The organism is Alkalibacter mobilis (assembly GCF_015594845.1).
In the GTDB taxonomy this organism is placed as follows: Bacteria; Bacillota; Clostridia; order Eubacteriales; family Alkalibacteraceae; genus Alkalibacter; species Alkalibacter mobilis.
This window is the reverse complement of sequence record NZ_JADNRK010000003.1, coordinates 1-57,671: the sequence shown is the minus strand read 5'-3', so window position 1 is coordinate 57,671 and position 57,671 is coordinate 1. Positions and strand designations below refer to the sequence as shown.

Annotated in this window: 54 protein-coding genes, 1 pseudogene and 2 riboswitches (1 of these 57 running past the window's edge); of the genes and pseudogenes, 35 read left to right on the top strand and 20 right to left on the bottom strand. The window is 40.4% G+C overall.

The window, feature by feature from the left end; all coding sequences use genetic code 11:
- The 8 genes from truA to IWB18_RS02265 form a co-directional block, all read left to right on the top strand.
- Nucleotides 1-514, top strand: the 3' portion of a protein-coding gene (gene truA / locus IWB18_RS02300; protein WP_195681983.1) for a tRNA pseudouridine(38-40) synthase TruA. Its footprint begins 221 nt before the window's first position; the window shows 514 of its 735 coding nt (coding positions 222-735); its start codon lies beyond the left edge, outside the window; its stop codon occupies nt 512-514.
- A gap of 121 nt (nt 515-635) precedes the next feature.
- On the top strand, nt 636-1,079 hold the full coding sequence (rplM, locus tag IWB18_RS02295) for a 50S ribosomal protein L13 (RefSeq protein WP_195681982.1): 444 nt from the start codon (nt 636-638) through the stop codon (nt 1,077-1,079).
- 17 nt (nt 1,080-1,096) lie between these two features.
- Nucleotides 1,097-1,489, top strand: a complete 393-nt coding sequence (rpsI, locus tag IWB18_RS02290; protein WP_195681981.1) for a 30S ribosomal protein S9 — start codon at nt 1,097-1,099, stop codon at nt 1,487-1,489.
- A 166-nt stretch (nt 1,490-1,655) separates the two neighbouring features.
- On the top strand, nt 1,656-2,465 hold the full coding sequence (gene murI, locus IWB18_RS02285; RefSeq protein ID WP_195681980.1) for a glutamate racemase: 810 nt from the start codon (nt 1,656-1,658) through the stop codon (nt 2,463-2,465).
- Between the two features lie 32 nt (nt 2,466-2,497).
- Nucleotides 2,498-3,499 (top strand): tryptophan--tRNA ligase, encoded by a 1,002-nt coding sequence (gene trpS, locus IWB18_RS02280; protein WP_195681979.1) that lies wholly within the window; start codon nt 2,498-2,500, stop codon nt 3,497-3,499.
- A gap of 160 nt (nt 3,500-3,659) precedes the next feature.
- Nucleotides 3,660-5,006 carry a beta/alpha barrel domain-containing protein gene (locus IWB18_RS02275; RefSeq protein ID WP_225877739.1) on the top strand — a complete coding sequence of 449 codons (1,347 nt, stop codon included), beginning with the start codon at nt 3,660-3,662 and terminating at the stop codon, nt 5,004-5,006.
- A 32-nt stretch (nt 5,007-5,038) separates the two neighbouring features.
- On the top strand, nt 5,039-6,967 hold the full coding sequence (locus tag IWB18_RS02270; RefSeq protein ID WP_195681977.1) for an aconitate hydratase: 1,929 nt from the start codon (nt 5,039-5,041) through the stop codon (nt 6,965-6,967).
- A gap of 123 nt (nt 6,968-7,090) precedes the next feature.
- Nucleotides 7,091-8,131, top strand: a complete 1,041-nt coding sequence (locus tag IWB18_RS02265; protein WP_195681976.1) for a DUF3048 domain-containing protein — start codon at nt 7,091-7,093, stop codon at nt 8,129-8,131.
- A gap of 68 nt (nt 8,132-8,199) precedes the next feature.
- Here IWB18_RS02265 and IWB18_RS02260 read toward each other — a convergent pair whose 3' ends face one another.
- A complete protein-coding gene (locus IWB18_RS02260; protein WP_195681975.1) occupies nt 8,200-9,441 on the bottom strand; it encodes an aminopeptidase P family protein in 1,242 nt (413 codons plus the stop codon).
- Between the two features lie 36 nt (nt 9,442-9,477).
- Nucleotides 9,478-10,701, bottom strand: a complete 1,224-nt coding sequence (dinB, locus tag IWB18_RS02255) for a DNA polymerase IV (protein ID WP_195681974.1) — start codon at nt 10,699-10,701, stop codon at nt 9,478-9,480.
- A 155-nt stretch (nt 10,702-10,856) separates the two neighbouring features.
- On the opposite strand from dinB, the gene IWB18_RS02250 reads away from it, so the two are divergent.
- Entirely contained in the window at nt 10,857-11,492 is a 636-nt protein-coding gene (locus tag IWB18_RS02250) for a flavodoxin family protein (RefSeq protein WP_195681973.1), read from the top strand.
- An 82-nt stretch (nt 11,493-11,574) separates the two neighbouring features.
- A complete protein-coding gene (locus IWB18_RS02245) occupies nt 11,575-13,017 on the top strand; it encodes a nicotinate phosphoribosyltransferase (RefSeq protein ID WP_195681972.1) in 1,443 nt (480 codons plus the stop codon).
- 39 nt (nt 13,018-13,056) lie between these two features.
- Here IWB18_RS02245 and IWB18_RS02240 read toward each other — a convergent pair whose 3' ends face one another.
- Nucleotides 13,057-13,722 (bottom strand): hypothetical protein, encoded by a 666-nt coding sequence (locus IWB18_RS02240; protein WP_195681971.1) that lies wholly within the window; start codon nt 13,720-13,722, stop codon nt 13,057-13,059.
- 171 nt (nt 13,723-13,893) lie between these two features.
- Nucleotides 13,894-14,316, bottom strand: coding sequence for a PPC domain-containing DNA-binding protein (locus IWB18_RS02235; protein ID WP_195681970.1), 423 nt, complete (start codon nt 14,314-14,316; stop codon nt 13,894-13,896).
- A 317-nt stretch (nt 14,317-14,633) separates the two neighbouring features.
- On the opposite strand from IWB18_RS02235, the gene IWB18_RS02230 reads away from it, so the two are divergent.
- The 6 genes from IWB18_RS02230 to metK all read left to right on the top strand — a co-directional run bounded on the left by IWB18_RS02230 (nt 14,634) and on the right by metK (nt 21,663).
- On the top strand, nt 14,634-16,388 hold the full coding sequence (locus IWB18_RS02230) for a phospho-sugar mutase (RefSeq protein ID WP_195681969.1): 1,755 nt from the start codon (nt 14,634-14,636) through the stop codon (nt 16,386-16,388).
- A gap of 10 nt (nt 16,389-16,398) precedes the next feature.
- Entirely contained in the window at nt 16,399-17,499 is a 1,101-nt protein-coding gene (locus tag IWB18_RS02225; RefSeq protein WP_195681968.1) for an aminopeptidase, read from the top strand.
- Between the two features lie 69 nt (nt 17,500-17,568).
- Nucleotides 17,569-18,042 carry a COG2426 family protein gene (locus tag IWB18_RS02220; protein WP_195681967.1) on the top strand — a complete coding sequence of 158 codons (474 nt, stop codon included), beginning with the start codon at nt 17,569-17,571 and terminating at the stop codon, nt 18,040-18,042.
- 158 nt (nt 18,043-18,200) lie between these two features.
- Nucleotides 18,201-18,824 carry an acetate uptake transporter gene (locus tag IWB18_RS02215; protein ID WP_195681966.1) on the top strand — a complete coding sequence of 208 codons (624 nt, stop codon included), beginning with the start codon at nt 18,201-18,203 and terminating at the stop codon, nt 18,822-18,824.
- A 109-nt stretch (nt 18,825-18,933) separates the two neighbouring features.
- Nucleotides 18,934-20,229, top strand: a complete 1,296-nt coding sequence (locus IWB18_RS02210; protein ID WP_195681965.1) for a glutamate-5-semialdehyde dehydrogenase — start codon at nt 18,934-18,936, stop codon at nt 20,227-20,229.
- A 68-nt stretch (nt 20,230-20,297) separates the two neighbouring features.
- Nucleotides 20,298-20,396, top strand: a riboswitch (SAM riboswitch).
- A 79-nt stretch (nt 20,397-20,475) separates the two neighbouring features.
- Complete coding sequence (metK, locus tag IWB18_RS02205; protein WP_195681964.1) at nt 20,476-21,663, top strand: methionine adenosyltransferase; 1,188 nt, start codon at nt 20,476-20,478, stop codon at nt 21,661-21,663.
- 22 nt (nt 21,664-21,685) lie between these two features.
- Here the strand turns inward: metK and IWB18_RS02200 are convergent, their stop codons facing one another.
- The 11 genes from IWB18_RS02200 to accB all read right to left on the bottom strand — a co-directional run bounded on the left by IWB18_RS02200 (nt 21,686) and on the right by accB (nt 30,437).
- On the bottom strand, nt 21,686-22,183 hold the full coding sequence (locus IWB18_RS02200; RefSeq protein ID WP_195681963.1) for a dihydrofolate reductase: 498 nt from the start codon (nt 22,181-22,183) through the stop codon (nt 21,686-21,688).
- A gap of 88 nt (nt 22,184-22,271) precedes the next feature.
- Nucleotides 22,272-22,697 (bottom strand): 3-hydroxyacyl-ACP dehydratase FabZ, encoded by a 426-nt coding sequence (fabZ, locus tag IWB18_RS02195; protein WP_195681962.1) that lies wholly within the window; start codon nt 22,695-22,697, stop codon nt 22,272-22,274.
- A 4-nt stretch (nt 22,698-22,701) separates the two neighbouring features.
- Nucleotides 22,702-23,943: a beta-ketoacyl-ACP synthase II gene (gene fabF, locus IWB18_RS02190; RefSeq protein ID WP_195681961.1), complete on the bottom strand. Its 1,242-nt coding sequence runs from the start codon at nt 23,941-23,943 to the stop codon at nt 22,702-22,704.
- A 12-nt stretch (nt 23,944-23,955) separates the two neighbouring features.
- Nucleotides 23,956-24,696, bottom strand: coding sequence for a 3-oxoacyl-[acyl-carrier-protein] reductase (gene fabG, locus IWB18_RS02185; protein ID WP_195681960.1), 741 nt, complete (start codon nt 24,694-24,696; stop codon nt 23,956-23,958).
- Nucleotides 24,697-25,644, bottom strand: coding sequence for an ACP S-malonyltransferase (fabD, locus tag IWB18_RS02180; RefSeq protein WP_195681959.1), 948 nt, complete (start codon nt 25,642-25,644; stop codon nt 24,697-24,699). It lies immediately after the preceding gene.
- Nucleotides 25,645-25,648: 4 nt separating this feature from the next.
- Nucleotides 25,649-25,879 (bottom strand): acyl carrier protein, encoded by a 231-nt coding sequence (gene acpP / locus IWB18_RS02175; protein WP_269747893.1) that lies wholly within the window; start codon nt 25,877-25,879, stop codon nt 25,649-25,651.
- A 66-nt stretch (nt 25,880-25,945) separates the two neighbouring features.
- Nucleotides 25,946-26,920: a beta-ketoacyl-ACP synthase III gene (locus IWB18_RS02170; RefSeq protein ID WP_207740723.1), complete on the bottom strand. Its 975-nt coding sequence runs from the start codon at nt 26,918-26,920 to the stop codon at nt 25,946-25,948.
- Between the two features lie 19 nt (nt 26,921-26,939).
- Nucleotides 26,940-27,779, bottom strand: coding sequence for an acetyl-CoA carboxylase carboxyltransferase subunit alpha (locus IWB18_RS02165; protein WP_195681957.1), 840 nt, complete (start codon nt 27,777-27,779; stop codon nt 26,940-26,942).
- A 1-nt stretch (nt 27,780) separates the two neighbouring features.
- Nucleotides 27,781-28,623, bottom strand: a complete 843-nt coding sequence (gene accD / locus IWB18_RS02160) for an acetyl-CoA carboxylase, carboxyltransferase subunit beta (RefSeq protein ID WP_408626547.1) — start codon at nt 28,621-28,623, stop codon at nt 27,781-27,783.
- Between the two features lie 7 nt (nt 28,624-28,630).
- On the bottom strand, nt 28,631-29,977 hold the full coding sequence (accC, locus tag IWB18_RS02155; protein WP_195681955.1) for an acetyl-CoA carboxylase biotin carboxylase subunit: 1,347 nt from the start codon (nt 29,975-29,977) through the stop codon (nt 28,631-28,633).
- 1 nt (nt 29,978) lies between these two features.
- Nucleotides 29,979-30,437 (bottom strand): acetyl-CoA carboxylase biotin carboxyl carrier protein, encoded by a 459-nt coding sequence (gene accB / locus IWB18_RS02150; RefSeq protein ID WP_195681954.1) that lies wholly within the window; start codon nt 30,435-30,437, stop codon nt 29,979-29,981.
- A gap of 127 nt (nt 30,438-30,564) precedes the next feature.
- Here accB and fabV point away from each other — a divergent pair, with 127 nt between their 5' ends.
- From fabV to IWB18_RS02135, 3 genes are all read left to right on the top strand, one after another.
- Entirely contained in the window at nt 30,565-31,761 is a 1,197-nt protein-coding gene (gene fabV / locus IWB18_RS02145) for an enoyl-ACP reductase FabV (protein ID WP_195681953.1), read from the top strand.
- A 113-nt stretch (nt 31,762-31,874) separates the two neighbouring features.
- Nucleotides 31,875-34,097: an SF1B family DNA helicase RecD2 gene (gene recD2 / locus IWB18_RS02140; protein WP_195681952.1), complete on the top strand. Its 2,223-nt coding sequence runs from the start codon at nt 31,875-31,877 to the stop codon at nt 34,095-34,097.
- Nucleotides 34,090-34,818, top strand: coding sequence for a ComF family protein (locus IWB18_RS02135; RefSeq protein WP_195681951.1), 729 nt, complete (start codon nt 34,090-34,092; stop codon nt 34,816-34,818). Before recD2 ends, IWB18_RS02135 begins: the two co-directional genes overlap by 8 nt.
- On the opposite strand, the gene murB is transcribed toward IWB18_RS02135, so the two are convergent.
- Nucleotides 34,819-35,733 carry a UDP-N-acetylmuramate dehydrogenase gene (murB, locus tag IWB18_RS02130; RefSeq protein ID WP_195681950.1) on the bottom strand — a complete coding sequence of 305 codons (915 nt, stop codon included), beginning with the start codon at nt 35,731-35,733 and terminating at the stop codon, nt 34,819-34,821.
- 148 nt (nt 35,734-35,881) lie between these two features.
- On the opposite strand from murB, the gene IWB18_RS02125 reads away from it, so the two are divergent.
- The 7 genes from IWB18_RS02125 to pyk all read left to right on the top strand — a co-directional run bounded on the left by IWB18_RS02125 (nt 35,882) and on the right by pyk (nt 45,762).
- Entirely contained in the window at nt 35,882-36,616 is a 735-nt protein-coding gene (locus IWB18_RS02125) for a PHP domain-containing protein (RefSeq protein WP_195681949.1), read from the top strand.
- A gap of 5 nt (nt 36,617-36,621) precedes the next feature.
- Nucleotides 36,622-37,491, top strand: a complete 870-nt coding sequence (gene rapZ / locus IWB18_RS02120; RefSeq protein WP_195681948.1) for an RNase adapter RapZ — start codon at nt 36,622-36,624, stop codon at nt 37,489-37,491.
- Nucleotides 37,406-38,473, top strand: a complete 1,068-nt coding sequence (locus tag IWB18_RS02115; protein ID WP_225877738.1) for a gluconeogenesis factor YvcK family protein — start codon at nt 37,406-37,408, stop codon at nt 38,471-38,473. Before rapZ ends, IWB18_RS02115 begins: the two co-directional genes overlap by 86 nt.
- A 14-nt stretch (nt 38,474-38,487) precedes the next feature.
- A complete protein-coding gene (gene whiA / locus IWB18_RS02110; protein ID WP_195681947.1) occupies nt 38,488-39,426 on the top strand; it encodes a DNA-binding protein WhiA in 939 nt (312 codons plus the stop codon).
- Between the two features lie 103 nt (nt 39,427-39,529).
- On the top strand, nt 39,530-42,988 hold the full coding sequence (locus IWB18_RS02105; protein WP_195681946.1) for a DNA polymerase III subunit alpha: 3,459 nt from the start codon (nt 39,530-39,532) through the stop codon (nt 42,986-42,988).
- A 22-nt stretch (nt 42,989-43,010) separates the two neighbouring features.
- Nucleotides 43,011-43,970: a 6-phosphofructokinase gene (gene pfkA / locus IWB18_RS02100; RefSeq protein ID WP_195681945.1), complete on the top strand. Its 960-nt coding sequence runs from the start codon at nt 43,011-43,013 to the stop codon at nt 43,968-43,970.
- A 49-nt stretch (nt 43,971-44,019) separates the two neighbouring features.
- Nucleotides 44,020-45,762, top strand: a complete 1,743-nt coding sequence (gene pyk / locus IWB18_RS02095) for a pyruvate kinase (RefSeq protein ID WP_195681944.1) — start codon at nt 44,020-44,022, stop codon at nt 45,760-45,762.
- Nucleotides 45,763-45,801: 39 nt separating this feature from the next.
- On the opposite strand, the gene IWB18_RS02090 is transcribed toward pyk, so the two are convergent.
- From IWB18_RS02090 to IWB18_RS02075, 4 genes are all read right to left on the bottom strand, one after another.
- A complete protein-coding gene (locus IWB18_RS02090; RefSeq protein WP_195681943.1) occupies nt 45,802-46,986 on the bottom strand; it encodes a hypothetical protein in 1,185 nt (394 codons plus the stop codon).
- Between the two features lie 95 nt (nt 46,987-47,081).
- The gene (locus IWB18_RS02085; protein WP_195681942.1) at nt 47,082-48,848 is read right to left on the bottom strand and encodes a sensor histidine kinase; all 1,767 of its coding nucleotides are present in this window, start codon (nt 48,846-48,848) and stop codon (nt 47,082-47,084) included.
- A gap of 3 nt (nt 48,849-48,851) precedes the next feature.
- Nucleotides 48,852-49,535 carry a response regulator transcription factor gene (locus IWB18_RS02080; RefSeq protein ID WP_195681941.1) on the bottom strand — a complete coding sequence of 228 codons (684 nt, stop codon included), beginning with the start codon at nt 49,533-49,535 and terminating at the stop codon, nt 48,852-48,854.
- Nucleotides 49,536-49,656: 121 nt separating this feature from the next.
- Nucleotides 49,657-49,741: riboswitch (cyclic di-GMP riboswitch) on the top strand.
- Between the two features lie 72 nt (nt 49,742-49,813).
- Nucleotides 49,814-50,488 carry a TetR/AcrR family transcriptional regulator gene (locus IWB18_RS02075; protein WP_195681940.1) on the bottom strand — a complete coding sequence of 225 codons (675 nt, stop codon included), beginning with the start codon at nt 50,486-50,488 and terminating at the stop codon, nt 49,814-49,816.
- Nucleotides 50,489-50,725: 237 nt separating this feature from the next.
- Between IWB18_RS02075 and IWB18_RS02070 the strand changes: the two genes are divergently transcribed.
- From IWB18_RS02070 to IWB18_RS02030, 9 genes and pseudogenes are all read left to right on the top strand, one after another.
- The gene (locus tag IWB18_RS02070; protein WP_195681939.1) at nt 50,726-52,108 is read left to right on the top strand and encodes a uroporphyrinogen decarboxylase family protein; all 1,383 of its coding nucleotides are present in this window, start codon (nt 50,726-50,728) and stop codon (nt 52,106-52,108) included.
- Between the two features lie 98 nt (nt 52,109-52,206).
- Nucleotides 52,207-53,595, top strand: a complete 1,389-nt coding sequence (gene rlmD, locus IWB18_RS02065) for a 23S rRNA (uracil(1939)-C(5))-methyltransferase RlmD (RefSeq protein WP_195681938.1) — start codon at nt 52,207-52,209, stop codon at nt 53,593-53,595.
- Between the two features lie 388 nt (nt 53,596-53,983).
- Nucleotides 53,984-54,250, top strand: a complete 267-nt coding sequence (locus IWB18_RS02060; RefSeq protein WP_195681937.1) for an autorepressor SdpR family transcription factor — start codon at nt 53,984-53,986, stop codon at nt 54,248-54,250.
- Nucleotides 54,251-54,252: 2 nt separating this feature from the next.
- Nucleotides 54,253-54,909 (top strand): SdpI family protein, encoded by a 657-nt coding sequence (locus IWB18_RS02055; RefSeq protein ID WP_195681936.1) that lies wholly within the window; start codon nt 54,253-54,255, stop codon nt 54,907-54,909.
- A gap of 213 nt (nt 54,910-55,122) precedes the next feature.
- Complete coding sequence (locus IWB18_RS02050) at nt 55,123-55,533, top strand: PH domain-containing protein (RefSeq protein ID WP_195681935.1); 411 nt, start codon at nt 55,123-55,125, stop codon at nt 55,531-55,533.
- A gap of 156 nt (nt 55,534-55,689) precedes the next feature.
- Nucleotides 55,690-56,349 (top strand): hypothetical protein, encoded by a 660-nt coding sequence (locus IWB18_RS02045; RefSeq protein WP_195681934.1) that lies wholly within the window; start codon nt 55,690-55,692, stop codon nt 56,347-56,349.
- 132 nt (nt 56,350-56,481) lie between these two features.
- Nucleotides 56,482-56,886 carry a GFA family protein gene (locus tag IWB18_RS02040; protein WP_195681933.1) on the top strand — a complete coding sequence of 135 codons (405 nt, stop codon included), beginning with the start codon at nt 56,482-56,484 and terminating at the stop codon, nt 56,884-56,886.
- Nucleotides 56,887-56,906: 20 nt separating this feature from the next.
- A pseudogene (locus IWB18_RS12745) lies at nt 56,907-57,074 on the top strand (IS3 family transposase); the annotation flags it as partial.
- Nucleotides 57,075-57,351: 277 nt separating this feature from the next.
- On the top strand, nt 57,352-57,671 hold a 320-nt coding region (locus tag IWB18_RS02030; RefSeq protein WP_195681932.1), incomplete at its 3' end, for a hypothetical protein.

Here is a 57,671-nt window from a genome sequence, read left to right as displayed (position 1 = left end):
ATTTCCAATGGCAATAAATTCAAAATTGCCAAGGGATATCAGGATAGTTGGAGCCTATGAGCAATCACATGAATTTCATAGTCGTTACAGCGCCAAGGGAAAAGTATACGAGTACAGGATCCTCAACGATCCTTATGGAAGTGCTCTGGATCGTAACAGGGTTTGGCACGTTAAGCCGCACCTTGACAGGACAGCAATAATAAAAGCCATGGAGTGCTTGAAGGGAACCCACGATTTTACGACATTTTCATCCATAAAGAGCGGTTCTGAAAACAAGGTCAGGACGATCTGCGAATACTCTTTGTCAACAAGGGAAGATCAAATAATCATGGTCGTTTCTGGCAATGGGTTTTTATACAACATGGTGAGAATCATGACCGGAACTTTAGTCGATGTGGGTTTGGGCAAAATCGATCCGGACAAGATCTCGAAATTGCTCAAGGGCAAAGATAGAAATCTGGCCGGCAAAACGGCACCGCCCCAAGGACTGTATTTAAAAAAAGTTATATATTAATTTTTGCATTTTATTGACTTATAAATGGTTTTATAATAGAATATACGTTGGCACATTATCTGATCCACTAGCCCCGGATCGGTTAATTAATAAAGAGTTAAAGTTGAATGGAGGATATAAAATGAACGCAAGATCCACAGTTATGGCCAAAAGCGGCGAAGTTGAAAGAAAATGGTTCGTTGTTGACGCAGATGGCAAGACATTAGGAAGATTGGCCAGCGAAGTAGCAAAAATTCTTCGCGGTAAAAATAAACCGATTTACACACCTCACGTTGACACAGGAGATTTTGTTATTGTGATAAACGCAGAAAAGGTGGCATTGACAGGAAAGAAACTTGATCAGAAGATGTATAGAAGACATAGCGGATACATCGGTGGAATGAAAGAAATGTCATACAGAAAATTGATTGCGGAAAAACCTGAATTTGTCATAGAAAAAGCCGTAAAGGGAATGTTGCCACACAACATCCTTGGAAGACAAATGTTCAAGAAGCTTAAAGTTTACAAAGGCAGCGAGCATCCGCATGAAGCACAAAAACCAGAAATTTTGGAACTTAACGTATAAGGAGAGGAGGAAATAATATGTCAGTAACTCAATACTTGGGAACAGGAAGAAGAAAAAAATCTGTAGCAAGAGTAAGAATTTTGCCAGGCAGTGGAAAATTCACAGTTAATAAAAAGGATCTTGAAGATTACTTTGGAATGGAAACTTTAAAAGTTATAGCAAAACAACCTTTGACATTGACCGAATCTTTGGATAAGTTTGATATAATCGTAAACGTTCATGGAGGAGGCTTTACAGGCCAAGCTGGTGCAATCAGACACGGTATTGCAAGAGCCTTGATCAAAGCTGATGAAAATCTTAGAGGAGACCTTAAAAAAGCAGGATTCCTTACAAGAGACTCTAGAATGACTGAAAGAAAAAAATACGGACTCAAAAAAGCAAGAAAAGCATCTCAATTTTCAAAAAGATAAGCACTTACTTGCGAATCAAATACAGAAAAATGGCCCTGGAATATTTATATTCCAAGGGTCATTTTTTATGGATTTGATAAGGTTATTTTTTTTACACCCACTCTCTATTTTGTGATAAAATATTTAGATGATATTTATCATATATTTATTGGAAGAGAGTGATAACTTGTCGGACAAAAATTTGCCAATCGGGGTCATGGATTCCGGTGTGGGAGGATTGACGGTAGTCAAGGAAATAATCAAATCGCTGCCGAGTGAAAACATAATATATTTTGGGGATTCAAAGCGAATGCCCTACGGCAACAGAACCGAGGAAGAAATAGTTTTTCTTGCGAATGAAATTATCAAATTCCTTGAAAACAACAAGGTGAAGGCAATACTGCTCGCATGCAATACGGTTTCTTCACAAATAGATAAATTAAAACATGAGGTCCCGATTTTTGGTATTATCGAAGCCGGTTGCATGGCGGCCCTTGAAAGCAGCGAATCGTCGGACATAGGTCTGATTGCTACCGTTGCTACAGTCAAAAGTGGAGTTTACGACAAGACCTTGAAGATGCTGGATAGAGAAAGACACTTTGTGGCAAATGATTCAAGAAAGCTGCCGCAAATAATCAACGATCAATTGAAACACAAATATTTGCTGGATAAACACATACACGAGTGCATCGATCCAATATTGGAAAAGGGAGACATTAAAGAGTTGATATTGGGTTGCAGTCATTTTCCAATAATCGAAAATGAGATAGCTGAGATTTATCCTGGACTCAAACTTATAAATCCGGCGAGCAAGCAGGTCAAGTTGCTTGAAGAGTACCTTGAGTCAAATAATATCAAAAATGACGGTAAAGGTGGAATAAAAGAGATATACACTACAGGCGGAACCAAAGAGTTTGCAGAAACACTGGAAAGACTCCACATAACCAATTATAAATTGTCTAAAGTTCAATTGCTCAAAGAAGACACGGTGGATTGATATTCAGATAAAACCACAAAGGAGAGAGCGTTTTGGAAGAAAAAAAGAAGATATTATACAGCGGCATTCAGCCTTCGGGCTCTTTTACCATAGGAAATTATTTTGGAGCCATAAAGAATTGGGTGAACCTTCAGGATGATTATGACTGTTACTTTTGCGTAGTGGATCTTCATGCGCTTACAGTACCGCAAGTTCCGAAAGATTTGAGAAAAAACAGTTTTGAGTCATTCATAACTTTACTGGCGGCAGGTATAGACCCTGAAAAGTCGACCTTATATTTTCAATCGCATGTAAGTGCTCATGCTGAACTGGCATGGCTACTCAATTGCTACTCTTATATGGGTGAACTGGGAAGAATGACTCAGTTCAAGGACAAGTCGAAAAAGCAGGGTGAAAACATAAGAGTTGGATTATACAGTTATCCTGTACTGATGGCGGCTGACATATTGTTGTATCAATCCGATCTTGTGCCTGTGGGTGAGGATCAAAAACAACATCTGGAACTTACCAGGGACATAGCCAGCAGATTCAACAATCTGTATTCCCCGACATTCAAGATCCCGGAGCCATATATTGGCAAAAAGGGAGCTAGAATAATGAGCTTGCAGGAGCCTGAAAAAAAGATGTCCAAGTCTGATGAAAATATCAATGCATTTGTGACACTGCAGGATCCCAGGGACGTCATAATCAAAAAATTTAAGAGGGCTATAACCGATTCCGACACACAAGTAAGATTTGACAGAAAGGAAAAGCCCGGGGTATCCAATTTGATGGAAATCTATTCTTGCGCCACAGGAAAGGACTTCAAGGATATCGAAAAGGAATTTGAAGGAAAAGGATACGGAGATTTCAAAACTGCAGTTGGAGAAGCTGTTGCAGATACATTGGCTCCCATACAAAAAAGATTTGCAGAGTTGAAGGAAGACAAGGCTTATATAAAGGAAATAGTCGAGAACAGCACGGCTAAAACCAATAGAGCTGCAAACAGAACACTGGGCAAGGTTAAGAGAAAAGTCGGTCTTTTTGAAGTATAAATGAAAGAAAATGAAAAAATCTTTCTTTATTACATTGAAAGACTTCTGAGTTTATGATAATATAAACATTACTCTATAAAAGATGTAATTTTATCTGTACAAATTTCAGAATTTTGAAAAAATAAGATAAAAGATTCATTAATGAAAGGTGATGTTTATATTGAGCAACGTATCTTCCTACAAATATTCAGTAGTTGATGTCATAGAACCTAATTTGTATAATGAGTTCTTTCCTTATACCGAAGTGCCGAAAATAAAATTTAACGGTGAAACTACTCCAATGGATCTTCCTGGTGAGATATGGATCACTGACACTACATTTAGAGACGGTCAGCAGTCAATGTCCGCCTTTACAGTCGATCAAATCGTGTCTTTGTACGATTATCTGCATGAGATAGACAATGGAAGCGGCCTCATCAGAACGTCTGAATTTTTTCTGTACACTGAAAAAGACAGACAGGCAGTCTATGCGTGCATGGAAAAAGGATATGAATTTCCTCAAATAACTTCATGGATCAGAGCAAATGAAAATGATTTTGAGTTGGTCAAGAAAATGGGTATAAAGGAAACCGGGATGTTGATGTCCTGTTCTGACTACCATATATTCAAGAAATTGAGGCTCAATAGGACCACATGTATGGAGAAGTATCTGGATATGGTCAAAAAAGCTCTGGATATGGGTATAATCCCGCGATGCCACCTGGAGGATATAACCAGGGCCGATTATTTCGGTTTCGTAGTGCCCTTGGTAAAAAACATCCAGGAGATTGGCAAACAGGCCGGCGTGCAGATCAAAATACGTTTGTGCGATACGCTGGGTCTTGGAGTGTCGCATCAGGGAGTTGAATTGCCCAGAAGTATCCCGGCAATGGTAAGCGGGTTGAAGAAGTTTTGCGGTGTGCCGTCGGAAGCTTTGGAATGGCATGGACATAATGATTATCATTCTGTAGTAACAAACGCCACAACAGCTTGGCTTTACGGGGCAGCTTCTGTAAATACCACTATCTTTGGAATTGGAGAACGGACGGGGAATTGTCCTTTGGAGGCTATGCTCGTTGAATATGGACAATTGAGAGACGACAAAAAAATCAATTTGGAGATCATAAATGAGATCAGGTTTTTCTTCGAGAAAGAATTCGACTATCATATCGATGCGAAGAGACCTTTCGTAGGAGATGATTTCAATATGACAAAGGCCGGAGTCCATGCAGACGGAATAATGAAATTCGAAGCGATCTATAATTCATTCGACACAAAAAAGATCCTCAACAGGCCGGTTGTCATCAAGGTCAACCAAACTTCGGGTTTAGCGGGTGTTGCTGCCTGGATCAATAATTACTACGACCTGCGCGATGATGAGAAAATCACCAAAAATGACTCGCTGGTATTTAAAATCAAAATGTGGGTGGACAAAGAATATGAAAATGGAAGAACCAGTTCCATCGAAGATCATGAACTTGCAGCTTTAACGGCCGGACATTTTGATAGATTTAAAACGGCCGATTAAATAAATACAATGAAATGATAGGAGATGATAGTTTGGGTTACACAATTACCGAAAAGATAATAAAAAACCACTTGGCTGTTGGCGAAATGGTTAGAGGAGAAGAAATTGCAATAAAGATCGACCAGACCCTTACCCAGGATTCCACAGGAACCATGGCGTATCTTCAATTTGAAGCTATGGAAGTGCCTAGAGTAAAAACCAACCGATCCGTGGCTTATATCGATCACAACATGTTGCAGACCGGTCCAGAGAATATGGACGATCACATTTACATACAGACGGTGGCAAAAAAACACGGCATTTATTATTCAAAACCGGGAAATGGAATATGTCACCAGGTAAATATTGAAAGATTTGGAGTGCCGGGACAAACTTTACTGGGATCAGACAGCCATACTCCCACAGGTGGAGGCGTGGGCATGCTTGCCATTGGAGCAGGAGGACTTGATGTGGCTGTGGCCATGGCAGGCGGACCTTACTACATCACCATGCCTGAAATTGTCAAAGTAGAGCTGAAAGGCAAACTCAATCCGGGCGTTGCATCTAAAGACATAATACTTGAAGTTTTAAAAAGATGCACAGTCAAAGGTGGAATCAACAGAGTATTTGAATACGTTGGTGAAGGAGTGAAGTCGCTGACTGTACCAGAAAGGGCCACTATAACCAATATGGGTGCCGAACTTGGAGCTACAACATCGGTTTTTCCATCTGACGATATAACAATGCAATTTTTGAAAAGCCAAGGAAGAGAAAAGGATTTCGTTGAATTGAAAGCCGATCCTGATGCAAAATACGATTTGGAAATCGTTGTGGACCTGAATGAACTTCAGGCTATGGCTGCATGTCCACATTCTCCTGACAATGTTAAATTCATTTCGGAGCTTGAAGGTACCAAGGTAAATCAAGTTGCCATCGGCAGCTGCACAAATTCCTCATACCTTGATCTAATGAAGGCTGCCAATATTCTTGAAGGCAAAACAGTCTCTGAAAATGTTTCCCTTGTAATTGCTCCGGGATCAAAACAAGTTCTAAACATGTTGGCTGAAAATGGAGCTTTGGCGAAGCTCATAGATTCAGGTGCAAGAATACTGGAATGCGGATGCGGACCTTGTATTGGAATGGGTCAATCACCTAATACCAAGGGAGTTTCATTAAGAACATTCAACAGAAATTTCAAAGGCAGAAGTGGAACGGTAGATGCAGATGTTTATATCGTAAGTCCTGAAACGGCCGCCGTTTCGGCAATTACGGGAGTGATAACCGACCCGGTAAAAAATATCCCTGTCGGGGCTTTAGATATTGAGATACCCGAGTTGTTCAAAGTCAATGACAACATGATAGTTGAACCTGCAGAAGACAATAATGACGTACAAGTGGTAAAAGGGCCAAATATAAAACCTTTTCCTAAAACCAGCGTATTGGAAGACAAAATCGATAAAAAAGTCCTTATCATTGTGGAAGACAACATAACCACCGACCATATAATGCCATCGAACGCAAAGCTGCTTCCATACAGATCGAATATTCCATATTTGTCCGATTATTGCCTGACTCCATGCGATTCCGAGTTTCCTGAAAGGGCAAAGGAAAATTCCGGGGGTATAATTGTGGCAGGACATAATTACGGCCAAGGCTCCAGTAGAGAGCATGCGGCACTGGCGCCTTTGTATTTGGGGATCAAGGCGGTAGTGGCAAAATCTTTTGCCAGGATACATAAAAACAATTTGATCAACAACGGAATACTTCCGCTAGTATTCGTCGATGAATCAGATTACGATAAAATCAGTTTAATGGACGAAATGGTAATGGAGAATGTACTTGACAGTGTTGGAAAGAAAGAAATGACTATTGTCGACAAGACCAAAGATATACAAATCAAGACTAAAGTCGACATAACAGATCGTCAGATAGACATAATCAAAAAGGGCGGTCTGATAAATTACATGAAGGAAATAAATTGATCAAAGCGATGCGCAGACAAGCGCATCGCTTTTTTGTATGCGCCAAAGATGAACGTCCGGTGTAAATTTTGACTTGACTAATGTTTTTGGAAAACACATAATTATCTTTGAGGTGATGAAATAATGAAAAAATTAGCTCTGTGGATATTGATAATAACATTTTTGATTTTTACAGGATGCAGCGCAGATGTGGAACCAGAAAATGAAAACGGAAATGGAAACGAACCCGTAGATCCGGATCCAATCATTGATCCTGTAGAAAATATTGCCAAATATGATGAACTTGATGAGGGGATCTCTCCGCTTACAGGGGAATCATACGATGGTGAAAGTTATCCTATGATGGTACAAATGGAAAATACTCCTGCGGCAAGACCCCAAAGTGGAATAAGCGGTGCTGATTTGATTTATGAAATCGAAGTTGAATCAAAGATCACCAGATTGACAGCGTTCTTTCACAGTGAATTTCCCGATAAAGTAGGGCCGGTCAGAAGTGCGAGAAAACAGCAGATACATTTGTGGAGCGAGTGGAACTTCTTGTTTGCATTCTATGGAGGGTCTACTCCAGCAGGTCAAAACATTTATGAAATTCGAGAAGAACTGGGTGTTACAGCGCCCATGCTCGACGGAATGTCGAGTAATGCTTTTTTTAGGACCTCGGACAGAAAAGCACCGCATAATGCTTATCTGAAGCTTTCTGATTTTGCAGATGACACACACAAGCCTGACAGAACAAGGACGATTTATTTTGACCAAGAACTTGTCTTTGAAGGAGAAACTGCTCAAAAAATAAGTTTGGCGTACCAGTCCATCAACAAGATCACATACGACTATGACGCTGAATCAGGACTGTACAAAAGAAGTATAAACGGAGATCCCATGGTGGACAAAGAAAATGGGGAGCAGGTCACAGTCAAAAATATTATAGTTCAAAGAGCGAAGCACATAAAAGTTGAGGGCATGGTATATACCAATATCGACCTCATAGGCAGCGGCGAAAGCCTTTATTTTGCAGATGGCAAAATGAAAAAAGGAACTTGGGAAAGAAAAGACAAGGATTCACTCACGGTTTATTACGATGAATCAGGTGAAGAAATTCCCCTGCCAGCGGGAAAGACATTCATACAGATCGTCAGAACAGACTTGCCGGTTGATTACGAGTAATATGAAGACAAATCTAAAATAAATACAAAGCGTAAGGTCCTATAAAAAGACTTTACGCTTTTATTTTTTCAGTTGTTCATAAAATTTTCGATATCTTCGATTTCCCTGATTATACTTTCTGATAGATTTATGTTACCCGATTCGGTTATCAATATGTCGTCTTCTATCCTCACACCGATGCCTTCTTCTTCTATGTACAACCCCGGCTCGCAAGTGTATACCATGCCCGGTTGGAGAGTCATGTCCCGGTCTCCCACATCGTGGGTATCCAGCCCCAGGGGATGTCCGATCCCATGGTAATAGTATTTATCTATTTCAGATTTTTCTTTGATGAGTCCTAGTTCCATAGCCCCTTCCGCCAGAAGATTTTTTGCAAATTCGTTCACGTCCTTCATCAGAGCCCCGGGCTTCATGATCTTTGTTGTTTCTTTAAGTGCTTTTAAAACAACATTGTATACGGCCGCCTGTCTTTGAGAAAACTTGCCTTTTGCAGGGAAGGTTCTGCTGATATCTGCACAGTAGTAATTCCATCTGGCTCCAAAATCAAACATTACCAGGCTGTCTTCGGGTATTTTGGCATTGTTTTCAACATAGTGGAGGATAGTTGCATTTTTACCCGATGCTGCTATTGTATCAAATGCATGATCAGCTCCATGAAGCTTGAATGAAAAATCCAGATAAGCTTCCAACTGATGCTCGTAGGAGCAGGAGGAGGATTTGCTCAATAAAAGTTTAAAGGTCTCATTGGTTATGTCGATGGCCTTTTTCATGTTTTCTATCTCTGAATCGCTTTTGATGAATCTTTGCGCAGCTATTGATTTGGAAAAATCCCTGATAGTCACGTGAGGGTATTTTTCTTTGAACTTGTTAGCATGTGCAATCCCGGGAGAGGGACTGTCATCGTAAGAGTTGACAAACATGTCAAGGTAAATTTTATCTATGGATCTACCGGTGCTTTGAAGCAAATTGTTGATCTTTGACTTTAAATCGTTGATATAGGCAACGTTTGAGATCCCAGTGATTTTTGTCGCATCTTCCTTGGTCAGTTTTTTGCCCACCCATTTCTCCAAAACCGGATCAGATTTTTCTATGAAAAGAAATTCTTCCGTTGAATCGGAATGTTTAACTCCCATATATATAATATTTTCCCGGTCTACTCCCGTCAAATAGAAAAAGTTTTTGTTGACTTCAAAAGGGTAGTAGGCATCTCTGGAGCGATGTGGAGCTTTTCCCGCGAATGCCAAAATGATGGATCCTTCCTCCATGTTTTTTAATAATTTTTCCCTATTATTCCTGTGAAAATCTGTCATTTAAATACCTCCATTATTTAATGTTTGATTGAATTTTTATTTTATGTACTGTTTTTCGTTGTTTGCTCTGACAAGAACTGCGGGTTTGAGTGAGTCATGACCAAATTTCTTCCTTATGAGGTCGATGGTATGTTCCAAAGTCAAATCTCTTTCATTGGAATGATCTTTCGGAATTTCAGAAGTGTATAAAGCATCAAAGATTGAAATCTGGGATTCTTGACATTCATGATTGAAATCACCCAGTGTTACTCCCAACAGACGTATGAGCCTGTTGGATTCCCAATTTCTTTCCAATAGATTCACAGCGGTGTTGTATATTGTTTTTGTCACCGAGGTGGCTTCAAGTGTTTGTTGCCTTGTGATGGTTTTAAAGTCTGAATATTTTATGGTTATTTGTACAGTCCTTCCTTTTTTTTCTAATTTTCGTGCTCGGGTGCCTACTTGGTCGCTCAAGGATAAAAGTATGGACTTGGCTTTTGTAAGGTCGGATAAATTGTTTGAAAGGGTAACTGATTTGCCGATAGACTTTACATCGTTGTGGTCGTGTGCGGTCACCTGACTTTGGTCGATCCCATGGGAGTGGTTGTAAATTTCCAACCCTGATTTACCAAACTTTTTAAGCAAGATCTTATGATCTGCACCGGCCAGATCACCTATGGTGAAAATTCCTTCCCGGTTTAGCTTTTCAGCTGTTTTAGCACCAATACCATAGAGCTTATCCACTTTCATCGGCCACATTTTGTCTTTGATATCACGTTGCCACAATTGAGTTATACCTTTTGGCTTTTTCATTTCAGCGGCCATTTTTGCTAAAAATTTGTTTTCTGATATTCCGACTGAACACCAAAGCCCAAGTTCAGATTCGATATGATCCATGATCTTTTGAGCGGTTTCTTCCGGTGTTCCAAAAAGTTTGATGGATCCGGTCATGTCCAACCAGGCCTCATCGATGCTGTTTTCTTCCACCAAGGGAGTATATGATCTTAAGAGTCTCATGACTTGATTGGATTTGATTTTATAAAAATTATGATCAGGCGGCACAAGTTTTATCTGTGGACACAATTGTTTGGCTTGATAAACAGACATGGCGGTTTTTACACCCATGGAACGTGCTTTATAATTCGCCGCAAGGATTATGCCTGTTCTGTTTTTCGGATCACCGGCAACTGCTGATGGGTGGCATGCCAACTCAGAATTTCTTGTGGTTTCACAACTTATATAAAAGGCATTCATGTCTACGAGAAAAATGATGTTGGACAAGGTTGCACCTCCTTTGATCAGTGTTTCAATAGTTTAAGTATAACATGTCTTTTAGATTTTCAAAACATATCGATAACCCGAGTTTAAGCGGCATTGGACACAAAGATCAAAAGGAAGTAAAATAAAACAAGGAAACTTTAGAGGAGGAGATCGAAATGAAAGTTGTTGCATTTAATGGAAGCCCCAAGGAAAAAGGAAATACGTATAATGGACTATATAGAATAAGCGAGATACTTGAAAAAGAAGGAATCGAAACGGAAATAATCCATGTGGGAAACAAAGCTTTGTCCGGCTGTACCGCTTGTGGCACGTGTGGAAAGAAGAAAGACGAAACTTGTGTTATAAAAAATGACGAGGTCAACACTTGGATTCAAAAGATGAAGGAGGCGGACGGAATAATATTGGGATCTCCAGTCTATTATTCCGGAATTGCCGGTGGGTTCAAAACATTTTTGGACAGGGCTTTTTATGTGGGAGGAGCCAACGGTGGTTTGTTCAGACACAAGGTTGGAGCAGGAATAACGGTCGCCAGAAGATCAGGAGAAACAGTTGCACTCGAACAGCTGAACAAATATTTTTTGATCAGTGAAATGATGGTGCCCGGATCCAACTACTGGAACGGAATACATGGTGGTAGACCTGGGGAAGTCCTGGAAGATCTTGAAGGGATGCAGACCATGGAAATATTAGGTGAAAATATGGCATGGCTTCTAAAATTGATAGAATTGGGAAAGGGAAAAATCACGGAACCGGAAAAAAGACAAAAGATCGCAACTAATTTTATACGGTGAAAATTTGACCGGATCTGTTAGTTGCAATATGCTTTTTACAGGTGTAAAATTAATGTATCAATCGAACGGAGGAATCGCGTAAATGAAATGCCTTAGAAGCAAGCAGTTGGCAACGGATTATTATCAGATAAGCATGAGCAATGTATATATAAACGACGGAAAGGACCAGGAAGTAGCTGTATTTGACTTGTTTGTCAGGAACAACCCTTTTAACGGCGGATATATGGTTTGTGCTGGCCTGGAGCAAGTCGTTGAATATTTATTGGACTTTGGGTTCGAGGATGATGACATAGAGATGCTAAAGAAAAATCATCCGGAGTTGACTGAAAAATTTTTGGAGTATCTTAGGGATTTTAAATTTACAGGAGAATTGTATGCGATTCCTGAAGGATCCATTGTTTTCCCGCATGAACCGATACTTAGGATCAAAGCACCTTTGATAGAGGGACAAATAATTGAAACACCGCTGTTGAGCATGATAAATCATCAAACTTTGATTGCTACGAAGGCTGCCAGAATAGTACAGGCTGCAGAAGGCGATCCAGTTCTTGAATTTGGGCTCAGGAGAGCTCATGGATCAGAGGCGGGCTTATATGGAGCAAGGGCGGCTGTCATCGGCGGTTGTGCAGGTACCAGCAATGTAGAATCGGAAAAGATCATAGATATCCCGTCAAAAGGAACAATGTCTCACAGTTTTATTCTCAGTTATCCTACTGAGTATGACGCCTTTTGGACCTATACGAAATTTAACCCCAACAATCTGATTTTATTGGTGGATACATTCAGTACTCTGGGTTCAGGAGTGCCTAACGCCATAAAGGTCTTCAGCAAGTTGAGAGATGCGGGCGAACTCCCGAAAAATTACGGCATAAGATTGGATTCGGGGGATTTGGCTTATTTGTCAAAAGAAGCGAAAGTCATGTTGGATGAAGCAGGATTTGAAGATGCCGTCATATCTGCATCTTCAGATTTGGACGAGTATTTGGTAAGGGATCTAAAATTACAAGGTGCACAAATCAATTTGTGGGGTGTTGGCACCAAATTGATCACCGCTTATGACCAACCGGCTCTGGGGGCCGTCTATAAGCTGGCCCAAATAGAGAGTAGTGGAGAAATCTACAACAAGCTCAAAATATCAAACGATCCTGGGAAGATCACCAATCCCGGATATAAAAAGGTAGTAAGAATTTACGACAACAAAACTAAAAAAGCTTTGGCGGATCTAATTATGCTTGATGAGGAAGAGATCGACGAGACCAAACCTTTGACCATTTTCCATCCTGTGTACACTTGGAAAAAAAGAGTCTTGACGGATTTTAATGTTAGAGACATGATGGTCCCCGTAATTATTGATGGAAAATGTGTTTATGAAATGCCCAGCATGAAAGAAATTCAAAATCATCTTAAGGAAGAAATCGAGTCGATGTGGCCTGCGACGACACGATTTACAAATCCACACGAATATCACGTAGATCTTTCTGAAAAGTTGTGGACGTTGAAAAACGATATCTTGACAAAAAATTAGAAAAATCCGAACTGCGGTTCGGATTTTTTTAAAAAGTTCTTATTTTGGCTGTTGGCGGATGGTATCATCTTCCAAGCTCTCATCGATGAATACCTTTATAGATACAATTTCAGACTCAAGTTCTAACCTTTCCTTTAGTTCAGTGGAAAGCTGTATCTTTATTTGCTCGCCATTATACAAGTTTTCAAAAATATATGTAGTTGAAGAAATATATTCATCTTCACTTCCAGCAGTATTTGAAGGCTTTCTGTCGGGGAATTGAATATGATTTGAAAATAGGCTCCCACTGACCTTGCCCAGATTGGATATGTCTACGGGCAAGATGCTAAACGGGTTCTTGGCCTCTGAAACTGTTATGGAAAATGAGTTTTTGTTGATAAGCACGCTCCCGTCGTCGCTGATGGGATATTCGTCTGCCATTAGGGAGTACTCCCAGTCCAGGGCTGCAATTGCATACAATTCATCTTGAGATATCAGTGTTATGGCATTGTTGATGAATTCCTTGCCTTTGGATTTTTCAGTTTCAATGACTTCGATCTCGGTTTCCAGATCGGAAATCTGATGTTCCAGGGCTTCTATTTTATTTTCAAGTCGCTTGATTTCTTCATCTTTGACTGAATCTTCATTGTTTGTATCGTCATTTACGGTGCATCCAAATGAAAATAAGATCAAAAACAAAAAAGGCAAAAGTATTAATTTCCGCAAAAGAACCCTTCCTTCCGAAAAGTTGAGATGTGAGCAAAAATCATGATAATTTTACCACAACCAAATAGATTAATCAAACAAACTATGGACATGGAAGGTTTTGTGAAGTAAGCATCTTTTAAAGGAAATATCTCATGATGAAAAAAACCGACTTTAGCAGTCGGTTTGGAATCAATCGAACTTGTATAGGTTAAGCCCTATTTCGGGATCGAACTCTCTCTTTACAAGGCCGTCTATGGCTTCGATAAAAATTTCTACGGTAGCGCTGACATAGGCATTATTCAAATGCCCACCAAAGCCCGTGTTTTCAATGTCTGACAAATTTACGTGCATGTGAAGGTATGTCTCATCATCTTTAGTTGAGATATTGCCCAAAAGGCTCGTGATTTCAAAATCGCCCTCCAACGTTCTAACGCTATATTCTTTTTCAACAGTTTTGAAAAGTCCGAGTTCGACCTTGTTGACTGCACCGAATCCCTGAAAATAGCCTAATTTGATATTTTCAGATTGGCACAGTGATTGAAGCGATGCGACTATCTCTTCTCCTTTGTCCAATCTAACAAAATACTTGTTGCCAAATTTTTTATGATCCATATTGCACCTCCATCCATTCTATTAATATTATATACCCATTGGTTGTTTGGCGGTACCACATAGGATATAAAAGGCTTTGACTTTCTTGTATCAAGGGTACATTAAAGGCTGGCTCAATGGAAAATCAAAAAATGAGATGCTCGTATCGATTAAAGCAAACAATTTTAGTTGGCTCTGGATGGTTGTTAATTATGTTTAATGGGTAGCAATTATGATATAATAAATTATTATGATTAACACTAGTATAAATTACGGATGGTTTGTGTAATTAAAATGGACGATAAACTAAAGTATATCAATACAAGGGGGATGAAATAATGTTGTACGAAGAGAGAAGTCAGTTGTGGCTGGATAGCGAGTATATTGAAGAAGCCGATAAAGATGAAATTAAAAATATAATTGAAGATAAAAAAGAGTTGGAAGATAGATTCTATAAAAATTTGGAATTCGGCACCGCAGGGTTGCGAGGAATAATGGGCATGGGAACCAACAGAATGAATACCTATGTTGTTGACATGACTACTCAGGCTTTGGCCAACTATATATCCAAATGGGGACTGAAGGCCATGGAGCGGGGAGTGGTAATAGCGTACGACTCCAGGAATAATTCTGAAAAATTTGCTTTGAGTGCCGCAAGAGTGCTTGCGGCCAACAATATCAAGGTATATCTTTTTGAATCTCTCAGGTCGGTCCCGCAATTGTCATTTGCCATTAGAAAGCTCAACTGTATAAGTGGAATCGTCATAACCGCAAGCCACAATCCCCCCGCATATAACGGATACAAAGTATATTGGCAGGAGGGTTACCAACTTACGCCGGAAGCAGCCACTGAAATCAGTGATCTTATTAACGAAATCATCGATTTTAAAGCCATAAGAAAATTGACTGAAGAGGATGCCTTGGCAAAGGGATATCTTGAGTACATCTCTGAGAAGGTCGATGGCCCATACATCACAGAAATTCTGAAAGGCGTTTCAAGACCTAATTTGATCAAAGCCAAAAATGATGATATAAGCATAATATACACTCCGATCCATGGCTCGGGCAATATTCCGTTAAGAAGAGCGTTAAAGGAAGCCGGATTTGATAACGTGCATGTGGTGAGTGAGCAGGAGAATCCGGACGGAAATTTCCCCACAGTCAAGGAACCAAATCCCGAAAAAAGGGATGTCTTCGACTTGGCAATAAAGCTGGCTGAAAAGGAAAACGGCGACATCATCATGGGAACAGATCCGGATGCAGACAGGCTTGGGATCGCCTACAAAGAGAATAATGGCGAATTCAGACTGTTAACAGGAAATGAAATTGGGATACTTCTGACATACTATATGTTGAACACCATGAAGGAGCAGGACAGATTAACTGAAAAAGGCGTGATCATAAAAAGCATCGTGTCTACAGAAATTGTTGAAGACATCGCAAAGACGTACGGTGTAAAAGTAATAAATACATTGACCGGATTCAAGTACATAGGTGAGTTGGTGGAAGAGTATTCCAAAACAAAGTTGAGAGATTTTATACTGGGATTTGAAGAAAGCTACGGATATCTCCCTGGAACCCACTGTCGAGACAAGGATGCCATAATGACATCTCTGATTATTTCAGAAATGGCCTTGTATTATAAGGAAACAGGAAAAACCTTGGGAGACGTGTTGAACGAAGTATATGAACTTTACGGATTCTGCATTGACGACATAGTCTCAATGGAGATGGCGGGAAAACAGGGTGCCATGGAAATCCAGAAAATAGTTGATTACTTTAGAAAACAGATGCCCATGAACTGGGCAGGAAAAAAAGTTGCGGTTATAGAAGATTATCTTTCAGGAAAGAGAAATCTTGTTGGGGAAGGCAGTGAAGATATCGTACTGCCAAAGTCTAATGTTATCAAAGCCTATCTGGAAGACGGTTCTTGGTTTTGTATAAGACCTTCAGGAACTGAACCCAAGATCAAGGTATATTTTTCGATCAAAGGGAAAACGGTGCTTGAAGCAAGACAAAATCTGGACGATATCAAAGAAGAAATACAAACCAAAGTCGATGAGATACTAAAACCACAGGAAGATGTAGATTAGGAGAGTTTCCATGCGTACTGAAATACTTGAAAAATATGCCAAGACGTTGATTGAATATTCACTGTTTGTTAAAAAAGGGGACTTTGTTGTCATTCAGGGATATGTTGAGGCCATGCCATTGATCGAACAATGTTATGGAGAGATTTTAAAAGCGGGTGGACATCCCCAAGTCGTTTTAAGAACACAGCTTGATGAGATGCTCCTCAAGCAAGGCAGCGATGACCAACTGTCATTTGAAAGCCCCGTTAACGAAGCGATAGTGAAAAATGCCGACAAAATTTTAAATATTGGCGGTGTGCCGAATACCAAATACTTAAGCGGTGTAAAAGCTGAAAAAATATCGATGTTGAGAAAAAGCGGAAAAAGGATCAATAAAATATACAATGACAGAGTCGATTCAAAAGAACTTGATTGGTCGCTATGCATGTATCCCACCCAAGGTCTGGCTCAGGAAGCAGGAATGTCATTGAGGGAATACGAAGAATTTGTTGCCAATGCTTGCCTGCTCAATAAGGATGATCCCGTAGCTGAATGGAAAAAAGTTCACGATGATCAAGAGAAAGTCGTCAATTTTCTGAATGGCAAGAGGGAAATCAGAATAATTTCCTTGGATACGGATGTAAAAATGAGCGTCAAAGACAGAATTTGGATAAATTCCGACGGCCATACCAATTTCCCAAGCGGAGAGGTGTTTACGGGCCCAGTCGAAGACAGCGTGGAAGGCCATGTGAGATTTTCATTTCCCGGTATTTATGCCGGTCAGGAGATCGAGGACATACGGCTCGTGTTCGAAAAAGGCCGGGTAGTGAAGGCATCGGCAGCAAAGGGGGAGGATCTTCTTAATGCACTGATAAAGACTGATCCCGGAGCATCAATGGTGGGAGAAGTGGCGATCGGAACCAATTATGGAATCGACAGATTTACGAAAAACATGCTTTATGACGAAAAAATGGGTGGTACGATCCACATGGCCCTGGGCAAGTCTTACGGCAAGAGCGGAGGAAAAAATGAATCTGTCATACATTGGGACATGCTGTGTAACATGAAAGACCAAGGTGAAATTTATGTCGACGGAGAATTATTTTATAAAAACGGAAAATTTGTATTCTAAAAACAGCCCGTACAAGTGCGGGCTGTGTTATTATATAATATAACAAAAAAATATGGCAAGGGTGAAAATATGATTGAATTTTTGTCGGGGTTTCCCGATTTGATTAAGGTTTTTATATCGGCCATGGTACCGGTGTTTGAACTTAGATTTTCGATCCCATTTGGGATTTTGGGATTGAATTTGAACTACTATGAAACCTATATGATATCTGTGCTCGGATCGGTGGTCCCGGCACCTTTCATACTTTGGTTGATACCATCTATCCTGGACTGGATGAGAGAAACGAAAACATTCAAGCCGCTGGGAGATTGGATATACAATAAGGGAATGAAGAAAAAAGATGTGATCGAAAAATACGGATACCTGGGTTTGGCGTTTTTTATAAGTATCCCACTTCCGGGAACCGGTGTCTGGACCGGATGTCTGATCGCTTCATTGCTCAATATGAAATTTAAAAAAAGCGTTCTTGCCGCAGTGGCAGGATCCTCTGTTGCAGGCATACTTGTTTCAATACTAACTTCAATCGGAGCCTTGGCGCTATAAGATCAACAAACTGAGCAAAAGCTTTATTTTAGAGCGAATAACCGGCATTATGCTGACATATCATTGACAGCATGGTGCTTTTTATTTATTATCTTAGTTATGTTAATAAATAAACAATAATTAACAAATCACATTTTGGATTTTAGGAGGAAACATTTTTGAAAGAAGAAACAATAAAAGTAAAAGCGACCTGGGCTGATCCATCAGCATTGGGATTGTTTGGGTTGGGAATGGTGACGCTGGTGGCTTCGTCCCAGAAATTGGGTTTAACGGATGGTTTGGCATTTATCGTTCCTTGGGCTGTCTTTTTAGGTGCATTTGCCCAGTTGTATGCAAGCATCGTCGATGGGAAGCTGGGTAATACGTTTGGCATGACTGCCTTTGGCGCATACGCATTTTTTTGGTTTGGAGTAGCGGCCAGCTGGCTCATTAAATTGGGAGTTTTCGGAGAAAGACTCGCTTCCGATGTGGATCCTCGACAACTTGGATTTGCTTTTCTTGGATATTTGATATTTACCATGATGATGACCATAGGTGCCATGGAAACCAATAAGGTTCTGTTTGCCATATTCTTTTTTATTGACTTGCTCTTTATAGGGTTGTTTTTAAACTCATTTCAATTTATGCCGGAGATCACTCACGGCTTGGCGGCAGTTTCAGAGCTGGTTATTTCAATATTGTCTTTTTACGGAGCAGGTGCATCTGTGCTGAACAAGCATTTTGAGAGAGAATTTATTCCATTGGGAAAACCGTTTGGAGTATTTAAAAAATCCGTTTCTTAAAAAGCGTGCATAAAGCAGCAAACAATACGCGATAAAGACTTATATTGCATATTTATCATCCCTATAGTATCATTATTATTAATATTTAATGGTAATTGGAGGGAATTGCATGAATATAAATGAAGCTGCCCAAGCGGCTAAATCCGCATCGGTAAATTTGGCGGCGGTTGAATCGAAAATCAAGGATACGGCTTTGGCAGAAATAGCCAAAGAGCTTCAAAATAGAATAAAAGATATCGAAGACGCTAACATGAAAGACTTGAAAAGAAGCGAGGATGAAAATCTTTCAGCACCGCTTTTAAAGAGATTGAAATTTGACGGCAAAAAGATCATGGATGTGGTATCAGGCGTGGAAAGCTTGAGAAAGCTTGATGAACCAGTGGGCAAGACATTGGCAACCACAGTTCTGGATGACGATCTGGAGCTCTACAAGGTCACTTGCCCCATTGGAGTGATTGGAGTGATCTTTGAATCGCGACCGGATGCATTGGTTCAAATTTCCACATTATGCTTAAAGAGCGGAAACAGTGTCATTTTAAAAGGCGGAAGCGAGGCCAGGGAAACAAACAGGGTCTTGTATGAAATCATAAAGGAGGCTTCAAATAGAGCGGGCATTCCATCAGGTTGGATCCAACTTGCTGAAACAAGAGAAGATGTGGGAGGAATGCTTAAACTCGATGATTTTATAGATTTGATAATTCCAAGAGGTTCAAACGAGTTTGTGAAATATATCATGGAAAATTCAAACATTCCGGTTCTCGGGCATGCAGACGGGATATGCCATTGCTATGTGGATGTGGATGCAGATATCGATATGGCGGTAAGGATAGTAACCGATTCGAAGACCCAGTATGTGGCTGTTTGCAATGCAACAGAGACTCTACTTGTAAATAATGAGATCGCAGCTGATTTTTTGCCGGTCCTGAAAAAATCTCTGGAAGCAAAAAACGTTGAGATAGTAGGAGACGAGAGAGTTAGAGAGATGATCGATGTTGAACCGGCTACAGAAGAGGACTGGAAGACAGAATATCTGGACTACAAGCTTGCAATAAAGATGGTGGATAACCTGGAAGAAGCTATCGGGCACATAAACAAGTACGGATCAGGGCATACGGATGCCATAGTGACATCGGACAAAAGCAAGGCCCGGACTTTTATGGATCTTGTAGATTCAGGAAACGTATTTTGGAATTGTTCCACCAGGTTCAGCGATGGATTCAGATACGGGTTTGGAGCCGAAGTTGGAATAAGCACCAACAAAATACATGCCAGAGGACCCGTAGGGCTTGAAGGGTTGTTGATCTACAAATACAAAATGATAGGTCATGGAAACATAGTGGATGATTATGAAACAGGAAAGAAGACGTACAAACATACAAGGATCCACAAGGATTTCAAAATTTGATCAAACCTACCAACTGTTGACTCCACAGATAAACTGTGCTATGATATTTTCAATTGAATAAGAGATTTACCTTATCCAGAGTGGTGGAGGGACTAGGCCCTGTGAAACCCGGCAACCGGCTATTTAGCTTGGTGCCAATACCTACAGAATAATCTGAATGATAAGGACTGTTTGGTCTTTGACCCCGTCCTTTAACAGGCGGGGTTTTCTTAATTTACTTTACTATTGAATGAATGGAGGATATTTATGACAAAAAAATTATTTACTTCAGAATCTGTAACTGAAGGGCATCCTGATAAAATGTGCGATCAAATCTCCGATGCCATACTCGATGCGATACTTGAGCAAGATTCAGATGCCAGGGTGGCCTGTGAAACACTTGTTACTACAGGGATGGTGATGGTAGCAGGAGAAATCAGCACAGACTGCTACGTTGACATACAAAAGATAGTCAGGGAGACTGTCAGAGAAATTGGATACACCAGAGCAAAGTATGGCTTTGACTGTGACACTTGTGCTGTTTTGACTTCCATTAACGAACAATCTGCAGATATTGCCATGGGGGTTGACAAGTCTCTTGAGGTCAAGTCTGGTGAAGAGGAAGGCAACGAAGCTGAGATTGGTGCGGGAGATCAAGGTATGATGTTCGGATTTGCCTGTGATGAAACACCCGAGTTAATGCCACTGCCTATATCACTGGCACACAGACTCTCCAGAAAGCTCACAGACGTGAGAAAAAATGGGACCTTGGAGTACTTAAGACCTGATGGAAAAACTCAAGTTACCATTGAATATCAGGACGACAAGCCCATTAGAGTGGATGCCATAGTTATTTCGACACAACACAGCCCGGAAATCGATTTGGATACCATCAGGAGGGATCTCATCAAATATGTGATCAAGCCGGTGGTAGATGAAGATTTCCTGGACGACAAGACAATGATTTATATAAATCCCACCGGTAGATTCGTCATCGGGGGACCACAGGGCGATGCAGGCCTTACAGGAAGAAAGATAATAGTTGATACCTACGGAGGTTATGGCAGACACGGTGGAGGGGCGTTTTCGGGAAAGGATCCTACAAAGGTCGACAGATCGGGTGCCTATGCTGCAAGATACGTTGCAAAAAATATTGTGGCGGCAGGGTTGGCAAAGAAGTGTGAAGTTGAGTTGGCTTATGCCATCGGCGTAGCAAAGCCGGTGTCTATATACGTGGAGACATTTGGCACGGGAAAAGTCAGTGACGAGAAGCTTGTAGAGCTCATAAAAAGAAACTTTGACCTTAGACCTTCTGCCATGATCAGAGACCTGGATCTAAGAAAACCCATTTACAAAAAGACTGCAGCTTACGGACACTTCGGAAGAAGCGACATAGATCTTCCCTGGGAGAAAACTGACAGGGCGGACATACTGAGAGTGGAAGCGGAAATATAAAGGAAAAAGGAAAGATGAGGGATCATCTTTCCTTTTTTCTGTCCATAATTATAAATTTATGAACGAGAGTATTCTCCTCATCCAGTGTACCCTCTTTTTCTTCTACGATCTCCCAATCCTTGGGATCCGGTTCAGAAAAATATGTATCAGCATTAAAAGTTGAATCGATTTTTGTTAAATATATCCTGTCGGCATAAGACAGCAGAAGGTCGAATATCATTTTGCCTCCTATAACGTTGTAATCCTGGCCTGGTGACAACATGGCCAGAAGTTCATCCAATGAATTTACAATCGTGACCTGCGGACTTTCAACAGAGTAATCAGGATCTCTTGTCAACACTATGTGGAGTCTTCCTGGGAGTATGCCGGGAAGGCTTTCAAAAGTCTCTCTGCCCATGATCATGGGTTTTCCTTCGGTCAGTTTTCTAAAATACTTAAGGTCTGAAGGCAAATGCCAGGGAAGTTTGTTGTCAACTCCCATTTCATTGTTTTTTCCTACAGCCAAAACAAAAGAGATCATTGTTTCACCCCCCTTATGTTCCAGTATGACACCAAGGGAATAATTTATCAATCATAAATTATCCAAACAAAAAAAGCGCATAAGCGCTTTATTGAACGGCAAAGGTCAGTTCAGCCTCTACACATATTTCACCATCGCAGTATGCCGTTGCTTTTCCAATTCCGACACCGGCCATGCTGCGGATGATTTCAGTTTCAAGTATCAACGTATCTCCCGGGATGACTTTTCTTTTAAATTTGGCTTTTTTTATTCCGCCAAAATATGCGATTTTACCCTTGTTTTCCTCCAGGCTCAACAGAGCTACAGCTCCGACTTGGGCTAAAGCTTCGATGATCAACACTCCCGGCATTACATGTTCCTGTGGGAAATGGCCTTGAAAGAAATATTCGTTTGCAGTTACATTTTTTACTCCTACGGCTTTTATGCCCGGTTCCAATTCCGTGATTCTGTCGATCAGCAAAAAAGGATATCTGTGTGGAATGATTTCTTGGATCTGATTGCTGTTAAGTATCATACGCTTACTCCTGTTCCTGCCATTTTTTAAAGGCAATGGTAGCATTATGTCCGCCAAATCCCAAAGAATTTGAAAGGGCAACTGAGATGTCCTGTTTTCTGCCCACATTCGGTACATAATCAAGGGTACATTCAGGATCAGGGTTTTTATAACCTGCAGTAGGTGGTATGAACCCTTCTTCCAGAGCTTTTACACAAACGATTGCCTCTACTCCGCCTGAAGCGCCCAACAGATGTCCGATCATAGATTTTGTAGAGCTGACTGCAAGAGATTTTATGTGATCTCCAAACAGGTTTTTTATTGCGGCGCTTTCGTTAAGATCGTTGTAGTAGGTGCTCGTGCCGTGAGCGTTTATATACGAAACATCTTCAAGCGCCAAATTGGCATCGGAAACAGCCAGTTTCATCGCTCTTCCACCACCTTCACCTTCGGGTGCAGGGGACGTTATGTGATAAGCATCGCATGTTGCTCCATAGCCTACGATTTCACCGTAGATCCGGGCATTTCTTTTGAGAGCATGATCCAACGACTCCAATATCAAAACTCCGGCGCCTTCTCCCATAACGAATCCGTCCCTGTCCTTGTCGAAAGGGATTGAAGCTCTTAAGGGATCGTCGGATGTACTCAGTGCCTTCATTGACATGAATCCCGCTACACCCGTTTCGCATACGGAAGCTTCACTTCCGCCTGCAACGGCTACATCCATGATTCCGGATCTTATTTTATGAAATGCTTCCCCTATGGCATTTGTGGCAGAAGCGCAGGCTGTAACCACTGAAAGACAGGGACCTTTGGCTTCTAGAGCTATCGCTACATTGCCTGCAGCCATGTTGGGGATCATCATTGGTATGAAGTATGGAGAAATTCTGTCAAAACCCTTTTCGATCTGTTTTTTTGTTTGCTCGTAAAAAGTCTCGATCCCGCCGATCCCGCTGGAAACGATGACCCCGAATCTTTCTCTGTCAAATTCACAATCTGCCAGACCTGAATCATCGTATGCCTGGTGTGAAGCATATATGGCAAACTGTGAATATCTATCAAGTCTTTTCAATTCTCTTTTGTGGATATATCTTTCGGGATCAAATGATTTGACTTCAGCGGCCATGGTGACATCAAATCCTGTTATATCGAATCTGCTTATTCTGTCTATACCGCATTTCCCTGATTTAACATTTTCCCAAAATTCATTTACATCCTCGCCCAGTGGAGTAATTGCTCCCATTCCTGTGATGACGACTCTATTCATATTAACATCCTCCTAAACAACCATGCCGCCATCAACATTGATGACTTGACCGGTTATGTATTTCGCTTCGTCCGTTGACAGGTACCCTACAAGAGAAGCTACATCCTCTGCACTGCCCAGGCTTCCGGCGGGTATGTTCTTCAATATGGCAGATTTTTGATCGTCGGATAGTTTGTCGGTCATATCGGATTCTATGAAACCTGGCGCTATGGCATTGACAGTGATCCCTCTTGTGGCGAACTCTTTTGCAACTGCCTTGGTGAGTCCGATTATGCCGGCTTTTGAAGCGGCGTAATTTGCCTGTCCTGGATTTCCTATCAAACCGATAACGGAAGCCATATTTATTATTCGGCCCTTTTTTGCCTTCAGCATGGGTTTGGCCGCATGCTTGATGCAATTGAAAGTGCCCTTTAGATTTGTATTTATTACATCGTCAAAATCCTCTTCGGTCATTCTTAAAATTAATGAATCCTTTGTTATTCCTGCATTATTTACCAAAATATCAATAGATCCGAATGTTTTGACGGTCAGAGCGATCAGTTCGGCAGCATCGTTGAAATCTTTAACGTCTCCTTTTACTGCCAAAGCTTTTTTTCCGGTAGCCTGGATTAGTTCCACAAGTTCCTGGGCCATGGCATCGTTGGATCTGTAATTGAAAACTACATTTGCTCCCATTTGAGACAGTTTAAGCACTATAGCTCGGCCGATTCCCCTGGTACCACCTGTAACTACAGCAGTCTTGTTTTCCAACATTTATTTATCCTCCAAAATCTTCAAAGTATTTTCAAGAGATTTCAAGTCTTCAACATTCAAAGTCCTGACTTTTTTGTCTATTCTTTTTATGAAGTTAGTCAAAGTCTTGCCAGGACCGATCTCAATAAAGGTATCCACCCCTGATTCGATCATGTACACAACACTTTGCTGCCATCGAACCGGCGAGATCACTTGCATGGACAAAAACTCCTTGACTACGGCTAAGCTTTCGTAAGGTTTTGCAGTGTAGTTTGATATGACGGGAACATTCATTGCCGAAAGAGTAAAATTTTGCAAAAATGCAGTCAGATCATGAGAGGCCTGCTTCAACATGGAAGTATGAAAAGGGCCGCTTACGCTTAGCGGAACTGCTCTTTTTGCTCCCTTCTCGAGGCAAATCTCCATTGCTTTTTCCACTGCAGAAACTTCTCCGCCGATGACGGTCTGTCCGGAATAATTGTAATTGGCGACTTCCACAATTCCAAGGCCGGATGCTGCCAGACACGATTCTTCTATGGTAGCGGGATCAAGTCCGATAATTGCGGCCATGGTTCCCAAACCTTGGGGTACGGCGGATTCCATAAACTTGCCTCTGTTGTGTACTAAATTGAGAGCCTCTTCAAAACCAAAAACTCCGGATGCAGTCAAAGCGGTGTACTCACCAAGTGACAGTCCGGCATAAAAGTCAGGGTGCAATTCAGTTTTACTTCGCAAGACTTCTAAAGCTGCCATGGAAGCAGTTAGTAGGCATGGTTGTGCATAAACCGTGTTATCCAAGATTGATGAGGGACCTTCAAAGCAAAGTTCCTTTACGTTGAAAGGCAAAGTTTCTTCTGATCTCTCAAAGATCTCTCGTGCTTCATCAAAATTTTCGTAAAGTTCCCTGGCCATTCCGGGGGACTGTGCCCCCTGGCCGGGAAATATCATAGCAATTTTATTTTCGGACATTTGGTTAACCCAGTTTGTTTTCCAAATATTCGACGATGTCTTTAACTGTTATCATGGAAGCAGCATCTTCCTCAGGAATTTTTATGTCGAATTCGTCTTCGAAAGCCATTACGATTTCTACGATTGCCAAAGAGTCGGCACCCAGGTCTTCTTGAATGTTTGCGCTGTCAACTACCTCTTCAACTTCCACACCTAGTTCTTCTACTAAAATATCAGTTACTTTTTCTTTAATCATTATCATTACCTCCGTAATTGTTTTTTTATTTCAAAGGATTTTCCTTTGTTGATTGATTGATTTTTGTTAAAACTCATGAATGACGCCACCCCAGGTAAGACCGCCGCCAAAACCTACGAGAAGCACTTTGTCACCCTTTTTTATCAGTCCATCTTCCATGGCCTCGGCAAGTGCCAGGCCAATGCTCGCTGATGAAGTATTGCCGTACTTCGATAGATTCAGATAGAACTTTTCCAAGGGGATTTTTGTTAACTTGCTAACCTTTGAGATTATTCTCCCGTTTGCCTGATGGGGAATGACCAAAGATATGTCTTCAATTTCAATTCTTGAGGATCTCAGAAGGTTGTCGATGGTATCCTTGATTGCAAAAGTGGCAAACTTGAATATTTCACCGCCATTCATTGTCATCTTTGATGGGGGACTGTCCAATTTTGAAGAAAACGGGCTATCCAATGGAAGTGCCGGAAGAACTAGATTCATTTCCGCATCGCCTCGGGAGTTTGTATAATCCGCCATTATCCCTGAATCGGATCTCTCCAGAAGCAGTGCGCCCGCTCCATCGCCGAATAAAACGCAAGTACCTCTGTCGTTCCAATCTATAGTTCGTGAGAGAGTTTCACTTCCAACAACAAGAGCTCTTCTGACGGAACCCGATTTTATGAATTTGTCAGCTACCTGTATTGCATATATCAGCCCTGTGCATGCAGCGTTTAAATCGAATGCTGTTACATTATTTTCATTAAGTCCCAATCTATATTGTAACATGGATGCAGTCGAAGGCATGAAGAAATCAGGGGATATTGTTGCTACTATTATAAGATCTATAGTATTTTTATCTATTCCACTTTTGTTTATTGCATCAACTGAAGCCCTGTAAGCCAGATCAGTGGTGGATTCATCGAATGTGATCTGGCGCCGGCTTATGCCGGTTCGCGATGATATCCATTCGTCGTTTGTTTCCACTATCTTTGAAAGGTCATCGTTGGTGACTGTCCTTTGTGCCGCTGCTTTACCGGCGGCTATAATTTTACATGTATCCAAATCTTGCTCCTTCCTAAAATCACAAGCCCATGCTTCTGTATTTTTGATATCTCTTTTTCAAGAGGGTTTTTTCAGGCAGAGATTTTAGTAGTTTTAGTTCGGTCAACAATTGTTCCTTCAGATAGCTCATGGTCTCCCTGCTGTTTGAATCCACGGTAAGACCACCGTCAGGCTCGGGAATTATTTTTTCAGATATTCCCAATTCAAACAGATCATAAGAAGTAAGCTTCATAAGCCTGGCAGCTTCTTCGGCCTTTGAACTGTCCTTCCAAAGAATGGATGCAAAGCCTTCAGGAGACAAAATCGAATAGACGGAGTATTCCATCATCCAGATTCGATCACCCACGCTCAAAGCCAGGGCTCCGCCACTGCCGCCCTCTCCTATGACCACGGAAATAATGGGGACGCTGATAGAGCTTATTTCATAAAGATTATTTGCGATGGCATGACCTTGGCCGCGTTCTTCGGCCTCTATTCCACAGTACGCACCGGGTGTATCCACGAAACATACTATGGGTCTTTTGAATTTTTCAGCTTGTTTCATCAGACGCAACGCTTTTCTGTAACCTTCGGGATACGGCATTGCAAAATTGCGCTTCAGGTTTTCTTCTAAAGTTCGGCCCTTTTGCTGACCTATTACCGTAACGGGAATATCGTTGATCATTGCAATACCGCCAATTGTAGAAGGATCATCCCCGTAGGCTCGGTCTCCATGAAATTCCATGAAGTTATCGAATATGGTGTCTATGTAATCCTTGGAAGTTGGTCGTCGGTTATTTCGTGCAATGTTGACATTCTCCCATGGATTGTGTCTTATTGCCGATGCTTCCGTGCCGATGACGGTTGATTTATTGTCCATTTTATTCACCTCCATGGATCTTAAGGATTTTTGAAAGTGTCCGTGTCATGTCTTTTCTATGGACGACTTTGTCTAAAAAGCCGTGGTCTTGAAGAAATTGGGCACTTTGAAATCCTTCAGGCAGATCCTGTCGGATCGTTTGCTTGATGACCCTCGGACCGGCAAAGCCTATCAAGGCTCCTGGTTCGGCCAATATGATGTCCCCAAGCATGGCAAAACTTGCAGTGACCCCACCGGTGGTCGGGTGGGTCAAAATGCTTATGTACAAGAGGCCTTCTTCAGAGTGCTTTTTCAGCGAGCTGCTGACCTTTGCCATTTGCATTAGCGAGACAATGCCCTCCTGCATCCGTGCACCGCCTGATGCGCAAAATATGATGAGGGGGATCTTGTGTTTTATCGATTTTTCGATTGCTCGAGTTATTTTTTCTCCTACCACGCTTCCCATGGAACCCATCATGAAATTTGAGTCCATTACGCATACGACCGATCTTTTTCCTTGAATATCTCCATAACCGGTGATGACGGCTTCTTTAATACCCGAAGCTTTGGAAGCCTTGGCAAGCTTGTCTTCATATGTAGGGAAATCAAGAGGATTGCCTGTCTTTATATGTCTGTTGAATTCTCTAAAGGAACCGGGGTCTAAAGTTATTTCCAAACGTCTGTAGGCTCCTATGGGGATGTGATGACTGCATTTAGGACAGACATCCAGGTTCAACTTCAAATCTTCATAGTATATCATGTCATTGCAGTTGTCGCACTTTGTGTAAAGCTGCTGAGGCACATCCTTTTGTGTAAATTGTTTAGCATTGAATTTCTTTTGTTTTCCAAATAATTTAAACATTATATCAAACCTATCCGATTATTTTATTTACAAAACTCGTACTTATATCGCCTTCCAGAAAATCCGGATGGTTCAAAATTCGTTTTTGAAGAGTTGCATTGGTTTTGATCCCACCGACCACAAGTTCATCCAAAGCCCGTTTCATTTTATTGATGGCTTCGTTTCGAGTAGGACTCCAGCAGATTATTTTGCATAGCATGGAATCATAAAAAACCGGGATTTTATAACCGGGATATATATGGGTATCAACTCTAACACCGTTTCCGCCGGGTAGATGCAAATCCGATATGGTTCCGGCGCTTGGGGCAAAATTATTTTCGGGGTCTTCGGCATTGATCCTGCATTCTATGGCATGCCCCCGAACGCTCAAATCCTCCTGGGTAAATGTCAATTTCTCGTTTTGAGCGATTCGTATCTGTTCTTTAAGAAGATCGACACCTGTTATCATTTCTGTAGTAGGATGTTCGACCTGAATACGTGTATTCATTTCTATAAAATAATAGTTGTTATCCATGTCAAGCAAGAATTCAACAGTTCCGGCACTATAATAATTTATCGCCTTGGCTGCAGCTATGGCACTGTCGCCCATCTTTTGTCTAAGGGACTCTTGAACACAGGAAGACGGAGCTTCTTCGATCATCTTTTGATTGTTTCTTTGAATGGAGCATTCCCTGTCGAACAAATGAACAGTAGTTCCAAATTTGTCGGCCAGGATTTGGAACTCCACGTGTCTTGATTCGCTAATGTATTTTTCGATGTAAACGGAAGAATCTCCGAAAGCATTCTGCGCTTCATTTTTTGCCTGAGTAACAAAACTTTCCAATTCTTCTTTAGTGTTGACAATACGCATTCCCTTGCCTCCGCCTCCCATGGAAGCTTTAATGATGACGGGGAATCCGATTTTTTCAGCTACATCGTAGGCTTCGGATATGTCCGAGATAGGACCGTCAGAACCTGGGATGACCGGTACTCCGCTTTTGATCATCAGATCCCGGGCTGTAGACTTGTTTCCCATGTTTAAAATGGCTTGAGAATCAGGGCCGATAAAGGTTATCTTGCACTCTTCGCACATTTTTGCAAATCTGCTGTTTTCAGAAAGAAATCCGTATCCAGGATGTATGGCGTCCACTCCAAGAGTTACGGCTGTACTGAGTATTCTTTCCATATTAAGGTAACTGTCTTTTGGCGAACCTGAACCTATGCATATGGAATAATCAGCTAAAGCTACATGAAGGCTGTCTTTGTCGGCAGTCGAGTAAACTGCTACCGATTCTATGTCCATCTCTTTCAATGCTCTGATGATCCGTACGGCGATTTCGCCTCTGTTGGCAATTAGGACTCTTGTAAAAGGGGCCATGTCAGTTGGTCCTTTCTATTATCATGAGTGTCTGGTCATATTCTACGATGTCCTGATTCGATACAAGTACTTCTTTGACGATTCCATTCCAAGGGCTTTTTATTTCATTGAAGACCTTCATGGCTTCCAGGATGCATACGACTTCGCCTTCTTTTACGGTATCGCCGGGGCGCTTAAAAGGAGGCGCCTCGGGGGAGGCGGCCTCATAATAAATGCCTACCAGTGGGGAAGTGATTTTTACTGTGTTTTCAGACATGGATTCAGTAGTGCTTGCGGGAACTGCAGGCACTGAATGAATTTGCCCTATTACATTCTCAGGAAGGGTAACAGCCTGAGAAGCTGTGATATTAGCTGTTTTTTTTACTATATTCATTTCAAAATCTGCTTCTTTTAAATAGAAGTCCGTAATATTGCTGTTTTCAAGTTTTTCGATGATGGATATTATTTCATTTAATTCCAAGTGTAAGCCTCCTAAAAAATTACATCTTATTTTGACAATCAAATTCTTTGACAATCAAAGTATATTTGCAATATAATACAAAGTAATTGAATTGTCAACCTAAAAAGAAATTCTGGAGGGAATATTAATGATAATAAAACCGGTTGTAAAAAACAACATTTGTGTAAGGGTCCATCCTATTGGATGCAAGGAAAATGTGAGAAGGCAAATAGACTACGTAAAGGAGGCGGGAAAGTTTAAGGGGCCGGAAAAAGTGCTGATTATCGGCGGTTCTTCAGGTTACGGTCTGGCAAGTAGAATAGCATTGGGATTTGGCTGCGGCGCTTCCACTATCAATGTATCTTTTGAACTGCCGCCGAAAGGGAAATCAAAAACAGGAACAGCCGGATGGTGGAACAATGTCTTCTTTCAACAATTTGCAAGAGAAGAGGGTCTGGAGTTTAAAGATTTTGTAGGAGATGCGTTCTCTAAGGAAATGAAAGATCAGGTCATAAGTTACATCAAGGACAAATACGGGAAAATAGATCTGCTGATATATAGCCTGGCGTCAAACAGACGTACAGATCCTACAGACGGGACAACGTACTCATCTGTTTTAAAGAGCATAGGGGAAGAAGTAAGAGGGTATTCTATAGATATAAACAGTCTTAACCTCAAAGAAGAGGTAATGGAAGCGGCTACGGAAGAGGAGATCCAGGACACAATAAAAGTCATGGGCGGTGAAGACTGGAAAATGTGGGTGGACATGTTGGAAGAAGAAGGAGTCCTGGCAGAAGGATTCAAGACCATCGCTTACACATATCTTGGATCAAAAGCAACTTATCCTATTTATAAGGACGGGACAATAGGACAGGCAAAGAAACATCTTGAAAAAACGGCAAGTATCCTACAGGCGAGCATTGGTGAAAAATATCATGGAGAAGCGCTTATATCTTCCAGCAAGGCGATAGTGACCAAAGCCAGCATATACATACCCATATTCCCCGTTTACGGCGCAGTTTTGTACAAGGTAATGAAGGAAGCGGGAACCCACGAGGGAGAAATCGAACAGAAGTACAGACTCTTCAGAGATATGATATATGGGGAAAACAGGATTGTTGATGAGAACGGCAGGGTTCGTCCCGACAATTTGGAATTGGAAGAAGAGATACAGAACAAAGTTGAAAGTATCCTCAAAGATGTGACAAATGAAAATGTGAGGGATATCACAGATATTGAAGGCTTTGTTGAAGACTTTATGAAGATAAACGGTTTTGAATTCGACAACGTCGACTACGGCGAAGATGTCGATTTGGAGGAATTGGCAAAAATAGAACTGGTTTGATTTAAAATGGATCCCTGATATTGGGATCCATTTTTCACTTTGGGAACTGAAAAAAGCTGAAAGCAGGGGACATTGTGATATAATTTACCTTACAACGACAAGGGAGATTTTTAATGGAAAAACTGTCCGGATATATACACAACATAATATACAGAAATGAGCTCAACAACTTTACGGTGATGGATCTTGAGAGCGGAAACAATCTCATAACGGTTACAGGAACTTTTCCCGGCCTTAATGAAGGAGAGTACATCACGATAAAGGGAGTTTGGACCGATCACCCCAGTTTTGGCATGCAGATGAAGGCGCACAGCTTCAAAATAGAAGTGCCAGAGACATTGGAAGGCATGGAGAAATACCTTGCATCAGGTTTGATCTCGGGCATTGGTGAAAAAAAAGCCAGACTGCTGATAGACAGATTTGGAGAAGAGGTTTTGGACATAATAAGATATAATCCTCAAAGACTTACAGAAGTTGAAGGGATCGGGACCAAGACAGCTGAAAGGATTTCCGATTCCTTTAACGAGCATCGGGAAGTTATGGATATAATTATGTTTTTGGGGGAATACGGAATTTCCTCATCACTGGCCATGAGAGTGTATAAAGTATATAAGGAAAACACAATAAGCGTAATAAAGGAAAATCCCTACAAAATGATCAGGGATGTTCACGGCGTGGGATTCAAGATCGCAGACGAAATAGCTATGAGCATGGGGATTGAGGAGTTTTCTCCTTTCAGGATAATGGCCGGTGTAAAATACATACTTCAAAGCTGCTACAATGATGGAAACATGTTTATGGAAGAAGAAGAACTTGTGGATAAATCAAAGAGAATTTTAAACATAGATGAAGACACTGCTTTCAATCATCTGGAAGAATTGACTCTTCAAGGTGAGGTTAAGTTGCAATTGATAGAGGACAGGCGGGTCTACTATACCCTGCCCTTGTTTATGGCCGAGGAAAATGTGGCCGAAATGATCTCTTCCATATCCGAATACAGATATGAAAACGAAATAATAAACGTAGATAGGATAATAGAGGGATTCGAGAAGGAAAACAATGTGGATTTGGATCAAATTCAAAAAGAAGCGGTAAAGGCATCCATCGACAACGGTGCGGTCATCATTACAGGCGGACCTGGAACGGGAAAGACTACCATAATAAAGTGTATCCTGGAAATTTTCGAAAGTCTGGATTACAATATCGCACTGGCGGCACCTACAGGCAGAGCGGCCAAGAGAATGAAGGAAGCTACTGGGTTTGAAGCCAAGACTATACACAGGATGTTGGAATATGGCTACTCTGAGAACGAAGAGGATCAGACATTTGACAGAAACGAAGACAACCCCCTGGAACAGGACTTGATCATCGTAGATGAAGCCTCTATGATCGACATACTTCTGATGAATCATCTGCTGAAGGCTATCAGGCTTGGAACCAGACTAATACTCGTGGGAGATATAAATCAGTTGCCCTCCGTAGGCCCGGGAAATGTTTTGAAGGATTTGATAGAAAGCCAAGTAGTGGAAGTCGTAAAACTCGAGAAGATATTCAGACAAGCTCAGGAAAGTATGATAGTGGTCAATGCCCACAGGATCAACAAAGGTGAGATGCCCATTGTCAACAACAAGGAAAAGGATTTCTATTTCATAAATTGCGCTACAGGAGAAAAAATAAGACAAACCATACTGGACATATGTACGCACAGGTTGAAAAATTACAATAATTACGACTTTTTCGAAGACATACAAATAATCACTCCCGTAAAGAAGGGAAATACGGGAACGTACGAATTAAACAAGCTCATGCAACAAAATCTGAATCCACCTTCGACCGGAAAGGAAGAAGCCAATTTTTCGGGGAATCTTTTCAGAGTGGGAGACAAGGTGATGCAGACCAGAAATAATTACAACATCGACTGGACCGATCTTATGACTCAGGAGAAGGGGCAGGGTGTGTTCAATGGCGATATAGGTATCATTAAAGAGATAAATCAAAGAGATAAATTCGTTACAGTACTATTTGATGAAGAGAGAAAGGTGGTATATACCTTTGATCAAATGGATGAACTGACACTTTCATATGCAATAACCGTCCATAAAAGTCAGGGGAGCGAGTTTCCTGTCGTTGTCATGCCTGTATTCAAAGGCCCAAGAATGCTGCTTAATCGAAATCTTCTTTATACCGCCATAACCAGGGGCAAGGAGATGGTGATACTGGTAGGACACAAGTCGTATTTGCAGGCGATGGTTCAAAATGTTAATACGGTGATGAGAAAATCAGGATTGAAGCAAAGGATCAAAAATAGCCTTCTGGAGGATCGATCATTTGATTGAAAAGATTCTGTTTATTGAAAACGGCTACTGCCCCACATGCAAGAGAGTTTTGTTTTTTACTGAAGATCACATGTGCCAAAAATGCCTTGAGAGCCTTGAGGCCATCCGATTGAATCGTTGCTTGAAGTGCGGTCGTGAGATATTAAATCCGGGGATAAGGGCATGCAGGGATTGTATTTCCATGGAATACAAATTTAATCGGGGATTTTCCGCATATGGGTACGACCACAAGATAAAGGATATCATATACCTGATGAAATTTGGGAATCGACCGGGTTTGTGCAGATTTGCCGGAAAGATGACATACAGAAAACTGGAAAAGGAAAACAGACTGGGATTCATTGAAGATAAAGATCTGATCATTCCTGTGCCACTGTCAAAAGCGGGATTAAATGAGAGGGGATACAATCAGAGCGAGCTGCTTGCCCTGGGCTTGACAAGCCAGTGGAATGTCAGCGAGGCAGCTAATATTGTCCACAGCAATAACCTCATCAAAATAAAGGAGACCGCCCATCAGCGGGATTTGAATCGGCGGGAAAGGCTCAAAAATGTGGTCGGTGCATTCAAAATAACAGACCCCGAAAAAATTCGAGGTCAAAATATCTTGTTGGTTGACGATGTTATGACTACAGGTTCAACTTTAAATGAATGTTCGAATGTTCTAATGGGTGCCGGAGCAAAAAATGTGGACATACTCGTTTTTGCTTCCGTGGACGACTGATCACTCTTCGCCAATGATTTTTACTTCGGGTTCGAGGATCACATTGAAACGGGCTTTGACTGTATCGTGAATATGATCGATCAGAGCTGTTATATCTGAGGCTGTTGCATCACCTTTGTTTATCACAAATCCGCAATGTTTACAGCTGACTTGAGCTCCGCCGATGGAGAAACCTTTCAAATCACAGTCTTCGATCAATTTACCTGCAAAATGACCGGCAGGTCTTTTAAAAGTGCTGCCGGCGCTGGGCATGTCCAGCGGCTGCTTGGATTTTCTTCGTTGATCGAAATCATCCATCTTTTCCTTGATGGCTTTCTGGTTGCCGGATTTCAACTTGATTTTTGCAGACAGCACGATTAGATTTCTTCGCTGTACGGCACTAGTCCTGTAGCCAAAATCCAATTCGCCGTTGATCAGCTCGTGGATGTTGCCATCCATATCCAGCCCTCTTGCGCTGATAAGGACATCTTTGATCTCACCGTCGTAGGCGCCTGCGTTCATCGTTACCGCTCCACCTAAAGTTCCAGGTATGCCGCCGGCAAACTCAAAACCTTCAAGAGAATTTTCATGAGCTATTCTGGAGATCCTGGCCAGGGAAGCTCCGCTTTGGCATTCGATCGTATCTCCTACAAGGGTGCAATTTGCAAAATTTTTGGATAATTTTATTATGATGCCGTGGTAACCCTTGTCTCTTACCAGAAGATTGCTGCCGTTGCCCATAATGTAGTAGGAAGTGCTGTTTTTCTTGCAGACCTCTATTATTGACTTGACTTGGCATTCATCTTCAGGTAAAAGCAACAAGTCGGCTTTTCCGCCGGCTTTGAATGAAGTGTGATCTTTCATTTGTGCATTTTCAAGAATTTGGTCTTCCCTTAAAAAGGTTGACAATTCGCTATATATAAATGTATTTGACATTTTTATTTCCTCCGAAATCATATGTGGACAAAGTCCAGAACTATTATATAAATTATGGGCATATTAATCAAGGAAGAAATTAGTTGTCTTTATGAATACGGCAATCTGTAATATAATATAATATAATCAGTGGTAGGAGGAGAGATTTATGAAAATCAATGCCGATCTGCATACACACACGATTTTTAGTCATGGAAAGGGAACAATAGAAGAAAATGTCCTGCAGGCGATCAAACTTGGATTGAAGAAAATTTCCATAACCGATCATGGAAGCGGTCATTTGTTTTACGGCGTTAAAAGGCAGGATTGGGCAAAAATGCGAGCCGAGGTCGACAGGCTCAAGATAAAGTATCCTGAAATTGAAATAGATCTTGGAGTTGAAGCCAACATCATTTCCATGGATGGAACCATAGATGTTAAAAAAGAGGAAGAGAAGTTTTTCGATGTTATAAATGTTGGGTATCATTACGGAGTAGGAATTAAAAAAATCTCAGACTTTTTTGGTTTCTACATCTTAAATTTGTTGGCCAAGGGTTTTCCGGCATTACGCAAGAGAGCAAGAGACATAAATACAGCCGCATTGGTATCAGCCATGGACAGATACAAAATAAACATGATAACCCACCCTGGAGCCAAGGTTCCCGTGGACATGGACAAGATAGCTAAAAAAGCTGAACAGAGGAAGGTTATTTTGGAGATCAATTCCCACCATCTTCATTTGACCGAGGCCGACTTGAAAAAAGCCATGAAGTACAAGGTTCGATTTGCAGTCAACAGTGATGCGCATCAGGTAAATCACATAGGCTTGGTCGATGAAGGTTTGAAGATCGCAGAAAAGGCGGGTGTGGATCCGGGCAAAATAGTAAACGTGGAGAAGAGTTGATAGAGATGAGATTTGTTATAATAACCGGATTATCGGGTGCAGGAAAGAGTCAGACCCTGAGAGCATTTGAAGATTGGGGATATTTTTGTGTAGATAATCTACCCCCAAAACTTATACCCACTTTTTTTGAACTTTGCAGCAGAGCGGACAGCAACATTGAAAATGTGGCTGTTGGAGTTGATATCAGAGGCGGAGTTTTTTTTGATGACTTTGAAAATGTTATCGAAGAGATGCATTATAGAAAGTTCAAGTTTGAGATATTGTTCCTGCAGGCGGGAGATGAGGTCTTGGTTAAAAGGTACAAGGAGTCAAGACGAAAGCATCCGTTGGCAGCGGAGTCGAGAGTATCGGTGGCATTAAAACTGGAAAGGGAAAAACTCAGGAAGATCAAACAAAGAGCGGATCACATAATCGACACATCAAATTTAACAGTTAAAGCCCTTAAGGAAGAGCTTTCCAAAGTGTTTCTTAAGGATATGCCTTCCAGTGGAATGTTGATCAATGTACTCTCGTTTGGATTCAAGTACGGCGTACCGCTGGATGCGGATTTAATGTTCGACGTAAGGTTTCTGCCTAATCCCTTTTATGATGAACATTTAAGGGCGCTTACGGGCAATGACAAGGCCGTTCAGGATTATGTTCTTAAATTCGATCATACCCTTGATTTCATAGACAAACTTGTGGATATGCTTGAGTTTTTATTGCCTTATTATGAGGAAGAGGGAAAGTCGCAACTCGTTATAGCCATAGGTTGCACCGGAGGACAACACAGATCGGTTACCATAGCAAATGTATTGCATCAGAGATTACAAAAAAATGGAAGATGGTCTATGGTCGACCACAGAGATATCAAAAAACATTTGGATGAAGAGTGATATGAGAGACATAGTTAAAAAACACAGTAAAAGAGTCGTGGTGATCGGTGGCGGTACGGGAAGCTCCGTTATTTTGAGAGGCTTTAAAAAGTACACTGAAAACATAACGGCAATAGTGACAGTAGCAGATGACGGAGGCGGTTCGGGTGTACTGAGAGAAGATCTTGGAATGTTGCCTCCTGGAGATATAAGAAGTTGCATTTTGGCTTTGGCTGATGAAGAGGGCATAATGCAGAAATTGCTGAATTATCGGTTTGAAGAGGGAATGCTCAAAGGTCAGAGTTTTGGGAATTTGTTTATTGCCGCCATGAACGGGATCAGTGGGAATTTTATGGAAGCAATAAGAAGCGTCAGCGATGTAATGGCCATTAAGGGAAGGGTATTGCCGGTTAGTCTGGACAAAATAATTCTAAGGGCAAAGTTGACAGACGGAGAAATGGTAGATGGGGAATCCCACATTCCCCAGAGGGCGATAGAAAAAAATACAAAAATCCAAAAGGTTTCTATTCACCCTTCAAACGTAAAACCGCTGGATGAAGCCATAGAAGCGATCATAAATGCCCAAGCGGTCATTATAGGGCCGGGAAGTCTGTATACAAGCGTTATACCCAACTTGCTGGTGGACGGAATAGAGGATGCATTGAGAAGGACGGAAGCAGAAATATTTTATATATCCAATATTATGACTCAACCGGGCGAGACTGATGATTATGACGTTTGGGATCATGTGAGAGCCATAGAGACTCATTTGAGAAAACCAGACGAGACGATTTTCGATTATATAGTTGTCAACAGAGACATAGAACCGGGAGAATCTTTGGATACTTACCGTATGGGTGGTTCTCAAAGAGTCAGGTTTACAGAATCGGAATTTATGAATCATCGCTATAAGTTGATCCTTGGGGACTTTGCTCAAGTGAAAAGCAATTATATTCGACACGATGCGGACAAGTTGGCGGAAGCCATACTCGAAAAAGTATAAACGGAGAGTGAATAATGAGTTTTTCATCAAAGGTAAAAAATGATTTGTGCAGAATAGAACACATAGGCTCAGAAACCTTGGCGGCAGAACTTTCCGCACTTATTCATATGGGAGGAAGCCTTAAATTTTCCGGCCCAGGAAGAATTACTTTTCAGATCAAAACTGAAAACGCCGCTATCGCCAGACACGGATTCAAATCGATCAAAAATCTGTACGGTGTTGAGGTCGAAGTTCGAACTGCAAAGAACAAACAATTCAAAAATAGAAATGCTTATATAGTAGAAGTCGTGTCCCCTGAGGAATCCATGAAAATCCTGCTTGACTTGGGAATAATAGGAAATGTGGAAGGCTACACTACGTTTATGGATGTGATCCCGGAACGATTTGACAAAGGCAGAGAAACAAGAAAGGCATATTTGAGAGGAGCTTTTTTAGGAGCAGGATCCATATCGGATCCTGAAAAAGGCTATCATCTGGAGTTTTCCACCTCGAATTATGAATATGCGAGACAGCTTTCAGATATAATAAATTCCTTTGATTTAAATTCCAAGATCATCTCCAGAAAAAACAATCACGTAGTCTACCTTAAAGACTCGGAGCAAATAGTAACACTTCTGAGTGTAATAGGAGCTCACGGTGCTCTTCTTGAAATCGAAAATATACGAATCATGAAGGGCATGAGAAATAATGTAAATCGGATAGTAAACTGCGAAACGGCCAATTTGACAAAGACGGTGGAAGCAGCTTGGAAACAAATTGAGTGCATTGAGAAAATAAAAAATGCGGTGGGACTTGACAAGCTTCCGCCAAACTTGAGGGAAATCGCCGAATTGAGATTGAACAATCAAGAGGCTTCTTTAAAAGAACTTGGAGACATGATGAGCCCCCCCATGGGCAAGTCAGGTGTGAATCACAGACTTAAGAAGATAGAAGAATTTGCTGCAAAGATTTAAAGCGGGACAATTGTGACCCGGCGGTATAAAATGTTGACGAGATAGAGATTAATTACTATAATAACTTATGAAATCGGTGAAAGACCCGAGAAAGGATTTATAAATGGGAAATTTTGCGCATCTTCATTTGCACACTGAATATAGTCTGCTGGACGGATTTTGCAGGATCAAAGACCTGGTATCTTCAGCCAAGGAAGCCGGGATGAAAAGCCTGGCCATTACGGACCACGGCGTCATGTTCGGAGTCGTCGATTTTTATAAAGAGTGCAAAAAACAAGGCATAAAACCCATTATAGGTTGCGAAGTGTACATAGCTCCCAGAAGCATGGAAAGCAAGGAATCTAAAATCGACTCAAATCCCTATCACTTGGTTCTTCTGGCAAAAAACAGGTTGGGATATGAGAATTTGATGAAGATCGTATCGGCTGGATTTGTGGACGGATTTTACTACAAACCCAGAGTGGATCGAGATTATTTGCGTAGGCATTCTGAGGGGCTGATTTGTTTGAGCGCATGTCTGGGGGGCGAAATACCAAAAGCCATTACAGGACAGAATATGGAAAAAGCTTTGGAAACCGCCAAAGAGTATCGTGAGATTTTTGGTGAAGATTTTTATCTTGAGCTTCAAAACCACAATATACCGGAGCAGAAAATAGTCAACCGACAGTTGGAAATAATTGCTGAAAGGCTAAACATACAACTGGTTGCGACGAATGATGTGCATTATGTACATAAGGAAAATGCAAGAAGTCATGATATACTTTTATGTATTCAAACAGCCACAAATGTAGATGATCCCGACAGAATGAAGTTTCCCAACAGCGAATTTTACCTTAAAAACAGGGAGGAAATGGAACGGTTATTTCCCAATAATCATCAGGCACTTGACAATACACAGATTATTGCTGATAAATGTGATCTGGATTTTGATTTTTCCAAGATCCATCTGCCCAGATTTCCGTTGCCAGAAGGAGTAGATCCAGGAAAGTTCCTGGCGGATCTTTGTCACCGGGGAATAAGGGAAAAGTATGGAATACAAGATCAAAATCTGTTGAAGAGACTCGAGTACGAACTGAGCGTTATAGATAAAATGGGCTACAATGATTATTTTTTGATCGTATGGGACTTCATCAAATACGCGAAAGACAACGGCATAATGGTAGGTCCGGGAAGAGGAAGTGCAGCAGGGAGTCTGGTTTCCTACGCATTGGATATAACGACCATAGATCCCATCAGGTACAATCTTATATTTGAGCGATTTTTAAACCCTGATCGAATATCCATGCCGGATATCGACATAGATTTTTGCTACGAGAACAGGCAAAGAGTGATCGATTATGTGGTTGAAAAATACGGTAACGACCACGTGGCACAAATCATAACTTTTGGAACAATGGCCGCAAGAGCTGCAATCCGGGATGTAGGCAGATCCATGAACATACCTTACAGCAAGGTTGATAAAGTAGCAAAGCAAATACCCATGGAACTTGGAATGACCATAGAAAAGGCATTGCAAACAAACCACAAGTTGATGGAAATGTGTGAAGAGGACGAAGAAACCAACGAATTGATAAAAATGTCCAGATCAGTAGAGGGTTTGTCCAGGCATGCTTCGACTCATGCAGCAGGAGTGGTGATCTCAAATAAGCCGGTAGTTGAACATGTGCCCTTGTACAGAAACAACGATAGTATCACAACCCAGTTTACAATGACCCTGCTGGAAGAACTGGGATTGTTGAAGATGGATTTTCTGGGACTGAGAACTTTGACTGTGATCAGGGATGCAGTGGACAACATAAAAAAAAGCAGAGGTATCGAGATCGATATCGATAATTTGGATTATGATGACAGGGAAGTTTACGATCTGATATCAAGCGGAGACACTCTTGGTGTATTTCAACTGGAGAGCCCGGGTATGCAGAAATTCATGTCCAACCTCAAGCCCGACTCATTTGAAGATATTATTGCGGGTATCTCACTTTATAGACCGGGACCAATGGAACAGATACCCACGTACATAAGAAATAAAAAAAGTCCGGAGAGCATAACGTACGTGCATGAAATCCTCAGAAATATTCTCGATGTCACGTACGGATGCATGGTATATCAAGAGCAAGTAATGCAAATAGTAAGAGATGTTGCCGGTTATTCCATGGGTAGAAGCGATTTGGTTAGAAGGGCCATGTCCAAAAAGAAGATGGATGTAATGGAAGCCGAAAGAAGGGTTTTCATTTATGGAGAAATCGATTCTTCGGGCAAACAAATTGTGGACGGAGCGGTAAACAGGGGCGTTGCCCCAGAACAGGCCAACAAGATTTACGATCAAATGATCGACTTTGCAAAATATGCATTTAACAAATCACATGCAGCCGCTTATGCGGTGATAGCATATCAAACGGCCTGGCTTAAGAAACATTATCCTGTTGAATTCATGGCAGCCTTGCTCACCAGTGTCAAAGGCAACGAAACAAAGGTCGCCCAATATATAGCAAACGGCAAGAAAAACGGTATAGAAGTGTTGCCACCGGATGTCAATGAAAGTTTTGAAAATTTCACCGTAATCGGAGATAAAATAAGATTTGGATTGGCTGCTGTCAAAAATGTTGGAGAGAACGCAGTAAAAAGCATCATGGAAAAACGGAAGGAAGGATCTTACTTGTCTTTCGGGGATTTTTGCAGGCGTTCCGATTTAAAAATCATCAACAAAAGAGCTTTTGAGAGTCTGATAAAGTGTGGTGCGTTTGACTCTTTTGGAATTTTCAGATCTCAACTGATGAATAGTTTTGAAAAAATGATAGAAAGTATACAAACAGACAGAAAGTACAAGATCGACGGACAAATATCCCTGTTTCAAATCAACGAAACATTGGTAGATAATAATGAAAAGTATCCTGACATCCCTGAATTCGAGGAAAGTTACAAATTGACTATGGAAAAGGAGATGCTGGGGCTGTATATAACAGGGCACCCTCTGGAGCCTTACAGAGATGTTTTAGAGAAAAAGTGCAGTTTAAACGGCGGATTGGCAGATAATTTGGATGAATTGCTGGAAGCTGGGATAAGGGATGGGCAGTTGGTGACTATCGGAGGAATAATAACGGCAAAGAAAAATCTCGTCACTAAAAACAGCAAGACGATGTGCTTTTTAACGATAGAAGATCTGTATGGTGTCATCGATACTGTTGTATTTCCCACTTTGTACAAAAAATACGAACATCTATTGGAAGTGGACAACAAGGTGATAATCAAAGGGAAGATAAATATCAGCGAAGACCAACCATCTTCCGTTCTTTGTGAAGAGATGGCCTTGCTTGAAGGATTAAGAAAGAAAGATACTTTTCAAGGTCTGCAAATATCTGTATCCAATCTGCAAGATGGACGTATCGACAAGATCAAGGAAGTCTTGACCAAATACAATGGAGATAAGCCTGTAGTTCTACATTGCAGGGAAGACAATAAAAGGTATAAGGCAAATAAAGCCCTTTGGGTTTGTGAAAATGGTAATATCATAAGAGAGCTTGACAATATTGTCGGCAAAGATAATGTTGAGATAATTAAGTAGAAAATTCCATGGGAGGTTTAATATGAGAAGAATAGGAGTACTAACCAGCGGTGGAGATGCACCGGGTATGAATGCTGCCATAAGGGCAATCGTAAGGACGGCTGTGTATCACAAAATTGAGGTTTATGGGATTAAAAGAGGTTATTCAGGACTTTTGGATGGAGATATTGAGCCGTTAAACGTATACTCGGTTGCGGATATAATCCATAGGGGCGGTACCATATTAAGGTCATCCCGAAGCGAATATTTCAAGACAGAAGCAGGTCAAAAGAAAGCGATGGAAGTGCTGAAAGAATTTAACATCGACAGTCTCATCGTTATCGGAGGGGACGGTTCATTCAAAGGAGCAAGAGCTCTGAGCAACAGAGGTGTAAATACCATAAGTCTCCCAGGAACCATTGACAACGATATAGGATGTACGGATTATACCATCGGATTTGATACAGCATTGAATACAGCTTTGGATGCCATAGGAAAAATAAGGGATACTACCAGTTCACACAACAGGGTAAATGTTGTGGAAGTTATGGGTAGAGACTGTGGAGAGATCGCCTTGTTCGCAGGATTGGCCGGTGGTGCAGAATCCATATTGGTTCCTGAAAAAGATTATGACCTGGATGCGATCAGCGACAAGTTGCTAAGGGGAAAAGACCGGGGAAAGCTGCACAGCATAATAGTATTGGCTGAAGGTGTGGGAAATTTTCAGGATTTCTGCAAGAAAATAGAGGAAAAAACAGGTGTGTCCACCAGAGGAACAAATCTGGGCTACATACAAAGAGGTGGAAGTCCCTCCGCTTTTGATAGGATACTTGCCAGCAGAATGGGATATATGGCAGTGAAATTGCTTTTGGAGAACAAAACCAACAGAGTGATTGGAATCAAGAATAATAAGTATGTCGATATAGATACAAATGAAGCGTTGGAGATCAAGAAAGATTTTGACTTGGAAGCATACCAAATCGCAGACATTCTATCTATTTAATAATTTTTTATTGGAAGTGTGAAAGTTAAAAATATTATGGAGGTTAAAAATGAGAAAAACAAAAATCGTCTGTACTTTGGGACCGGCCAGTGAATCACGAGAAATGATCGAAAAGCTTGTTGAAAGCGGAATGAACGTTGCCAGACTCAATTTTTCCCATGGAAGTTACGAAGAACACAAAAAAAAGATCGATTTAGTCAAACAAGTCAGTGCTGACAAGGAATGCCCCACAGCGATTTTGCTGGATACCAAAGGGCCCGAGATCAGAATCAAACATTTTTCCGAAGGGAAGATCAGTCTGGAAAAAGGTGATGATTTCATACTTACAACAAGTGATGTGGCCGGCGATAGAACAAGGGTGTCAGTAACTTACGCAAACCTCGCAAATGAGGTGGTTGCGGGAAACACAATACTAGCCGACGATGGATTGATCAAATTCAACGTTGAGAAAGTGGAAGGAAACGACATCCACTGCACAGTTGAAAACGGTGGAGAGTTGAGCAACAATAAGAGTTTGAATTTCCCTGACGTGAATATTAAACTTCCAGCAATAACTCAAAAGGACATAGATGACATCATATTTGGAATAAATGAAGACATAGATGTCATCGCCGCTTCGTTTGTTAGAAAGAAAGAAGACGTACTATCCATAAGAAAAGTTCTTGAAGAGAATGGTGGAGAACATATTCACATCATTTCAAAGATTGAAAACCGTGAAGGTCTAAACAATATTGATGAGATCATCGATGTGTCTGACGGGATCATGGTCGCCAGAGGAGATCTTGGCGTGGAAGTTTCACCCGAAGAAGTTCCATTGGCGCAAAAGAGTATAATCAAAAAGTGCAATCAGGTAGGAAAACCGGTAATAACTGCAACTCAAATGCTGGATTCCATGATCAGAAACCCAAGACCAACAAGAGCGGAGGTCACAGACGTAGCAAACGCCATCTTTGACGGGACGGATGCCATAATGCTCTCCGGTGAAACTGCCGCCGGTAAGTATCCTATAGAGGCTGTTGAGACCATGAATCGAATCGCTTTAAAGACAGAAAGTTCAGCTGAATATTTAAGCAAGATGACACACCTTTTCACCGGAGAAATATCTGTTACAAATGTGATAAGTCATGCAACATGCTCTACAGCAGAGCAACTGAATGCATCTGCCATAGTGACAGCCACTTCTTCAGGGCACACCGCCAGAATGGTGTCAAAATTCAGACCGAAATCGCCAATAATAGCAATTACGGATGATGTTAGAGTTCAAAGAAAGCTTTCTCTTGTCTGGGGAGTCAAATGTCTGGTGACAGCCACTTTTGACAATACTGACACTCTATTTGACGAATCGCTGATGATAGCTGTGGAGAAAAAATTACTCAACAATGGAGATTTGGTGGTTATAAGCGCAGGAGTTCCATTGGGTGTTAAAGGAACGACGAATCTACTAAAGGTCCAAACAATTGGAAACGTGCTTTTAAGAGGAAACGGTATTGGAAAGAGCGGTGTTACCGCTACTGCCAGAGTAGCCAGAGATGAGCATCAGATCTTCAATGAAGGAGATATACTGGTAGCGGAAAATATCGATGAGACTATGATCGAATACGTGAGGAAAGCATCGGGAATAATTACTGAGGAGGGTGGATACACTTCTCAAGGTGCTATTGCTGCATTGCAGTTCAAGATACCTATAGTGCTTGGTGTCGACGGAGCGACAGATAGCATTGCGGACGGAAGCGTAATAACAATTGATCCCCAAGGTGGTTACATCTATCAGGGAAAAGCAAGAGTGTTGTAATGAAAAAAAGTCGTTGATCGAGATCAGCGACTTTTTTTATTAACTTGCATTATAGTCTATGGAATAAACAGTATAACTTATTTTTCGATTGTCGGTGTTTGCATCGTTAATTTCAAAAACTGTGAAGTAAACCGAGTCCTTTTTAGGATGAAAAACAACTGTGTATCCGTACACGTTAAGGTTTGAAGCCAACTGAAGTGAATCAGTCCCATCTGTCTTCATCAACCAAAGATTTTGGCTGTTGGAAGAGGGATCGTTTCTTTCGCTGAAAATCAGTTTGTCACCGGAATTGGAAAATGAGAACAATCCAATGTAACCTTCTTTCAGCAATTTACCGGTGGAGGATGCCAGGTCATAAAGAATGAGTCTCTGAGTGTCTTTTTCTCCAGCCAAAGTATAAAGGATTTGGCCTTGTTCCTTTGACAGAGTAAAATATCTGATGTTGCTGTCGATCAAAACAGGAGCAACTTCTTTTTTGTTCAAAGAAGCAATGTAAAGGTCATAGGTTTTTGTAGAGTCGTCATATGTGCTAAAAACAGCCATATTTTCTTTTTCCCATAAATCAACGCCAATTATCGTCAATTTTTTAGAAAGTTTGTAAGTGCGATTGGCGCCAGCAACCCCTGCAATGGCTTTGTCCAAATCTACCAAGGTTATTTCTGAACGATTGTTTGCATAAACAAGGGTATTCTCGTTTACCATGGAATATCCAATGGATACCGATTCGTTTGAGGAACTTAAGTTTTTGGTTGTGTCACCGGTATTGTCGCTCCATACAAGTCTCAGATTGGGAATCTGATCGGCACTTGTTGTTTCCAGATAAACATATCCGTCATTGTTTAAGTCTATCCGCCCGTTCACCTGATTTTTGTTGGAGTATACAGGTGGATTTGATTGACCTGTTTCAATGTCGTATATGCTCATGTTCAAAAATTTCTCATTTTGAAGAATGCTGTCCTTCAGTTGCGCATCGACCTGTTTGCTGGTAAGCAGGTAAGACCCGTCTTTGGATATATCCCAAACGATACCGCTCGTAAGTTTGCTGTTTATGCTTTCAATTTGAAGATTTGCCGACCTGTCTGAACTGATATGGACATTACTGTTTACAGTATTGCCGTTATTGCTCAGAATCACAGGTTCATTTTCTTTAATGAAGAAAGGTGTGCATCCGCTGATAAAGATCACTATCAAAACCCATACTGGAAGTAATATTAGTTTTTTCATTTTGTAAAGTCCTTTCGGAAAATATGATTCATCATCACATTCTACATTTTTCATGTGTACAAAAACGGTACAAGGGTGTAAAAAAAATGTAAAACCTATAATGGCAGGTTAAATTGAATCATAGTACCTTCATCAGGCTGGCTTTCGACAAAAACGCTGCCTCCATGACGTTGGACGATATCTTTTACGATGGCAAGTCCCAAACCACTGCCACCGTGGTTACGGGATCTGTCCTCGTCGACCCGATAAAAAGGATCAAAAATTTTATCTTTGATTTCCGGTGGAATTCCAGGACCGAAATCTCTTACTGAAATCTCAACAAAGTTTTCTGTAGTTGTGGCCAGGACTTTTATAATATCCCCTGACTCAGAATACTTAATGGCGTTGTCCAGTACGTTTATCATTACCTGCTTCAAACGATCAAAATCTCCTTTTATGAGAGGTAGATCCGTGCTGTTGTACAAAATATCGATGTTATATTTATTGGACTTGATCTTCATTTGTGAAATGACTTCTTCCAACAGGATGTTTAAATCTATATCGGAAAATTTCATGCTGAATTGCGCGTTCTCCAGTTTTGACATATCCAAAAGATCGCTGACCAACCTTAATAGTCTCTGTCCTTCGCTGTTTATGGTTTGAAGGCTCTTTTGAAGCAATTCGGGATTTTCCGTGCCCCTCCGTTGAAGCAGGTCGCTGTAGCCTATTATAGTGGTCAAAGGGGTTCTCAGTTCGTGAGATACGCTGCTGATAAAAAGTCGTTGTTGATTTTCAAGCTCGACCAATTTTGTAATATCTCTAACCACCAGCAGTATCCCAATGGTATTGGAACCGCTTCTGATCATATTGCAGTAAACATGCAGTCGCTTTTGATCATAATCTATTTCTTTTGACAGATCCGTACGCTCCCTTGCCACATGGTCGATCATCTCGGCTAGATCCTGCTTGTCCAGAAGAGACTGCATGCCGGCCTTTTCATCGTGGATATCAAGAATTATTCGTGCTGCCTGGTTTATGATAAAGGCTCTGTTGTCCAAATCCATGGCTATTACCCCGTCTTCTATTGATGCAATGATGGAGGAAAGCTTTTGTTTCTCATTTTCTATCTGATTTAATTTTTCCTTTATATGCAGGCTCATTTTATTGAAGTTGGTGGTAAGATTCCCGATTTCATCATCCACATTGTATTCGAGAAGTTCGTTGAAATTACCCGCTGAGAGGTTCTTGGTTGATTCCACCAGTTGATTTATTGGTTTGAAAATTGAGTTCGAAAACACGTTGCTAACAATAAAAACCACCATAAATCCTATAAATGATGCACCAAGAAAGAGAAATATCATTCGTCCGATAATATCATCCAGATAAGAAAGGGACTGCAGTATAAACAGTGCTCCAACTTTTTCGGAATCAATAAAAACGGGCATGGCGTAGTATATGCTGCTGGAGCCGCTTATTCTTTTGTACACGGATACTGATTTTCCTTCATCCAGTCCTAGGGCAATTTGTATTTCTTCCAGGTTTTTGATGTCTTCATTTGTATCTAGGTTGGCTGAATCGGCTACAAGAAGCCCATCAAGATCAAATAAAAGCACACGAGTGTTGTTGATCCTAGCCAGATCTTCAGAGATGGATAAGGCATTTTCCTTGTAGGCTGAAATATTTCCTGCTGAAATATCGGCGGATTTGATCTCTTGTGAAATATAAAATTGGGATTCAGTGCCCATTTCGAGAAGTTGATTTTGAGTGTTGTTGAAAGTGTAATATAAAAGACCCTGTATTACAAAGATTGCCAAAAGGACCATCGTTAGTAAAACGATGATCATGTTGGCAAGAACAAACTTTGTGCGGAAAGTAAATTTCATATATTAAAAATTCCTCATTTTATAGCCTACTCCAAAAACTGTTTGAATGTAATCCTGGTCGGAATGATCGGCAATTTTCTTTCGAATTCTTTGAATGTGCATGTCTACGGTTCGAGTGTCCCCAAAATAATCGTATCCCCAAACTTTTTCGAGCAGATTTTCCCTTGAAAAAACTTGTTCCAAATTTGATATTAGAAGCAGTAGCAATTCGTATTCCTTGGGAGTCAAATGTATTTCCTGATTGTTTATAAGTACTTTTCGCTCATTAAGAGTAAGACTGATCTCGCCGTTTTTCAATACATCGGTTTCGTGCTTAACAACAACTTGGGACCTTCTGAGCAAAGCTTTTACTCGAGCTAAAAGTTCACGATTGTCAAAAGGTTTTGATAGGTAATCGTCTGCACCAAGTTCCAAACCAAGGACCCTGTCGATCACGTCGGTTTTAGCAGTCAATAGAATTATTGGGATGCTTTTTTCCATATTGACTTTCTTGCATACGTCAAAACCGTTTATCTTTGGAAGCATTACATCCAAAATAATTAGATCTGGGTTAAAGCTGTCTACCTTTTCCAGGGCTTCCTGTCCGTCGAATGCACTTTCAACCGCATAGCCTTCGAATTCCAAATCCAATCTTATCAAGTCGTTGATGGATCTTTCATCATCTACTACCAAAATTTTTTCATTCACATGAAACACCACCTTTAGAATACTAGTATCATTATATCATTAAATTATTGATCAATATGTGAAAAAATCAAAAGAAACCTTGCAACTGAGAATATTATATGCTAACATAATTTTAGAACTTGTCACGAACCGGCAAACTCGATGAAAGTCGAGGGCGCAAAACTACAGGGCCTAATCGCAGAAGCGTATGGCAGCCAGCAGCCGAAGGGAAGTTTTTTTATTTGGTTTTGATTTATTGTTATTTACAAGGGGATGCCTATGCATCCCCCTTTTTAATGTCAATCTTTTTTGAAAATTTTGATTACAAAGTAATCTTCCAAACTTACACCTACATGTTCAAAAATTTCGTAAGCTCTTTTTATGATATCATCGATCTTGTCCTTTTCGATACCCATTGAATTGTACATCAGTCTGACCCTGAATTCATAAAGTTCCTTTTCATCGGAATGCAAATAGCCTTCGATATATTTTTTGGCTATACCTATTCCTATCGATGTGTTCGCTACCCAAATCAAGCGTATTTGTTCTTCCGTTAATGGAAGTTTGTATCTGTCCACGTGAAGACGATAAAAATACTTCAAAATCTTCATGTCATACTCCACGCCTTCGATGCACATGTCATAATAAAATCTCTCAAGATTTTCGTCCCTTTTCAAGAGTGCGTTTATTACCAGTATTTCGATGCAGGTGCCAACTTGAAGGTCGTATTCGCCATAATTTTCGATCAGAAAATCTTCCACGCCGGCTTTTATCTCAACGTAAAAGTTTCCGTAAATGATCTCTCCGATTTTTTTCTTTGTTTTGAAATAATAATTTATCAGGCCGGGATTGCTGGAAGCTTTTTCACATATATCCTTGTAAGTTGTCTTCTTGAAACCGTTTAGATAAAATAGCTCTTTGCATGCATCAATGATTTTGTTTCTGGATTTTTCTCCGGTTTTATATACGGGCATCGAATCACCTTTTCCTAATGTCGTTAGTTAATAATTATACAACATTAAGGTAGATAATACAATTGCTGAAATTTTAAAGAAATAAAAAAATGAGTTGACTTTATAAAATGTAATGTTGTAAAATTAAGTGGAGTTAACAAATGTGTCACTGAATCAACGCCTTGTAAACGATAACAATATGGTTTATTGACGACAGATCAGTGACAAAGAGAATTAATATTGCGAGGAGGCAATGAAATGAATGAGGAAGTAAAAAAACTGCAGGAAGAACGGATTCAGATCCATACGGATTTTTACAACAACAAGATCCCTAAAAGAATGCCGACAAGCTTCATGGTGCCTGCGCACATAGCGGCTGAGCATTACGGATTGGACGTATTTGAATATCAATACGACTTTTCCAAACTCGATGCTCCTGTCAGAAAGATTTGTGATGAGATCTATTCCGATGGGCCACCGGTCACTCCGGCAAATCAGATTTTCAACAGACTGCCCTCTTTCTATCAGTTGCTTGATTCTCAATCCTTTGTAATGGGTACTGACGGATTTGTCCAACATCCTGAAGTAGTTGGCATGATGGAGGACGAATATCCTCAACTTATTGAAGATCCGTATGCGTTCATAGTTGAAAGAGTAATGCCGCGACAATACAAGAATTTGGATACGTCAAATACGGCAAAATCGATTATAGCGATGCAGAGAGCCAGACTTTCCATGGATGAAGATTTCAACGCCTCTTTGCCCTGGTTTATGGGGATCATGCAAGATTACGGTTATTATCCAGGAGGCCCCCTGGGTTCTTCAGGATTTTGTGAAGCACCTTACGATTTCATAGCAGATCAATTGAGAAGTTTCAGTGGAATAAGCATGGATATAAGAAGACACAGGAGCGAGTTGATTGAAGCTTGCGAGGCTGTGCTGCCCATGATGTTCAAGATGGGAAAACCTGCGTTTGCCCATCCGTTGGGAAGCGTAATGACCCCTTTGCACATGCCGACTTTCATGCGGGAAAAAGATTTTATGGAGGTTTGGATGCCATCCTACAAAAAAATGTTTGAGCAATATGCGGCACTTGGAATCAGAGGCGGAGCCTTCTGTGAAGATGACTGGATGAGATATCTCGACAATCTTCTTGAGTTGCCTTCAGGCATGATATTAATGTTTGAATACGGGGACCCACAAAAAATAAAAGACAAACTTGGAAAGAAGTTTATTATACAGGGACTTTATCCTGTCAACCTTCTAAAATCCGGAACCAAGCAGCAAGTACTTGACAAGGCAAAAGAAATCCTTGATATAATGTTGCCGGGAGGAGGCTATATATTTGGATTCGATAAAAATCCTTTGACATTGGGTGACGTGAATATGGAAAACTGGGCTGCGCTCAGCCACTTCGTTAAGGACTATGCTGTTTATGACAATCCAGGAGAAAATTTTGGAACACCTGTAAACAGCGAGGGATTTGTTTTTGAGGAAGAGAAAATGACCCTTAAATCCAGGTACCTTTTCGACTGGGATGAATTTAAGAAGAAGTACCCAAACACTCCGGAATCTGTTAGAGACAGATTTCAGAGACACGACGACAATATATTTGCATTGTATATGAATATGATGATTTGAAATTTGCCCGGGAAACCGGGCTTTTTATTTAACTTTGTGTTTTCTTCGAGATTTATCCGTTATAATAAAGTTATTAAGATATGGAAAGATGGGTTGAAATGGAGAAGAATACTTTTAATAGGAATAGTTTGGTAAAACTTGAGATCATTGATCTGACAAATACCGGTGAAGGCATCGGAAAAATAGAGGGATTTGCAGTGTTTGTCGATGGGACTGTGCCCGGAGATATGGTAAAAGCACGATTGGTAATTGTGAAGAAAAATTATGCTGTCGGAGTTGTAGAAAAATTTTATCAACTTAGTGAATATCGAGTCGATCCTCCGTGCCAATATTTTGGAGAATGTGGAGGTTGTCAGATACAAAACATCAGGTATGATCGTCAACTTGAAATAAAGAGAAATATAGTCGTAAGTGCTCTTGAGAGAATTGGAGGAATAGAGGATGCCGGAGAGTTGACTCAAAAAACCATAGGCATGGAAAATCCTTATAAATATAGAAACAAGGCTCAATACAAGTTGTCTCCTGGGGGTAAAATCGGATTTTACAGAAAGAAATCTCATCATGTCATACCTTTGCAAAAGTGCATTATACAAATCGATCCAGGTGAAAAGTTGATTTCAGGCATTGAAAGGGGCATAAAAGATTACAAGATCTCCATTTTTGATGAAAATACCGGTGCAGGGTTTTTAAAGGGCATAGTTCATAGAGTCTCGCAGCTGACAGGTGAGATGATGTTGATATTGGTAGTAAACAAAGAAAACGTCAAAGGAAAAAACAACGTACATAAGTTACCGGGATTTGACTCATTTGTAAAGAAGATTATTGACGAAAATCCAGAGATAAAAAGTTTATACATAAATTTTAATAAAGGAAAAAACAACAGGGTTATGGGATTTGAAAATGAGTTGGTATATGGAAAAGAGCGAATCATAGATTCTATCGGAGAAGTTGAATTCAGCATTTCCCCCCTTTCGTTTTTTCAGATAAACAATAAAATGACTGATGCTATTTATAAGACGGCAAAAAACTTCCTTGATTTGACAGGGAGCGAAACAGTATTCGATTTATATTGCGGCATTGGAACCATAGGGTTGTATTTGGCGGACAAGGCAAAAAAAGTGTATGGAATAGAGATCCTGTCGGCTGCCATCGAAGACGCCCAAAACAATGCAAGGTTGAATAACATAGACAATGCAGAGTTCATGGTTGGAAAATCTGAAGAAAAAATCCTTGATTTGATGGATAAGGGAATCAAAGCAGACAGTGTGGTCTTGGATCCACCGAGAAAGGGATGCGATCAAAGTCTTTTGGAGACGTTGATCGAAGCGAATCCGGAAAGGATCGTATACGTATCCTGCAATCCGGCCACATTGGCAAGGGACATAAAGATTTTGTCGGATTCCTACAAGGTACAGAAAATTCAGCCGATAGACAACTTTTCTCATAGTATGCATGTTGAAACAGTCACACTGCTTGTACGGAAGTGAAACGACGTAGAAGCACATGTGCTGTTCATGCACAGTCTGCCCGAGAAAACAAGAGCAGCGAAGTTTGATTGGGTGCAGACCACTGCGGAAACTGTTGCTCTGCTTGTACGGAAGTGAAACACCTTAGAAGCACATGTAGTTTTGCTTTCCAGGGTCAACCGTTTAGCAAAAAGAATAATATCTTTGTTATTTGAAAGTTAATTTATTGGAACGGAGATGGAGTGTAATGGGGAGTAATAAGGGATTAGCAGGCTGGCTTGGATCAATGATCTGAGTCGGCTTTTTTATGTGATATTTAGATAGATTTCAAAATACTGATTGACAGATTTAGATTTTAGTTTTACGATCTATTTAGAAGTATATCTAAACAGGTTGGTGGTGATTGTCATTGGACTTCAGAAAAACATTCAAAGCCCTTTCTGATCCTGTTCGACTAGAGATATTGAAGATGCTTAAAAATGGGCGAATGTCAGCCGGCGACATTGCATCAAAATTCGATATAACCAATGCAACCGTTTCATATCATCTTAGTCTATTAAAACAAGCAGATTTGATTTATGAAACAAAGATAAAGAACTTTATCTACTATGAGTTGAACACTACTGTATTTGATGATTTAGTCATATGGATAAAACAGTTCTCTAAGGAGGAATGAAAATGACAATTAAGCGTTTGATAAACTGGATATTAGCTTTAACACCAATAGTTATCACATTAATTGTATTACCGGTGTTGCCGGATAAAATTCCCGCTCACTACGGATTTGATGGGAATGTTACACGCTTCGGAAGTAAGTATGAATTGTTGATTATGCCTATAATAACTATTGGCATATTTCTGCTCTGGCTATTATTAGAGAAACATCTGATGAAAGACAAAGAAAAAGGTGCACACAACTCAAGAGGTATTTTTTGGATTAGTATAGTTATGACATTTACATTTGCTATGTTGCAGGTTGTGTTTTTGTACTCAGCTTATAGAGGTGTTGGAAACCTAGATGATTTCGATTATCAAAAAATTATAGCGGTTGCATTAAGTGCAAGCTGGATAGTGATAGGGAATGTACTTCCAAAACTAAAACAGAATGGCTTGGTGGGCATAAGAACACCCTGGACATTAGCCAGTGAAAACAATTGGTACAAAACACATAGAATGGGTGGAAAACTAGCAGTTGTTACCGGAACAATATCAGGGCTATTGTGCTTGTTTGTTTTTAGTGGTGAAGTAGGGATATGGGTTTCCTTAGGGAGTAGTATCGCAATGCTTGTACCTATAGCGATTTATTCATACCTTGTATACAAGCGTGAGGGCTGAGAAATGTTATGAACAGCATAAGTTATTCATTAAGCTACAGGGAAAATTAGGGACATCTTAAACCGAGATGAACAAAACAGGCTACTTCGATTTCTAACTAACCAAGTTCGATGTTACAATGGCATAAATGACCAAATTGATTGGTTAGTCATACTTTGTTAAAAATATGTTAGTTGTACATTCATAAAGACTAAATATTCAGGAGTGGTACTTATGCATTTTAAATCTCAAATTGATGGATGGTTTAAAATCGTGATATGGTTCTCAATTGCAATAATGATTACTACGTTAATTTGTATACCAAAAGATGAATATCTTATAGGCTTTAGTGTCGGGATACCTATGATAATTTCTCTATTATGGATATATTATGGTTCTTATTTTGAAATCAGAGATACATATTTACTGTGCAAAGTAGGGCCATTCTCAGAACGGATTTATTATGATCAAGTAGAATCTGTTAAAATGGGTGAGGGAATCTTGATATCAATGGCACTTTCAAGGGAATACATAGAAATCAAACATAGTAAAAAAAGGAATGATTTGGTCATTACCTACATATCACCATTGGACAGGGAAGAGTTTGTGAAAGAGTTAAGAAAAAGATGCTACAATTTGAAATAGATAGTTGTTCGTAAAATCAAACAGTTCGTTTTATAATTGACTTAGCAATATAGTTGTTATATATGATTATGAAAAGACTGTGAGTGGAACAATGAAACTGAAAAAACGAATAATATACTATGAATTTAAACAAATAATTTGAAAGGCGGGAGTTTTATGGATAAAGAAATTCTGATAAATCGTCTAAAAGCAAAACCGGACTTGAATCTATTTGTCGTTGAAACCATCGAAAACACAACGATTTTAAATACTTTATTTGAAATCGTCTCAACAGAAACATCCACTATCAAATATGTGTGTACTAAGATCATTCGTATGGTTAGTGAGCAAAAACCAGAATTGGTCTATCCCTACTTTGAGGAAATTTCCGAATGGCTTCAACATAAAAATAGTTTCATCAAGTGGGACGGAATCCTGATTCTATCTAATCTCTCGGCGATCGACGTTGAAGATAAGTTTGGGGCAATCTATCAAGACTATTTTGCATTGATTCAAGATCCACAGATGATTACTGCAGCTAATGTTATCGGCAATGCATGGAAAATTGTACTTGCCAAGCCTGAACTGGAAAGTGATATCACCAGGAGATTATTAGAAGTGCCAAAAATTATTTATTTAAGTAAAGGCAAACCTTCGTCGGAGTGCAATTCCATAGTGTGTGGGCAGGTGTTGGAATGCTTTGAGCATTATTTTGACGTTTCAGAGAATCAATCTGCCATGATCGATTTTGCAGAAAGACAGTTAGGAAGTCGCCGAAAAGCGGTGGCAAAAATCGCTGAGAAGTTTTTACGACATCATTCAGACAAAAGAATATAATTAAGATGTTTTCGAAGTTTACAGAGCGGGGCAGATGAAATTGATTGATTTTATGGAGAGGATATCTATGATAGAAAGTCATGGGGAGAAAGTCTAATGAAGAAGTGAATTATTTAGAAGGGAGATTTGATTATGAAACATTCAGGATCATGTCTTTGTGGTGAAGTTACTTTTGAGATAGAAGGAGAATTTGAAAATTTCTATCTCTGTCATTGTAAGCGATGTCGAAAAGATACAGGATCAGCACATGCCGCCAATCTTTTTTCATCTACGGCCAAGTTAAAATGGCTGTCTGGTAAAGAAAAAGCGAAAACCTTTAATTTTCGTTTAGAGGGACATATAAAAAGTTTTTGTACCAATTGTGGATCTGCATTGCCAAATATTCAAATGGATGGAAAATTACTGGTCGTACCTGCGGGAAGTATTGACAGTGATATTAATATTAATCCGCAAGGACATATCTATTATAAAAGCAAAGCAAACTGGGATGCCGAGCTTGAGAAAGTACCAAAGTTTGAAGAGCTCCCAAATGGATAAAAAATTAATCGTCATTTAAAGTATTTAAAACGGAATTCATATACCAGAATGTACTTGCACCTCTTGATGAATTGAAAACAGGTCTATCTGACTATATCCACTGTTATAACAACATCCGAATACATTCATTGCTAGGTTACCAGACACCTGTCGAATATCGATTGTCTGACCTTAGGAAAACTGTTTAAATAAGTGTTGACGATCCACTATGTAACTTTGTTTTTTACAGGTGCTGGTGGCATGCTTAGTGTAGCTGCATATGCAGGTCGAGGATGGTGTATTGTTTCTATAGTATTATTCTTGTTAATGACTGTATTGGCATTTGTTCAAAGAAAGGTGACAGGAATGTAAGCAGAGTTTAATGTGTAATAATGTAATAATATCGTAAGTTCATTTGACTACATGTAAGAAATATGTTACATTAAATATGTAATATATTTCTTACATAAGAAAGGAGTTATAGTTATGAGTAACGCAATGAAATATAACTTAATTCAGGTGTTTAGTTGGACTTTAGTTGCAATAGGAATGATTACGATATTCCTTATACCCGATACAATTAATAACTGGGGAGACAACAGGACAAAAACTCTTCTACTAGCTTTACTGTTTGTATTTGGTTTTGGTGTAGACGCCATATTAAGGATAGTTGAAAAAACTAGAAAATGGGATATTAGAAGAGATGAAAGAGATGTATCTATTCAGCATCAGTCCCTCAGATTAAGCTTTATTGTACTGATAATCTATATCTATATTATAAGTATAGTATTATATATAAAATATGA

Coding starts and splice junctions, on each gene's coding strand:
- rplM (WP_195681982.1), top strand. CDS start 636: ATGAACGCAAGATCCACAGTTATGGCCAAAAGCGGCGAAGTTGAAAGA.
- rpsI (WP_195681981.1), top strand. CDS start 1,097: ATGTCAGTAACTCAATACTTGGGAACAGGAAGAAGAAAAAAATCTGTA.
- IWB18_RS02265 (WP_195681976.1), top strand. CDS start 7,091: ATGAAAAAATTAGCTCTGTGGATATTGATAATAACATTTTTGATTTTT.
- IWB18_RS02260 (WP_195681975.1), bottom strand. CDS start 9,441: ATGACAGATTTTCACAGGAATAATAGGGAAAAATTATTAAAAAACATG.
- IWB18_RS02250 (WP_195681973.1), top strand. CDS start 10,857: ATGAAAGTTGTTGCATTTAATGGAAGCCCCAAGGAAAAAGGAAATACG.
- IWB18_RS02245 (WP_195681972.1), top strand. CDS start 11,575: ATGAAATGCCTTAGAAGCAAGCAGTTGGCAACGGATTATTATCAGATA.
- IWB18_RS02235 (WP_195681970.1), bottom strand. CDS start 14,316: ATGGATCATAAAAAATTTGGCAACAAGTATTTTGTTAGATTGGACAAA.
- IWB18_RS02230 (WP_195681969.1), top strand. CDS start 14,634: ATGTTGTACGAAGAGAGAAGTCAGTTGTGGCTGGATAGCGAGTATATT.
- IWB18_RS02225 (WP_195681968.1), top strand. CDS start 16,399: ATGCGTACTGAAATACTTGAAAAATATGCCAAGACGTTGATTGAATAT.
- IWB18_RS02220 (WP_195681967.1), top strand. CDS start 17,569: ATGATTGAATTTTTGTCGGGGTTTCCCGATTTGATTAAGGTTTTTATA.
- IWB18_RS02210 (WP_195681965.1), top strand. CDS start 18,934: ATGAATATAAATGAAGCTGCCCAAGCGGCTAAATCCGCATCGGTAAAT.
- metK (WP_195681964.1), top strand. CDS start 20,476: ATGACAAAAAAATTATTTACTTCAGAATCTGTAACTGAAGGGCATCCT.
- IWB18_RS02200 (WP_195681963.1), bottom strand. CDS start 22,183: ATGATCTCTTTTGTTTTGGCTGTAGGAAAAAACAATGAAATGGGAGTT.
- fabZ (WP_195681962.1), bottom strand. CDS start 22,697: ATGATACTTAACAGCAATCAGATCCAAGAAATCATTCCACACAGATAT.
- fabF (WP_195681961.1), bottom strand. CDS start 23,943: ATGAATAGAGTCGTCATCACAGGAATGGGAGCAATTACTCCACTGGGC.
- fabG (WP_195681960.1), bottom strand. CDS start 24,696: ATGTTGGAAAACAAGACTGCTGTAGTTACAGGTGGTACCAGGGGAATC.
- fabD (WP_195681959.1), bottom strand. CDS start 25,644: ATGTCCGAAAATAAAATTGCTATGATATTTCCCGGCCAGGGGGCACAG.
- acpP (WP_269747893.1), bottom strand. CDS start 25,879: ATGATTAAAGAAAAAGTAACTGATATTTTAGTAGAAGAACTAGGTGTG.
- IWB18_RS02165 (WP_195681957.1), bottom strand. CDS start 27,779: ATGGACAATAAATCAACCGTCATCGGCACGGAAGCATCGGCAATAAGA.
- accC (WP_195681955.1), bottom strand. CDS start 29,977: ATGGCCCCTTTTACAAGAGTCCTAATTGCCAACAGAGGCGAAATCGCC.
- fabV (WP_195681953.1), top strand. CDS start 30,565: ATGATAATAAAACCGGTTGTAAAAAACAACATTTGTGTAAGGGTCCAT.
- recD2 (WP_195681952.1), top strand. CDS start 31,875: ATGGAAAAACTGTCCGGATATATACACAACATAATATACAGAAATGAG.
- murB (WP_195681950.1), bottom strand. CDS start 35,733: ATGTCAAATACATTTATATATAGCGAATTGTCAACCTTTTTAAGGGAA.
- IWB18_RS02125 (WP_195681949.1), top strand. CDS start 35,882: ATGAAAATCAATGCCGATCTGCATACACACACGATTTTTAGTCATGGA.
- rapZ (WP_195681948.1), top strand. CDS start 36,622: ATGAGATTTGTTATAATAACCGGATTATCGGGTGCAGGAAAGAGTCAG.
- IWB18_RS02115 (WP_225877738.1), top strand. CDS start 37,406: ATGTATTGCATCAGAGATTACAAAAAAATGGAAGATGGTCTATGGTCG.
- whiA (WP_195681947.1), top strand. CDS start 38,488: ATGAGTTTTTCATCAAAGGTAAAAAATGATTTGTGCAGAATAGAACAC.
- IWB18_RS02105 (WP_195681946.1), top strand. CDS start 39,530: ATGGGAAATTTTGCGCATCTTCATTTGCACACTGAATATAGTCTGCTG.
- pfkA (WP_195681945.1), top strand. CDS start 43,011: ATGAGAAGAATAGGAGTACTAACCAGCGGTGGAGATGCACCGGGTATG.
- pyk (WP_195681944.1), top strand. CDS start 44,020: ATGAGAAAAACAAAAATCGTCTGTACTTTGGGACCGGCCAGTGAATCA.
- IWB18_RS02090 (WP_195681943.1), bottom strand. CDS start 46,986: ATGAAAAAACTAATATTACTTCCAGTATGGGTTTTGATAGTGATCTTT.
- IWB18_RS02085 (WP_195681942.1), bottom strand. CDS start 48,848: ATGAAATTTACTTTCCGCACAAAGTTTGTTCTTGCCAACATGATCATC.
- IWB18_RS02075 (WP_195681940.1), bottom strand. CDS start 50,488: ATGCCCGTATATAAAACCGGAGAAAAATCCAGAAACAAAATCATTGAT.
- IWB18_RS02070 (WP_195681939.1), top strand. CDS start 50,726: ATGAATGAGGAAGTAAAAAAACTGCAGGAAGAACGGATTCAGATCCAT.
- rlmD (WP_195681938.1), top strand. CDS start 52,207: ATGGAGAAGAATACTTTTAATAGGAATAGTTTGGTAAAACTTGAGATC.
- IWB18_RS02055 (WP_195681936.1), top strand. CDS start 54,253: ATGACAATTAAGCGTTTGATAAACTGGATATTAGCTTTAACACCAATA.
- IWB18_RS02050 (WP_195681935.1), top strand. CDS start 55,123: ATGCATTTTAAATCTCAAATTGATGGATGGTTTAAAATCGTGATATGG.
- IWB18_RS02045 (WP_195681934.1), top strand. CDS start 55,690: ATGGATAAAGAAATTCTGATAAATCGTCTAAAAGCAAAACCGGACTTG.
- IWB18_RS02040 (WP_195681933.1), top strand. CDS start 56,482: ATGAAACATTCAGGATCATGTCTTTGTGGTGAAGTTACTTTTGAGATA.